This is a genomic window from Gluconobacter sp. ESL1110, assembly GCF_058107395.1.
Genome location: NZ_JBYLUK010000007.1, coordinates 691,375 through 748,037, shown reverse-complemented (window position 1 = coordinate 748,037; position 56,663 = coordinate 691,375). Strand labels below are relative to the sequence as shown.

Genomic DNA, 56,663 nt, shown 5'->3' with positions numbered 1-56,663 from the left:
CTGTCACCCCACGTGACGTGCGGAAGAGGCTCAGGGCTATCGACCTTGATGACGGCAATATCCGTCAGCGGGTCAGCCCCCAGAAGCCGGGCTGGCATTTCGTGGCCATTGGAGAGGGACACGACCACCTTGTCAGCGCCGCCAACAACGTGGCGGTTCGTGACAATGATGCCGGTCGCATCCACAATAAAGCCAGACCCCGCGCCAACCATTTCATCCTGCTGGCGCTTCATGCGATCATGATAACGCTTTTCCAGCGGTGTTCCCTTGATTTGCGGGGGAACGTGGTCATGGCCGTCAGGACTGTTCTGGGTAATGGCAATATTGACGACAGCCGGGATGACCTGTCGGACGAGCGGCGCAAAACTCAGGGGGCCGTATTTGACCAGAAGTGGCGGAAGAGCTGGCGCTGCTGCGGGGACCGGGGGCTGCGTCGGGATACCGTGTGCATCCGTGCTTTCACCGGCCAAAGGACTGCCAGAAACAACGGGTGGCAGCGATTTGACCACGGGCAGCTGAACCGTTGCGGAAGAGACCTGCTGTGAGGGTGAGGAAATGCGTGAACTGCTGTCATGCGCGCGCCATGCGAGCATGAGCCCTACTGTTACGACAGTCGCTGTCCCTGCCCCTATTACTGCGGCCTGAAGAGAGCGATTCATAGGAAACAGGTCACGAACATCGTCATATTTCAGCTGCTAACACAAAATAGCTGAAGCTCCTAAAAGAAGCGCTACACGGGTGTTTTTGAGCGTCCAGGCACTGTGCTCATATGCTACATAATGACGTTTTTGGAAATCAAACAATTCTATGATTTCTATTTTTCGACTTTTTAAACTCACCTATCTTTCAGGCAGTTCTTCTCCTCCCTGAAAGATAATCCAATGTTCGCTTCCCTTCTTCCCCGTGATGCCCTCCTCCTTGCTGGGCGCCTTTTGATGGCCATCCTGTTCCTTGTCATGGGATGGGGAAAGCTGACCGACTTTCAGGCCGCAGTAGGCTATATGGTGCAGACAGGTGCACCCGTGCCGACCCTTTCTGCCGCTCTGGCCATCATCGTTGAACTGGGTGCCGGACTGGCGTTGGTGACCGGTTTTCTGATTGAGCCCGTGGCCATCATTCTCGCCCTGTATACGATTATTACAGGGCTGATCGGCCATCATTTCTGGACCATGTCCGGAATGCTCCGCTACGACATGATGATCCATTTCTACAAGAATATCAGCATTGCCGGTGGTCTTCTGATCCTTGCCTCTGCCGGAGCTGGGCGTTTCGCCCTTCGACTACGCTGAGCGCTTGCGGCAGACAGGTCGTTCCCGGATAGTAACGGTCACTTCAATCCGCAAGGATCCGCCATGAGCCTGTCCCGCCGCTCTCTGCTCGCCCACTCCGCGGGATTGGCATCCCTTGCGGCCTTGCCGATACAGGTTCAGGCACAGGCGCCCGGCCGCAAGATCATTCTGGATACCGATCCGGGTGTCGACGATGCCATGGCGCTTCTACTACTCCATGGCACGCCTGGTATTTCAATCGTCGGGATCACCACAGCGGCCGGCAATGGTCTGATCGAAACCACGACACGCAATGCGCTGTATCTGGCAGACAGGTTCGGCATAACCGCTCCTGTCGCAAAAGGTCAGGGAGCGTCTCTGGATGGCGTAACGTCCTCACCGCCTGTCACCATTCATGGACGGAACGCACTGGGCGACATCCCTCTTCCCGCAGTCCGGAAAAAGCTCGATCCCCGTCCCGCTCATGACCTGATTATCGACCTTGTGCGAGCCAGTCCTCACGAAATCACGCTGGTTGCAACGGGACATATGACCAATCTGGCGCTCGCGGTGCGAAAAGCGCCGGAGATTGCCGGGCTGGTTCGGGAGGTCGTGCTAATGGGTGGAGCGTTCGGGTATCATGGAGCGCGCGGAAACGTCACACCCGCAGCGGAAGCCAATTTCCATGGTGATCCCCGTGCGGCAGACGAAATTTGTGCCGCAGGTTGGCCCCTGACGATCGTGGGGCTGGATGTCACGACGCAGACCATCATGACGGATGCGTATTTCGCCGATCTGCGCCAACATGGTGGTAAAGCCGGGCAGTTCCTGTGGGACATCACCCGCGTTTACATGACTTTCCATCATGGGCTCGGCCTGAACGGTATTTACGTCAATGACGCCTCCGCCGCTGCCTACGTCATCGCCCCCGAACTATTCAAAACACAGAAAGGAGCTGTCCGGGTCGCAACGGAAAGCGTCGCTTTGGGAGAATCCATTCTGAAAGCTGATGGACGCGTCTATCCGCCGGGCGACTGGGATCATCGCCCTTCTGTGCAGGTCTGTACGGACGTGAATGCGGAAGGCGTCCGGGCCCTTTTCCGCAACGCCATCCTGCGACTGGGCTAACGCTTTGGCCTGGGCTTCGGTGGCTCAGCCGTGGTCGGGTCTTCCGGCCAGTCATGCCGAGGGTAACGGCCGCGCATGTCCTTACGCATATCCAGCCAGCTTCCTTTCCAGAAGCCTGCCAGATCGGCTGTAATCGCCTGCGGACGACCAGCGGGCGACAGAAGCGCACATTGAAGCGCGACCTGACCGTCGGCCAGCACGGGCGTTGTGGCTGTTCCGTAGAAAGCCTGTGCACGGGCGGAGACTGTTGGAATCGCACCCGTATAATCAATCTCGTGCGTGCTGGCTTTCAGCGTCAAACGTGGCGGTAATTTGCGATCCAACGCCGACAGATCAGCGTAATCCAGTTGCGTCCGCAGGATGGACAGAAGATCCAGCGCCTTGACCTGCGTTAAACGGTCACACCCCGCCAGATAGGGTTCGAGCCATTCCAGACTCTGAGCCAGAGCCTCCACAGACAGATCTGGCAGATGTGAAGCATAGGTCGCGCGGGCATGAGCGACACGCGCCTGAAACTGTCGGGTCGCGTCGGACCAGTCGAGAACTCGTGGCAGATCGGACTGGATCTGCTGGAGCAGGAGCGCCTGCGCTTCCTCGGGCGTCACCTCTGTGTTGCGGTCTCGCAGGATCAGTGCACCCAGACGAAGTCGGCGCCGGGCGATGATACGCCCGGAGGCACCGTCCAAACTGGTCTCCACCTGTTCGGTCGTCCGGTCCAGCAGCGTTTGAGGCAGGTTTTCCGCATCCAGAGGCGCGGCAAGAGTGATTTCCGTGGACGTCCGGGTATGGAAGGCAGCGGCAGCCAGCAGCTTTTCCCGTGCCAGACCATCATTAGCCGAGACGCGCGCACTTCCTCCGCCTGCAAGACGAAAGCGCCCCAATTCGCCAGCCGCCTGCGCCACCCGGTCTGGAAAACCGGCCGCCAGAAGTGGTCCGGCATGTGCAGGCATTGGGCTAAGAGGAAGATCCTTGCCACCCATCCGGCGCAGGAAGCGCTTGGCAGATTGGCGCATGTGAAACAGGCTGGCCCGGTCGGCACGAGGGTCATCGCGTTCGAAAAGAGCCAGACGCGTGCGGATGTCCGCTCCAGCCGATGCACCTACAGGTGTGTTCGGCCTTGGACGAAGAGGATCACGCTCTTCCAGAAGCGCTGCAAGGCACGCGCCTGTGACACGTTCAGGAATGGTCTTTGCCGCACAGAGCATCGCGGCCAAACGCGGATGAGTTCCTAATCCCGCCATCCGTTTCCCGAGCGGTGTGATGTGCCCCGCTGCGTCGATGGCGCCAAGGTCACGGAGCAGTTCGCGGCCCCCTTTCAGAACCCCGGCAGGCGGCGCGTCCAGCAGAGGCAGATCATCAGGGGACGTGCCCATGACGTTCTGCCAGGCGGCAGTCACAAGAGCGAAATCCGTTAGGTCTGCGACAAGGATTTCAGGCGCATCCTGTGGACGGAGTGCACGCTGCGTGGCTTCAGACCAGAGTCGGATCGCAACACCGGGAGACTGTCGCCCTGCTCGCCCGGCCCGCTGGGTTGCCGTCGCACGGGAGATCTTCAGCGTTTCCAGCCGGGACAGACCCGTATTCGGGTCCAGACGGGGCGCCCGTCGAAGGCCACCATCCACGACAATCCTGACGCCCGAAACCGTCACGGATGTTTCCGCAATGGACGTCGCCAGCACGACGCGACGGACACAGGACGGTGCAATCGCGCGATCCTGATCTTCCGTTGTCTGTTCACCATGAAGCGGAAAAACAGGCACGGACTCCCCAAGCAGCGCCTGCGTGCGGCGAATTTCACCGACACCCGGCAGGAAGGCGAGAATATCGCCCTCTTCTTCTGACCAGGCCTGTCGGATGGCTCGGACGCAGGCCTCCGGCAGATCTCGGGGATGCGAGAGGTCCCGGGTGTGTCGGACATCAATTGGGTACTGCCGCCCTTCACTCTCGATGAGAGGCGCATTCATAAGCGTTGTGAAAGCACGACCGTCCGGCGTCGCGGACATCGCCAGAATACGCAGATCGGGCCGCAGTTCGCGCTGAAGATCTAGGCAAAAGGCCAGTGCGGCATCCAGATCCAGCGACCGTTCATGAACTTCATCGAACAGGATAGCCCCAACGCCATCCAGTGTCGGGTCTGCCAGAAGGCGGCGAACGAGCAGCCCTTCCGTCACGACTTCGATGCGCGTGCGACTGGAAACAGCAGAATCCGTACGGGTTCGAAAGCCAACGGTCTCGCCGGGACGCTCGCCAAGTGTGCTGGCCATCCGGGATGCGGCACCACGCACGGCAACACGGCGCGGTTCGACAAGAATAATTTTCTGCCCGGCAAGCCATGGCGCATCAAGCAGCGCCAATGGGGTCAAAGTCGTCTTACCGGCACCCGGAGGAGCCACCAGAACAGCATTGGACTGTTGTTCAAATACGCTCAGAAGCTCTGGAAAAATAGCCGTGACCGGGAGGTCCGGAGAAAGAAACGCGCTCAGGACGGAACTCCCGTGGGAAACAGAGGAAAAGGCAGAAACCGGTTATTTCAACGCAAAGCCCATCCGGTTCAGAACGTCCTTCATAACGTGCCGTCCACTCAGCCCGCGATAGCTGTCCACGCGAGCCGCAACAGTCTCGGACCATGCACGGGATGGAAGACCCTGCTCCTGCTGGTAAGCGTCAGCAACGCGGTCATAGGCGGCGATGCCTTCTGGTTCCTGCGTCGCATCATACCGTTCCCGATGAACGACCACATCCTGACCGAGACGAGGCTTGTATCCGTTCTGATAGACCGGATCGGGGCGACCAACACACAGGCCGACAACCGCAACGGTTTTGGGAGGAAGGTTGAGCAGTTTGGCAACGTCTTCCGGATGATTCCGCAAACCGCCGATATAGACAGTGCCAAGGCCCATGGACTCAAAGGCCGTCACGGCATTCTGGGCAGCGATGCCTACATCCAGCGTGCTCATGAGGAAGATTTCCTCATAATCCAGCGCTTCACTGCCCTTACCCGCCCGTTCCGCAATCCGTTCCAGACGGGCCAGATCGATGATCCAGGCCAGAAACAGAGGCGCGACTTCGATGTGCTTCTGGTTGCCGCAGAGTTCGGCCAGCTTCGCGCGTGTCTCGGGATTTTCAACCGCGACCACAGACCAGACCTGAAGATTGCTGGACGTTGCCGCCGAAGAGGCCGCCGCGATTCCGGCTTCCAACATGCCGGAAGGCAGCGCATCCGGGAGATAAGCCCGAACCGAATGGTGTTTCAGAAGGGTTTCGAGAACCGGATTGTCCGGCAGGTCTTTCGGGGCGTCAGTGCGATAGCGGGTCTGCCACAGGGAAGAAATGCCGGACATGGGTGTTCCTCAGTCTTCGTAAGTGATGAGTGCGTTCAGCGGAACGTCCAGTTTGTCACGTCCCTTAAGACCTGCAAGTTCGATCAGCACGCTAGCACCAACAACTTCTGCACCGACTTTGCCCAGCAGGTCGATGGAAGCCGTCAGTGTGCCACCCGTTGCCAGAAGGTCATCGAGAACAACAACGCGCTGACCCGGCTTGATGGCGTCTGCCTGAATATGCAGTTCGTCTTCGCCGTATTCGAGGCCGTATTTCAGGGAAATCGTCTTGCCCGGCAGCTTGCCTGGCTTGCGCAGCATGGTGAAACCACAGCCAAGGCGCTGTGCCAACGGAGCCGCCATCAGGAAGCCACGGCTTTCGATTCCAGCCAGAAGATCCGGCTGCCATGCGGAAATGATGCGGGCCAGACGGCCTGTAGCAACCTGCCAGGCTTCGGCGGAACGGATCAGCGTGGAGATGTCGTAGAACAGAATCCCCGGCTTCGGGAAATCCGGAACCTCACGGATATAGTCCTTGAGGTTGAGCGGCTGGGGTTCCTTGAACGACATGGCGGCACTGCTTTCTTCTGGGCATGACAAACAGCGCGCCATGTAGGGGACTCTTCCCCTTCAACTCAAGCCCGGATTGCATTCCGGGCCTGATCGATGGCCTCCAGAAGGGCATTTCTGCGAAACGGCTTTGGCAGAACCGCCACGCTTTCACCCATTAACTGGCCTTCCTCGAAGTCTCCCGACATAAGAACGACAGCCAGCAAGGCGTTCTGCTCCCGCAGTTTCCGGGCGAGCAATAGCCCGTTGAGAATGCCGGGCAGATTGTAATCCGTAACCAGCAGATCGGCTGATCCGTCCCACGCCAAGGCAGCTTCCGCGTCCTCAACCTGATGAACGTCCCAGCCTTCACGCTGCAGAACCGTTTTCACCACCAGGGCAACGGCAACATCATCTTCAACCAGTAGGACCTGCATCGCTTTCAACTCCGCTCAAGACGCCGAAGGGGGAAGCTTTGGCCTCAGCAGGGCAAAGAACGTTGCCGCACAGAAGGCAAAGACCAGAAAGCCTGCAAACGGAACAGCCGTCCCCGCAGGCATCAGCCCAAACAGCGCACTGGCAACTGCTCCGAACAGGTACTGCATTGTTCCTGCCAGTGCAGAAGCCGAACCTGCACGTTCGGACTGTTCGGACAGAATGCCAACCATGGAATTGGGTCCAATGATGCCTGTTGGCGCCATTGTGATGATCAGGGCAATGATGAGCGGCCATAGAAAGAACGATCGAAGCTGACCACCAGATGTCAGATCCACCGCGGAAATCACGGCCAACGCCAGAAACAGGACACTTCCTGTCAAGCTGATCCCCAAGGCGCTGAACAGCATGTGAGAGGTACTGACCTTCCCCACGACCAGCCCGTTGATAGCAGAGGCACCGATCATGCAGACGGCAAACAGACCGAACAGCATGCCGTAATGAAACGGTGACATACCAAATCGCTCTTCAAACAGGGCGGGCGCCCCGGTCAGATACGTGAAGGTCACGAAACCCAGAAAGCTCCAGACCAACCCGTTCGTAATGAAACTGCGAGTCCGCAGAATGTAGATATACCGCTCGATAATAGAGAGGGGCATCATGTCGCGCCGGTCCTGCTTGGCGAGCGTCTCCGGGAAGACGGTCAGAAGCATGACGGTACAGACGGCACCGTAAAGCGCAGTCGCCCAGAAAATAGATCGCCAGTCCACGAACTTCAGCGCGAATCCTCCCAGCATCGGGGCCAGAATCGGCACAACACCCTGCACCACGATCAGGCGGGACATCAGCTTTGATGCTGTATCCCCTTCCGTCAGATCCCGAAGACAGGCATTGGGGACCACCAGCCCGGCAGACGCCATCAGCGCGGAGAAGACGCGCCAGATGCACATCACCGTCATGTTCGGAGCCAGCGCACAGCCAACCTCGCCAATCGTATATCCGATCATGCCAATCAAAAGCGGCATCCGACGACCAAAGCGATCCGAAATCGGGCCAATACTGATCTGACCGATAGCCAGACCGATGACCCAGGCCGCCATCGTGATGCTGCCCGACCCTGGAGCGGCGTGAAGCTGGCGTTCCATCTCGGGAAGAGCTGGCAGGTAAATATCCGTCGAGACGGGGCCGACCGCCGTAAAGATGCCCAGCATAAGCGGCAGCCATCCTGGGATGGTGTCTCCACGCCGGAACGCCATGCTCTGTTCTGTCATTCGTTTCTGCCTGTGAAAAAGCAATGGTCAGAAGAAAGGAGAGAGTGTCCGTTCCTCGCGAACGGAATGAACTGTTGATCGTTCAGAATTCTTTGGGTTCTGAACGTTTATTCATCTGCCTGACGCAGGAGCATGGCTCCCAGAACGCCAGAAACCACAAACAGTCCGCCCGCAAGGCCAAGCTGGACCATATGACCAATCCGGGTTCCCGCCCCAACCAGAACAAACACGAGGTTCTGGGGCAGCCCCCCGAGAAGGGTTGCAAATGCGAAGGCCGTGACTGGAAGTTCAAAAAGTCCCGCCGCCATAGACACCAGCAATGCAGAGCCAACAGGCATGAGCCGCAACGTCAGGACTGCGCGGAACGGTTTGTGATGAAGAATTCTGGCCAGCGCTGCATAATTCTTTTGCAACCGGTCATGCAACCTCTGCCGGAATTTTATGGGAGCCAAAGCCCGCGCCCAGCCATAAGCCGCGATAGCCCCCAGCATATAGGCCAGAGAGCAAAGCCCCAGACCGCCCCAAACGCCAAACGCCAGACCTGCCGCAATGCAAAGAGCCTGCCTCGGCAGACCACAGGCGGAATAGGGCACGGCCAGCAGCAAAAACCAGAACGACGCATACGGCGTCTCGTGCCAGTGGGGCGCGTTCTCCAGAAGGTGATGGATAACTGGCAGACGCTGCAACAGGGCCACGAATACCAGCATGGCGCCGATCGTCAGAGCAGCGCGCCAGGGCACGAGATCACGGAACGTCCGGCGCAGTTCTGGATCGGGAGGGGAAGAGATCGGGCTACCCATCTCAGCCGGATACCAGCGGAAACAGCTCACGGCTATGGCGATGCCGGAATTTGAGAACGAATCTCTTGCAGATATATCTTAAGATATTATATCGTACGACATATCGAATGAAGGAAAACAGAATGTTTAGACATGATACCCATTGCGCAGAACGTGGTTTCTCCAGATTCTCCAGGGGTTTTGGCTTCGGTGGACACAAGCATCGCAGGGACGGAAAAGTCCGTGGCGAAACAACAGGACATGACGAAGAAAAAATGCGCGATCGCCCGGAGTCCGGTGAAGAACGCTTCCGCTGGGGACACGAAGGCCAACGCTTCGGCGGTCGAGGTGGTGAAAGTCGGGGCGGCCGTGGCTTTTTCGGCGGCCGCGGCCCCCGTGGCGGTGCGGGCCGTTTTGGCGGCGGCTTTGGTGACGACGCTTTTGGTCGCGGTCGCAAGCTAACTGCGGAAGAACTCCAGATTGTCATTGAAGCCCTGCTGCATGACCAGCCTGCCCATGGTTACGAGCTGATCCGGCGCCTCGAAGAGCACTCAGGCGGCTTTTACAAGCCAAGCCCCGGCGTCATTTACCCCTCCCTCACCTATCTTGAGGAAGCTGGCCTGACAGCCGTTACGCAGGAGGGCAATCGCAAGCTCTACAGTCTCACGGATGAAGGCCGCGCGCATTACGAAGCCAATCGGGAACAGGCGACTCGCATTCTCGAAATTCTGGCGCGCATCGGTGCGCGAATGTCAGAAGTGCGGGACGCATTCAGCGGTGTGAATGACCTCGATCCGAGTCTGGGTCAGGATTTCCATGAAGCGCGTCTGGCGCTAAAAATGGCTCTGAAGTCCCGCCGTGGAGCGAATGCGGACGAACTTCGTCGCATCGTAGGGGTCCTGCGTCGGGCTGCAGACGAAATCAGCGGCAAAGCCAACGCAGAAAAGCCTTCAGAAGACTGAAGCCCTTCGTCTGCCAGGCGACATGTCTTAAAGGGATGGTCATGATTGTTCAGGACCACCCTTACTTCTGCAACATGCCGGACGACATGCAGTACTACCGGCCGGATGTCTTTCCATCCGGCTTCATTGAAAAATCCATGGTGTTCGCGTTGCCGGACGGGCTGAAGAAATTCCGGCGCAATCTCTGGCACGTCCGCCGCAACCCCGGAGAGGATGCGGTCTACATGCCGCTTTTCCGGGTGGACTGCATTCTCAAAACAGATCCGCCGCCTTTGGGCTTGCAGGGTCCGTTGGATGTGTATCCGTTCTACACACGCACCACGAAAACCCGCAGCCGTGAACTGGATTATTATGTTCTGTTCATTTTCCGCGAAAAACTCTCATTTATGCGGTGTCAGGAACTGGTCGAAAAAGGTTGAACTTTTCCACTCTTGAAGGATGTGCACAGGCGGCTCATTGATGACGCGCGCCCACTGGCGCTTCATTCTTTTGGAAACGGATCCAGAGTCATGCCCAAATCCCTGTACGCCACGATGAAAGCCCTTCCCGGCTGCCGTGAGAAAGTCCGTGACCTTCTCGTCGGTCTGGCCGCAGACGTCCGGGCAGAACCGGGATGCGAGCGATTTGTCGTTCACACACTGGCAGACGAGCCGGACTTCTTTCACGTCGAAGAAACCTACCGCGACGAAGACGCTTTCAAGGCTCATATGGGGACCGAGCACGGCCGCGTCTTCAATCAGGCTATCAAGACGCTGGTTGAAGGCGGCGGCTCGACGGTCGTGTTCCTTGATACCGTGATCTGAAAGCAGTTTTCAGATCAGGCCCTTCGCGCGGATCAGCGCGAAGGCTGCCAGAGACACCATGCATTTCAGTTCGCCACGGGCGATCAGGGCTTCGAACTCCGCCAGTGTCATATCCTGCGTCGTGATGTCCTCCTCGGTCTCTTCAAGCTCGGTCTCCCCACGGGTAAGATTGCGCGCCAAAAAAACGTGCCCCTTCTGGTTAGAATAGCCTGCGCCCTGATACATCGTGCCTGCGTGGATCATCTCGCCAGCGCGCAGGCCGGTTTCTTCCCGGAGTTCGCCCAGAGCCAGTTCCACGGGGTCGACGTTCTCTTTCGTCTCCCACATGCCCATGGGGAGTTCGAGCAAACGTTCCCCAACCGGATAGCGGAACTGCTGGATCAGCGTCACGCGGCCATCGGCGTGCATGGGCAGAATTACGACGAACTCTCCCCGCTCAACAATGCCGTACAGGCCCTTTTTGCCGTTAGGATGGATGATGATGTCTTCACGCACAGCCGTCCATGGATTGCTGTAGGCGAGACGGGTCGAAACGGTCTGGAATCCGGCGGCAGTGCGGGCGTCTTCAATGCTCATGAGGCTGATCCGATCTTGTTTCGTTCCTGGTGATCGGCGACACTATAGGGATGGAGTCCCGCCGGATCGTGCATATCGACATGGACGCTTTTTACGCGTCTGTCGAACAGCGAGATAACCCGTCCTTACGAGGTCGCCCCCTTGCGGTAGGCCGCGGAGAGGCACGCGGTGTTGTCGCGGCTGCCAGCTACGAGGCGCGCCCTTTTGGCGTGCGCTCAGCCATGCCGTCGCTGAAAGCCAAGCGACTCTGCCCCGACCTTGTCTTCGTGCCCGGTCGTTTTGATGTATACCGCGCCGTCTCCGCGCAGATTCATGACATCTTCGCGCGCTATACGCCCCTGATCCAGCCACTGTCCCTGGATGAAGCCTATCTGGATTTGACAGATTATCTTGGCGCCTATGGTTCAGCGACGCTGGTAGCCGAAAGAATCCGGGCAGACATCCGCAAGGAAACCGGACTGACGGCTTCGGCAGGCGTGTCCTATAATCGATTTTTGGCCAAACTGGCCTCCGACTACCGAAAACCTGATGGGCTCTTTGTTATTACGCCGGGCATGGGGCCGAACTTTGTAGCGGGGCTGACGGTCGACCAGTTTCATGGAATCGGGCCAGCCACAGCGCAAAAAATGCGAGCATTGGGGATTGAAACCGGTGCTGACCTTCGGAAGTTAGATCTTCCGACACTGATGCGGCACTTCGGCAAATCTGCGCCATTCTATTATGGTATTTCCCGGGGCATTGATGAGCGACCCGTCGTCGTAAACCGCGAGCGCAAATCGCTTGGAACAGAACAGACCTATCTGAGTGATCTGCAAAAGAAAGACGCAGCCGAAGCCGCTCTGAGCCTGATCGCTACAAAACTCTGGCTTCAGGTTCAGCGAAAGCAACTCACAGGTCGGACCGTCACCCTGAAGGTCAAATACGCCAATTTTCGGCAGATTACCCGTGCACGAACCCTTCCCGCTCCCATAACGTCCGAAGCATGTCTGAGCGAAACCGGGCAATCCCTGTTCGCACCGCTTTTCCCTCTTCAGACAGGCGTCCGGCTATTGGGGCTCACCCTTTCCAGCCTTTCTGGCTCGGCGGCCACGGGAAGCACGCCTGCTCCACAAATGCAGCTTCTATTTGACCATCCCTCAGACGAACCTCCTAAAAATCCTGAGACTTTTCGCTCACTTTCCTTGTTTTGAGCGTTGTTAGGCCGAGGTCAGGGGCAAAATGCGCCTGCTGGCTGTTCTGACAGGAGTTGAAAATTCATGGTTCCGTTCCGTTTGCCTGCTCTCCTTTCCGCTGGCGCTCTGGCCACCGTTGCGGCTTTGTCTTTAGGGGGATGTGCCTCTGGCACTTCGGCAGCTCAAAACCCGGAAACCCAGGCCGCCGCAACTGCGGCTGCTACGGCGGCGGCCCAGACCACCGCGTCGCGACTGACAGACGGCCTCACAGGTGCGCTGGGTCTGCCTAACCTGTCTTCAACCTCGTCCAGCAATCTTGCCGGTGTTCTGAATTACTGCGTCACGAACAACCTGACATCTGGCGGTGCTGCCTCGGGCCTTTTGTCCACGGTCAGCCAGCAGCCGGGCGTAACGAACAGTTCTGCCTATAGCGCAGGCCAACAGGGTATCCTTCAGGCAATCAGCAACCAGACCAATACCTCGCAGCAGTACTCTCTGTCGTCTCTTGCCGAACCCCTTCGTCAGAAAGTCTGTTCTGCGGTTTCCAGCCGTCTGCAAAGCATGCTTTAAGGCGCGCATCCTGCGGGCACAGAGGCTCGCAGGATCACATAATGTTGTTTTTTGGACCTGAGGGGTCCATTCACCGTGACGAATGGTCCAGACTGTCTTATGTCTGAAGTGACGTAACCACTTGGTTACTTAATAGAATAGGAGATTGAAGACATGACTGCGGAAGAAACGCCGGTGAGTTCACCGACGAAGCGAGTTCTTACCGTCGTCCTCTTCAACCTTCTGGTCTACATCGTCATCGGGCTTCCCAATGCCGTTCTGACGATCTTCGTCCATCATACCCTTGGCTACAGTACAGCAATCGCGGGTATGGCGTTTTCCCTGCAATATCTGGCGACATTCGCTGCCCGACCCTCGGCCGGGCGGCTGGTGGATAATATCGGCCCCAAACCGGTTGTTCTTGGCGGTCTGATCACCTGTTTCGTTTCCGGTTTGCTTATGTTTGGAGCAGGATGGGCAAGGGAGATTCCAGCCCTGTCTCTCGGTATCCTCCTTCTCAGCCGCCTGTTTCTCGGCTGGGCTGAAAGCTGGGCCGCGACTGGCGTGATTGTCTGGAATATCCGCCGGGTCGGGGCTGAAAATACAGCCATTGCCATCTCCTGGAACGGAATTTGTTCCTACGGTGGCATTGCCCTTGGCGCACCGATTGGCGCCAAGCTGTCGCTGTTACCGACCCCTTATGGCGGGATTGTCTCGGTTGGCATTTTGTCTGCCATTCTACCGCTCATCGGTCTGGCATTAATTGGCTTTTATAAAGGCGTGAAGCCAGTTGCCACGAATGACAAGCCTCTTCCCTTCAGTCATGCACTTCGACTGGTTCTGCCACATGGTATGGCCCTCGCAGCGGGATCTATCGGATTCGGGGCCATTTCCTCTTTCCTCGCGCTTTATTATGCAGTTCTTCACTGGGAAGGTGCAGCAACGGCCCTGTCCGTCTTCGGCATCGTCTTCGTCGTCATCCGATTCTTCTTTGCCTCCCAGATTGCCCGACGCGGTGGTGTGTTTGTCGCGATTGTCTCGCTTCTGGTCGAGGCGGCGGGGCTGGCCTGTCTGGCCATTTTCCCGTCTCAGGGTGCAGCTCTCATCGGCGCCGCACTGACAGGTGCCGGCTTCTCGCTGCTCTTTCCGGCGCTGGGTGTTCTGGCCGTCAACAGTGCTGGGCCGCAGAATCGGGGTGCCGCTCTGGGGGCCTATTCGATCTTCATTGATCTGGCGATTGCGTGTTCAGGTCTTGTGCTCGGGCAGGTCATCGAGTTTGCTGGCTACAAGACCATGTTCGGCATGACTGCGGTGTGCTGCCTGGTTGGTGTACTTATCAGCCGTTCGCTCGGGCGGAAGCCTCCCGTCTGAGCGTTCTGCCTGCTTGTCTACAGGATCTGCCTTTCATGACCATCCGTTCCTGCGCTGTTTTCTGCGGCTCCCGCTTCGGAAATTCTCCTGTTTATGCCGAAGGTGCATCCGAACTCGGGAAAGCGTTGGCTCAGAATGGAATCAAACTGATTTACGGTGGCGGTCATGTCGGTCTGATGGGAACGGTTGCGGATGCTGCGCTGACTGCGGGCGGCGAAGTCATCGGTGTTATTCCCGGCTTCCTGCATGACCGGGAAGTTATGCATAAGGGCGTCACAGCGCTTGAAGTGACCCCAAACATGCACAGCCGCAAAGCCCGCATGTTCGAGTTGTCTGACGCGTATGCCATCATTCCGGGCGGCTTCGGCACGTTCGATGAACTGATGGAAATCCTGACCTGGAAGCAGCTCGGCCTGCATCAGGATCCGATCTACATCGTGAATATCGGGGGCTGGGCAAAGTCTCTCGTCCGCACCCTGACTGATGCTGTCGAACAGGGTTTTGCCTCCGCGAACACGCTTTCCCTTTTCACCGTTGTGGAAGACGTTCCCGAGCTGATGAGCCACCTGCGCGAAAACGTCCTGGCGTGAAAGATCAGGCAGTCAGCGTCTTTTCGAGGGCGCTGACCACCTTTTCCAGCAAAATACGGTCTGCGTCCTGAAAGCGGTTCTTGATCGGGCTGTCGATATCCAGAACTCCAATAAGTGCACCCTCCTTCAAAACCGGAATGACGATTTCGGATTCTGAAGCCGCGTCGCAGGCGATATGGCCGGGAAACGCATGAACGTCTGGAACGACAAGCGTGGTCTTCTGTACAGCGACCGTCCCGCAGACGCCTTTTCCCAACGGGATACGCGTGCAGGCCAGCCGTCCCTGAAAAGGACCGAGCACAAGCTGGTCTTCCTTCCACAGATAGAAGCCGGACCAGTTGATGTCCGGCAGCGCTTCGAACAACAAAGCCGCGATATTGGCCATGTTGGCAATCATGTCCGGTTCCGAAGATACGACAGATTCCACTGTTGGCAGAAGATCTTCCGTGGTCAGACGATGGATGGGCGCACTCACACTAATCTCTCCTGAAAAAGGGGATTGGACCATAGAGCCGTTGCGCTGATCAGTCATGATGGTCACACTCGGAAAAGCGCATCAGAATTCAGGAGAAGACCATGACCAGACGCCTCTATGGAATTTCGCTCTCCGGTCATGTGCATCGTGTCAGACTCTTTCTGTCGATCCTGAAACTAGACTACACGTTCGTTGAAGCCAGCATGCAGTCTCCGGAAGTTCTCCGCCTCAATCCGCTTGGACAAATTCCTGTTTTTGAAGATGGAGAGATCATCCTTACGGATAGCAACGCTATTCTTGTCTATCTGGCGAAGACCTATGCGCCTGGCAGTCACTGGCTTCCGGAAGACCCGCTGGGTGCAGCTCATGTCCAGAAATGGTTCTCGATCGCCGCTGGCGAACTGCGCTACGGCCCGGCAATGGCAAGAGCAGCAACGATCTGGAAACGCCCTGAAGAGATTGGTCCGGCTCAGACCAAGGCTGAGAAGCTCCTTCCTTTCATGGAAGGAGAACTCACCAGGCGTTCTTATCTGGCAGGGAATCAACCAACACTCGCCGATCTGGCCTGTTATGCTTACACGACCCGCGCGCCCGAGGGAGGGATTTCTCTCCAGCCTTATCCAAATATCCGCAAATGGCTTGACGGTGTGGAAGCGCTTCCGGGATTCGTTTCGATGCCGCATGTATCAGAGGCACCATTTGAGTAGTATTGGTTTTCAGATTGCTCTCTCGACATGGAGAGAATTATTAGAAAAAATTCATATTCAATAAAAAGAGTTTCCTCATCACTTCATCTTCTTAAAAGGGATGGGCCTTTCGTTCGGAAGAACCATCATGAAACTGACTTCGGAAACTCTGGCTCATCTTCCAGAGACCATTCTTACCTCCCCTTATGATCGCCAGAAGGTGACTGCGGGGATTGCGCACCTCAGTGTCGGCAATTTCCATCGCGCGCATCAGGCTGTCTATACAGATCGCGCATTGGCTCTTCCCGGTCAGGAAAACTGGGGCATCGTCGGCATTGGCCTGATGGACGTACCCTCCGAGGTGCAGAAAGCCGAAGCTCTACAAGCTCAAAGCGGGCTTTACACGCTCCGTGAATGTCCGGCAGGCCGACCAGATGTGGTGCGGGTCGTGAAGTCGCTGGTGGAATATATTCACGCCCCCGCAGATCGTGCCGCAGCGCTGAAGCGCCTGACCGATCCCACCATCCGCATCGTCACCATGACGATCACGGAAGGCGGTTACTACATGGATGAGGCCGGTCACTTCATGACCGATCATCCCGCCATCGCCGCTGATCTCAAGCGCGATGTGCCGGAAAGTGTCTTCGGTCTTCTGACAGAGGCTCTACGCCTCCGCCGCGAAGCGGGTGTGAATGCGTTCACGATCCTGTCCTGTGACAATGTTCCGTCCAACGGTGAAATCGCCCGCCGCGCCGTTCTGTCTTTTGCCCGGCTGAAAGACGACGAACTGGCAGACTGGATTTCCCGGAATGTCGCGTTCCCGTCCTGCATGGTGGATCGCATCACACCGGCTGTCGGCCCGGCAGACATTGAGCGCCTTAATCGGGAAAGCGGTATTGAAGACCGCGCCCCTCTCTTCTGCGAAGACTTCATCCAGTGGGTCGTGGAAGACAAGTTCCCCGAGGGCCGACCGGCCTGGGAGAATGTTGGCGTCCTTTTCACGGACAACGTCGAGCCTTACGAGCAGGTTAAGCTCCGGATGCTCAACGCCTCCCATTCCATGCTGGCCCTCCCGGCTGTGTTGATGGGGTATCGCTTCGTCAGTGAAGCCATGGAGGACGAGAATCTCTTCCGCCTGTTGCAGCAGTTCCTCGGTTTTGATTCTGAACCACAACTCAACGCACCTCCGGGAATGAGCCTGCCGGAATATGGCGCTCTGCTGCTCCAACGTTTCCGCAACAAGGCTGTTAGCGACCAGCTTCTGCGAATTGCCTCGGACAGCACATCAAAACTGCCGGTTTTTGTGCGCCCGACAGCAGAAACAGTCGTGCAGGAGAATGGCGATATGCGCCGCATTGCCTTCCTGCTGGCCTGCTACTGCACTTACCTCGGTGGCTTTGATGACAAGGGAACGGAATTCCCGGTTACGGAGCCACGTCTCAGCAAGGAAGACCGTGCGCTGGCGGGCTCTTCGGACCCTGCCAAGGCACTTGATATGAGCGTCTTCGCTGGCTGGGGTCTGACTGACAATCCAGAGTTCGTGCGCCTTTTTGTTGAAATGCGCATCAGCCTTCAGGATCGTCGAACCGCAGAGACGCTGGTAGACGTTATTTCTCCACGCTGAACAGACCATGACCTGCTGTCTGACCACGGGGCCGCAGGTCATGATTTTCCAAGTTATTTTCCGAGCCAGGATTGCCGCATGATTATCAAAACTGACGAAACAGTCGATCTTCAGACGCCAACTGGTTCCATGCGGGTTCATGTGTTCCGCCCCGTTCAGGACGGGCGCTTCCCGGCTGTCATCCTGTATTCGGAAATTTATCAGGTCACCGCACCCATTGAACGGCTGGGCGCAATGATCGCGGGTCAGGGCTATATCGTTGCCATTCCTGAAGTTTATCATGAGTATGAACCCGCTGGGACGGCCCTTGCCTATGACAAGGAAGGGACAGACCGAGGCAATGACCTGAAATATACCAAGCCGGTTTCTGCTTTCGATAGCGACACAGCAGCAATCATTGCATGGTTACAGAACAATCCCCTGTGCACCGGGTCCATCGGGGCTTTCGGAGTCTGTCTTGGGGGCCATCTGGCGTATCGTGCAGCGCTGCATCCTGACGTACGCGCTACGGCCTGCTTCTACGCAACAGACCTGCACTCTGCGACGCTTGGCGCCGGAAAGTCCGATGATTCTCTGGCTCGCGCCGCGGACATCAAGGGTGAACTGATGATGGTCTGGGGGCAGTCTGACCCTCATGTTCCTTATGCAGGCCGACGCATGATCCGAGATTGGCTGGAAGAGGCTGGGACAGACTTGGAATGGCATGAAGTCAACGGACAGCATGCCTTCCTGCGGGACGGCGCTCCCCGCTTTGACGCTGCCCTGTTTTTACAGGCCATGAACTGGACAAATGCCCTGTTCCAGCGGGCTCTGACACGCGGATAAAACGGAAAAAGGGGCGTCCGCTTTCGGAAGCCCCCTTTTCTTAGAACTCTTCGTAAACTGCCGGGTCCTGATTCTTCAGACGTCCGTCCGGACGGGCGAGTGTGGCAATGATTGCCATATCCTCGTCCGTTAAAGTGAAGTCAAAAATCGACATGTTTTCGATCTGCCGCTCAGGCGTTGCAGACTTTGGGATCGGCACCGACCCAAGCTGATGATGCCAGCGCAGGATGACCTGACCGACACCCTTTCCAACCCTCTTCGCAATCTTTTCCAAAAGTGGATTGGTCAGCAGATCACTGGCTCGTCCCAAAGGGCTCCAGGCCTGCGTCAGGATCCCATGATCCTGGTTCCATTTCCGCATTTCATCCTGCGGGAAATACGGATGAAGTTCGATCTGGTTGATGGAAGGCAATACACCCGTTTCGGCTTCAAGCCGTTCCAGATGCTCTGGTAGGAAGTTGCACACGGCAATAGAGCGGATCTGACCACGCTTTTTGGCCTCAATCAGGGCTTTCCACGCTTCCACATATTTGCCCTGCTTCGGGTTTGGCCAGTGGATGTAATACAGGTCGTAATAGTCGAGTTGCGCGCGATACAGGGACTCTTCGATGGTCGCCAAGGCCTCGTCATACGCATGGTGTCGACCGGGTAGCTTTGAGGCGATCCGCAGATCCTTGCGATCCCGCCCACTATTCCGTGCAGCGCGACCGACAGCCCCTTCGTTTTCATAGTTGAATGCACTGTCAAGCGCGTCATAGCCAACGCTCAGGGCACTTTTCATCGCCTCAACACCAGCTGCACCATTCAGCTTGTATGTTCCAAACGTGATGGCCGGAAACGTCGTGCCGTCGTTCAGGGTAAGCGTCGGGATTGTCACGTTTCATTCCTTTTGAGACGCCACATTCCGGGCCGGGACACTTTCCACCAGGGGTGCCTTTACCTTTGGCCGTCGTCGAATGTAGGATGAATAACGATCTGGTTACAGGTACTACGCATGACCAGCGGAAGGCGTTTCATCATGAAAGGTGTTTGCTGCGCTACGAAACCACGTCGAACACAAAAAAAGGCCGCTCCCAATCAGGAACGGCCTTCTTTCAAAACCATGCAGACAAAGTGTTAGTCCGAAACACGCTCGATATCGGCGCCACAGGCAGCAAGCTTTCGATCCACACCCTCATAGCCGCGATCCAGATGATAGATACGGCTGAGCTGGGTCTCCCCTTCTGCCGCCAGACCTGCGAGAATCAGAGAGAAAGACGCCCGCAGATCGGTTGCCATGACCGGCGCACCTGACAGCTTTTCCACACCACGGATAATGGCTGACCGGCCATGCGGATTGATCCGCGCACCCATACGATTCAACTCAGGAACGTGCATGAAGCGGTTCTCGAAGATCGTTTCCGTAATCATGGACGCGCCTTCAGCCACGGACAGCATGGCCATAAACTGGGCCTGCATATCCGTCGGGAAGCCAGGATACGGCTCGGTCATGATATCTACGCCCTGAAGACGGCCCGTGCGACGTACCCGCAGACCGCGCTCCTCTTCCGTCACCTCCACGCCGGTTTCTTCCAGCGTACGGATAACAGCACCAAGATCATCGGCGCGGCCACCAACGAGCAGCAGATCGCCTCCTGTGATGCCTGCAGCACAGGCATAGGTGCCGCACTCGATACGGTCTGGCATGACGGCATAGTTCGCACCGTGAAGCGCTTCAACACCTTCAATGATCAGCGTACCCGAACCGGAGCCCGTGATCTTTGCACCCATCGCGTTCAGGCAGTTCACCAGATCGGTAATTTCCGGTTCCCGCGCAGCATTCACGATCTCGGTGCGGCCCTTGGCCAGCGTGGAGGCCATGAGCAGGTTTTCTGTCGCACCCACACTGGCAAACGGCAGAACAATCCGGTCGCCTTTGAGACCGTTCGGAGCACTGGCATTGATATAGCCGTTCTCCAGACGAATCTCGGCACCCAGCGTCTCAAGCCCCTTGAGATGCATGTCCACAGGGCGCGTTCCGATGGCGCAACCGCCCGGCAGGGACACCTTGGCTTCACGCGCACGGGCCAGCAGCGGACCAAGCACGAGAATGGAGGCCCGCATCTTGGAGACAACGTCATAAGGCGCTTCGACAGATGCGATTTCGCCGCCGATGGAGAGCGTACGGGGCCCAGCGTCGTCAACAGCAATACCCAAACGCGTCAGCAGGTCGCGCATCGTCTTGATATCGGCAATCTGCGGCACGTTGGATAGCACGAGACGCTCGGCCGTCAGCAGGCCAGCAACCATGAGTTTCAGGCCGGAGTTCTTTGCACCGCCGATCTCGATTTCGCCGAAAAGGCGACGACCGCCGCGAATGATGAAACGATCCATGACTATGCGCTCCTTACAGGCGAGGCGTCGTTACGCCGGACTGGCGCATGTATTTACCGGCACGATCCGCGTAGCTGACTTCACAGGGGCTTGCGCCCTGGAAGAACAGAAACTGGCAGATGCCTTCATTGGCGTAGATGCGGGCTGGCAGCGGCGTGGTGTTGCTGATCTCAATGGTGACTTGCCCCTCCCACTCCGGCTCCAGCGGCGTGACGTTCACGATGATGCCGCAGCGGGCATAGGTAGACTTGCCGAGACAGACAACCAGCGTATCCCGCGGGATGCGGAAGTATTCCACCGTATGCGCCAGCGCAAAACTGTTCGGGGGAATCGTGATGTCTCCCGTCCGCGTTACGAAACTGTTCGCTGCAAAATTCTTCGGGTCCACGATGGCGCTGTCGACATCGGTGAAGATTTTAAAGTCTTCAGCAACGCGCGCATCGTACCCATAGGAGGACAAACCATAGGAAATAACGCCTTCCCGTTTCTGGTTCTCCACAAACGGTTCGATCATGCCGTGCTCTTTGGCCATCTGGCGGATCCAGGTATCAGGCATGATCGGCATGGACGCATTAACTCCTACGCGTGGGGACCGATCTGCTCTAGCGATAGCAGCCCGATCACGCAATGTGTCGGTTCAGCCATTTTCCGTGAGGTGCTGTTGCTTTCTGACAAGCCAGCGCGGCCTCATTTCACTGGCGAGAACACCACACACGATGAGAGCCGCCCCCAGAAGTGTAGTACCGGGCAGATGATCCCCTGCAATCCAACCAACAAGGCCGCCCCAGACAGGCTCACCTGCATAGATGATTGCAGCTTTTGAAGCCGGAACAGATTTCTGCGCCCAGTTCATGACAAGCTGCACCAGAGCACTCAGACTCCCCAGAACTGCGGCACACACAACCCAGATCCACGAGAAAGCGGGAACATGCTCTCCCATGACCGGCATGAGCAGCAGAGCAAACAGCCCTCCCCCCACAAGCTGGCAGACCGTGATTCGCCGACTGTCCACGCCTTGGGCAAACAGACTGATCAGGACAATCTCCAGGGCGATGGCACAGGCAGCCAGTACGGTCAGGAGATCACCATGTGTAAAAGTCAGACTTAGAGCTGCGGGACCTGCCAAAGCGACAAGCCCTCCGAAAGCCAGAATGATGCCCAGCCAGCTCATGATGTGGGGCGGTTTACGCAGAAGCGCCCACTGAAAGAGTGGCACCAAAGGTACATACAACGCCGTAATAAAGGCTGAGCGGCTACTGCTGAGATGTTGAAGACCAGCACTTTGGAGCACATAACCGATTGAAAGTGCGATCCCGATGACAAGCCCCGAACGGACCTCCTTTCGGGTCAGGCCAGCCATCTTCCTTCCTGCCAGACACGCCACCATCGCAGCAGCCATCAGGAAGCGCACCCCCACAAAAAACAGCGGTCCGCTATGCTGCATCGCCAGATGAAGCACAAGGAACGTTCCACCCCAAAGGGCTGTGACACCCGTCAGAGCCAGTTCCTGCGGGGTTGGGGTCGGCAAACGGCGTGTCACTCTGGTTTCAGCTTTCTGAAGGCGTCGGTGGCGTTTCCGGGCGGAGACGCTGTTGCTGTTTGCGACGCAGCAGGTTGGCGCGCAGGGCTTTTGCCTCTCGTTCCGCACGGGCGTCCCGGGCGGCCTTGGCTTTGTCTGTCAGGTGAACAGGTTGTTTGTCGGTTTCAGGGCTGTCAGGTGTCATGTGTTTGTCCATCGAAAGACGCTCGAAGGTGCGTTCCAAGCAACTCGTCATATACACCGAGCGTCGCAGACTGCATCTGCTGGATCGTATAATTCTGCAAAGCATGCTGTCGGGCATTCTCTGCCAGGTAAGCCCGTGTCTCATCGTCCATCGACAACGTGGCAGCGAGTGCTTCTGCAAGAGCTTGAGGGGTGTTCGGCGGTACCACAAGACCGGTCTGACCGGGAAGAACCGTTTCCATCATAGCCCCCTGCGCCGTTCCGATCACAGGCTTTCCCATCATCTGTGCTTCGACCAAGGTGCGCCCAAAGGGTTCTGGCCGCAAGGAAGGCGCGACCACAACCGTTGCCAATGCACAGGCTGCAGGCATGTCCTGACAGGTTCCTACAAACCGGACGTGATCTTCCAGCCCCAGTGCCTTCACACGGTTTCCAAGCGAGTGTGCAAATTTTCGATCCGTCTCCGGTCCGGCCAGAACACAGATCCAGGGTTCAGGCACCTTCTGTTTCAGAAGAGCCAGTGCCTCGACCAGAACACGCTGCCCCTTCCATGCCGTTAGACGGGCAGGCATCAGAATGACATGTGCGCCATAGGGGATGGCCCAGGCTTCAACGAGTTTCTGAATTCGCTCCCCTGAAATGACAGCCGGATCAAAAAGAAGGGGATCAGCGCCGCGCGGAATGGTCCGAAGACGATCTGCTTCAACGCCGTACTGCCCAGACAGGCGTCCCGCAATATAATGCGAGATTGCAATCACTCTTGTGCCGCGTGCCAATACTGAATTGTAGAGTTTTTTGCCCCACCATCCAGCCTCGTGAACGCCATGCCATGTTGTCACGAAAGGGATCTTCTCCCGACGACAGGCAAGCCATGCCGACCATGCCGGAATACGGGACCGGGCATGCACCAGATCGACCTTCTGCTCCCGGATCAGTTTCTGAAGATCACGGGCTCGCCGGCGAACCGCGAATGGCGACTTCGATTTGAGATCCAGCGGTACATGCATGGCGCCTGCATGGCGAAGCTGCACCAGGAGAGGGCCTGTTTTTGAAGCAACGATGGCTTTTCCGCCTGCCTGCGTAATCGCTGCGGCAATTTCAATCGCCCCCCGTTCCAAGCCACCCGTGGTGAGCGCTGGCAAAACTTGCAGAATAACGGGAGAGCGGGTCGTCATGATGGGGCGGAAAACCGTTCTGAACGTGAGACGCAGACGAAGCCCTCATGTCAGACCGCCACCCAGGGAAAACAGCCAGAAACGACAAAAGGAGACTTCCCTGCATGACTAGCACGAAAGTCTCCTTCTGACGATGGAGTGTGGCGGATGTGCACAACACATCTGCCACAGGGTCGTATTACTGCTTTACGGCGTCCGGCAGCGCGTAAACCACAAGCTGGTCAGAAACCGGTGTCATCATGAAATGGTGTCCACCAGCCATGATGGCAACATACTGATGCCCGTTGGCTTCATACGTCATCGGGTTGGCCTGACCACCACCTGGCAGAACGGCACTCCACACGACCTTGCCAGTGTGTTCGTCGATCGCACGGATCTGATTATCCGTTGCTGCAGCGATGAACACCAGGCCGCCAGCCGTCACGACCGAACCACCATTGTTCGGTGTACCGATTTCCCATGGCAGACCCGTCGGCAGACCCCACGGACCATTGGCACGAGCCGTACCAAGCGGGTGCTGCCAGAGCACCTTCTGGCCGTGCTTCATGTCGATGGCTGTGATCATGCCGTAGGGCGGACGGTTGCACATCATGCCCGTGTACTGATCCCAGAACGGCGTCACGACGATACCGTAAGGCGTTCCGTCCATGGCACCGTTACCTTCGGCACCGCCGCCGCCCGGCTTGAAGTTGGGGTCGTCGATCGGCATCAGGCCAAGTTTATCAGCCTTCTTACGGTCCACGAGCTGGTCATACATCGGGGTGATGTTCCAGTTCGCGATCAGAATGCCCGACTGCGGATCGTAGGACATGGAGCCCCAGTCACTGCCACCGTTGTAACCAGGATATTCGATCCATGGCTTGTCGATGCTTGGCGGCGTGAACTCACCCACATAATTCGCACGACGGAACTTGATGCGGCAGTAGAGCTGGTCGATGGGGGACATACCCCACATGTCCGTCTCTTTCAGGTCCGGTACGCGAAGTGCTGGCATCCCAACGGACCAAGGCTGCGTTGGCGTGCGCGGGTCACCTGGAATAACGCCGGGAGACGGAGCCGGACGTTCTTCAACGGGCAGGATCGGCTTGCCGGTACGGCGATCAAGAACAAAGGTCTGGCCACGCTTCGTCGGCATGATGAGAGCAGGAACCTGCTGACCATCCGGGCCCGGCATATCCATCAGGGTTGCCTGAGAGCCAATATCGTAGTCCCAAACGTCCTTATGAGCCGTCTGAAAGACCCACTTCTCTTCACCCGTTTTGACGTCGATCGCCACGACTGCGGAAGAAACGCGGTTCTCATTGTCACTCCGCAGGGCGCTATAATAGTCAGCAGCGGAATTGCCAGTTGGGACGTAAACGAGACCCAAGGCATTGTCGCCTGTGAGAGCAGCCCAGGAGTTTGGCGTTCCACGGCTATAGTGGCGGTTACCAGTCGGCTGGCTATGGTCGGTCGGGTTATTGACGTCCCAAGCCCAGACGAATTTTCCGCTTTCAGCATCGTAACCACGGATCACGCCAGATGGCGCCCAGCGACGCTGACCATCCAGCACTTCGTGGTTCACAACAGCAACGCCGTTGATGATCGGAGGAGGAGCCGTCATGGAGACGAAACCCGGTACGGATTCGCCCAGACCCTGCATCAGGTTGACCTGACCGTTATGCCCGAAGTTGGGGCAGAAATCGCCGGTTTCCGCATCCACCGCAATCAGACGCATATCCAGCGTGCCTTCGATGAGGCGATTGTGGCAGGGCTGCCCTTCTGGCACGACGGAAGACGTAAAGTACGTCACCCCCTTACAGGCGGCCGTATAGGGAATGGAGTGGTATTTGACATCCACGTTCCGACGCCAGATCTGCTTTCCCGTGACCGGATCAAGCTTCATGATGTCATTCATGGCTGAACACATGTAAAGGCCGTCACCAACCTTGATTGGTGTGGTTTCAGCAGCCCATTTATTCACCTGTCCAGGACGCGGATAGCTTCCGGTGTGGTAGGTGAAGGCAACCTTCAGCTTGCCTGCATTTTCAGGTGTGATTTCTGAAAGCGGGGAATAACGCGTCTGGTTATCATCACGCCCATAGGCCACCCAGTCTTCACGTGCCGGATTGGCACTTTGCTGCGGAGCCATGGCCGGAATCTGAGACGGATCAATCGACTCAATGTCCGGCAGGTTAGCGGCATTTACGCCCGGAGCCTGCGGTGCATAGGGCGACGGCCCAGAGAAGTAGCCCTGTTCCTTGGGAGAGGCTTCAGTCGGCTCGTTTGCATTACCAGGCCCTGGAACAGACGAAGATGGCTCCCCTCCTGACCCTGCGGGAGCGAACTGAGCGTGAGCAGCGAGGGGCGAACAGGCGAGAGCGAGGCCTGCGGCTGTTGCGAGAAGATGAGACCGGCGCATCAGACGGCTCCTCTGAGAGTACGACGGCTTTCCATGCGACGCAGGACCGGAATGGTTAGCGCGACGAGAATACCGAGGATGGTCGGCCCGAAAGCGCGGGGCAGAAGGTCAACGGGGCTGAACCCGACTTCCCACAGGGACCAGACCCATGTGTAAGCTAGCGCTCCCAGATACAGGAAAGCGCCAAGCGTGCGGCCCATAAGCATGAAAACGCCGCTGGCAATCAGAATGATGCCACAGAGGGCGTAGTAGGTTGAACCACCCAGCATTGCGAGGTCAGCGCCTGCAATGAGGAAGAACAGACCCACGAGAAGAATGACGACCCCCAGAAGCAGCGTCAGCCACTCCGTCAGAGTCCTGTTACCTTGAATATTTGGCATAACCGAATGCCTCCCAGACTGAATACTGGGGACGGTAAATCCATAATCAGTTCAGGTCCACCAAACTTCTTTTTGAATGATCCTAACAAAGCCGTGTTTTTGGTAACAAAAAAGTGTTGGAACCATTATAGAGATAGAATGACTTGTACATCTATCCAGCTGGAATAGTCACTACTGCACCACCGGTATGATTTGTTGCAGCCAACGCGCTTAGAACCTGCACCATTGTAAAAGCCAGCTTGCTCTGGAAGTCCTTTTCATCAATCCAGAACCACATGTTATTATACTCAACGGCTGCATACCGCCGTTCAGGCGCTTTATGACTTGAGTGAATGACCACTTCCGGGCGATTTTCAATACCAACCTGACCAATTGTTGGTGGAGTACGACCAACCTTGATATCTTCTTCAGGAACTTCAACTTCGTAAGCCAGCTGAGTGAGCATCGCGAGCATGGAACGCGTCAGAATAGCGATCTGCCCTGGATGCTTCGGGTATGGTCCATAAACGATCTCCGCTTCCTCCGCGTGAGGATCGAGATGCAGAAGCCTTCGAACTTCAGCCTGAATAGCCAGAAGATTGCTGTCAGACGTTGAAGACAGCACCAGATAGGAGTGCTCCTGCCCATTGGGAGTGTCCGGCTTGGACCCGTTTTTCTTTGTCGAATCATCCGAGGAAGAAGGTGGTGGCGCGTCCGTCGTGATGCGGATGGTCATAGCCCCGGCAATCTGGAGTTGCCGAAGATCATGCAACAACAGATAGAAACGGACAGAGCCTCCTCCGGCTCCAATTCCGCGGACATTGGATAATCCATCAATCGACTGCGCTGTCAGCCGTAGCAACGTATCAATCGGGAGACCACCCAAACTGAGCGGCATGATTACAAGCGGCGAAATCGGACGGACAATATTTTCCGCGTATTGCTGGCCCGTCACAGGCTGATAGGTGAAAGTCGGGCTCTCGCCCGCCGTCATTGTGCCTGTGCCAAAAAGGTAATTACCCACCGCTGTGGCAGGATAGGCGTAGAACCCACCGCTCACACTTTTAGAGACGCTGTAGCCGGCAATAACCTGCGTCGTATCAAGGAATGTTGGTGGATCAGCATAGCGAAGCCGAACAATGTTCAGAAGCATCTCGTGCTTCTGTGATTCCCCGAGCGCACGCGAGTATTCAAGCTCGTCCCGCTGAAGCCGCGATGGTCCGATCGGTCCGCAGGCAGAAAGACAGGTCAGTGCGGCCAGGATCATGGCTCGGGATGTCAGATGAATGTGCATGTCTCCGAGCAAACTGAACCATTCCGGCCGCAAGCGGAAGCCACATCCGACAAGGGAAAGCGCTCAACGCATATTTTTCACAAAAGATGTTGCTCTTAAGGCCTTGAAACACTTTGCTGCCCTGCCTAGATTTGACCGTGGAAACACGGACCTGTGAGGGTTCGGATTTGACGTCATAAGGGTTCGCTCCGGTGCCTGACTAGGGCCGAGGCAAACCGCTGAAAGGACAAAAAGTACATGAGCAAAGTCATCGGTATTGACCTCGGCACGACCAACTCCTGCGTTGCAGTGCGTGAAGGTGACGAAACCCGCGTTATCGAAAACAGCGAAGGCGCACGCACGACGCCGTCCATGGTCGCTTTCACCGAAAATGGTGAGCGTCTTGTCGGACAGGCCGCGAAGCGTCAAGCTGTTACAAACCCAACCAACACCCTCTATGCCGTCAAGCGTCTGATCGGTCGCCGTTACGACGACCCAACCGTGACGAAGGACAAGGGCATGGTCCCTTATGAGATCGTCAAGGGTGACAACGGCGACGCATGGGTTCGTGCCCGCGGCGAAGATTACGCACCTTCCCAGATCGCTGCTTTCGTTCTCGGCAAGATGAAGGAAACGGCTGAGGCTTACCTCGGCGAGACCGTCACACAGGCTGTCATTACGGTCCCAGCCTACTTCAACGATGCACAGCGCCAGGCAACACGTGATGCTGGCAAGATTGCTGGCCTCGAAGTTCTGCGTATCATCAACGAGCCAACCGCTGCCGCTCTGGCCTATGGCCTTGGCAAGCGCGATTCCGGCACGGTGGCTGTGTATGACCTTGGTGGTGGTACGTTCGACGTTTCCATCCTTGAGATCTCTGACGGCGTGATCGAAGTGAAGTCCACGAACGGTGATACGTTCCTAGGTGGTGAAGACTTCGATAACCGCGTCATCGACTTCCTGGCTGATGAGTTCAAGAAAGATCAGGGCATTGACCTGCGCGGTGACAAGCTTGCCCTGCAGCGCCTGAAGGAAGCTGCTGAAAAGGCCAAGATCGAGCTGTCTTCCTCCAAGGAAACAGAGATCAACCTGCCGTTCATCACGGCTGATGCATCCGGCCCAAAGCACCTCGTCGTCAAGCTGTCCCGTGCCAAGCTGGAAAGCCTGGTTGATGATCTGGTCCAGCGTACGCTTGGTCCTTGCCGTTCGGCCATCAAGGATGCCGGCGTGTCCACGAGCGAGATTGATGAAGTCATTCTCGTTGGCGGCATGACCCGTATGCCGAAGGTCATTGAGACGGTTAAGGAATTCTTCGGCAAGGATCCGGCTCGCAACGTCAACCCTGACGAAGTGGTCGCTATCGGTGCAGCCGTTCAGGGCGCTGTCCTGAAGGGTGACGTGAAGGACGTTCTGCTTCTCGACGTGACGCCGCTGTCGCTGGGTATCGAAACGCTGGGTGGCGTGTTCACCCGTCTGATCGACCGCAACACGACGATCCCGACCAAGAAGAGCCAGACCTTCTCCACGGCTGAAGACAACCAGAACGCCGTGACCATCAAGGTCTATCAGGGCGAACGTGAAATGGCAGCCGATAACAAGCTGCTTGGCAACTTCGACCTGCAGGGCATTGCTCCGGCACCACGTGGCGTTCCGCAGATTGAAGTCACGTTCGACATCGATGCCAACGGTATCGTCAACGTGTCCGCCAAGGACAAGGCGACGAACAAGGAACAGCAGATCAAGATCCAGGCTTCTGGCGGTCTGTCCGATGGTGACATCGATCGTATGGTCAAGGAAGCTGAAGCCAACGCTTCTGCCGACAAAGCCAAGCGTGAACTGGTCGAGCTGCGCAACAGCACCGAGAGCATGATCCACCAGACCGAGAAGTCTCTCACGGAAGGTGGCGACAAGGTTCCGGCGGCTGACAAGTCTGAAGCCGAGGCCGCAATCGCAGCAGCCCGTGAAGCTCTGGGCGGAGACAACGCCGAGACGCTGAAGAGCGCTAGCGAGCGTCTGACGCAGGTGGCCATGAAGGTTGGTCAGGCCATGTATCAGGCAGAGCAGGCCCAGCAGGGTGGTGAAGCTGCCGGTGCAGAAGCCAAGGACGAAAACGTTGTTGACGCCGACTTTGAAGATGTCGACGACAGCAAGAAGCACTGATCGGGTGACTTCCCCAGGTGGGGCTTCCCGCCCCGCCTGACCTGTTTTCCGAAGGGCGCCCGTTCCCGCAAGGGGGTGGGCGCCATTCTTGTTTCCGGCCCTCAGACAAGGACCGATCATGGCCACGAAGATCGACTACTACGAAAGTCTTGAAGTTTCTCGCACGGCGTCTGGGGAAGAGCTGAAGAAAGCCTTCCGCAAGCAGGCCATGCGCTACCACCCGGACCGTAACCCGGGCGATGAGACCGCTGAACTGAAGTTCAAGGAAATCAACGAAGCTTACGAAGTCCTGAAGGACGACCAGAAGCGCGCAGCCTATGACCAGTACGGTCATGCCGCTTTTGATGGCGGTATGGGCGGAATGGGTGGCGGCGGCTTCGGTGGCTTTGGTGCTGGCGGCCTGGGCGACATCTTCGATCAGATGTTCGGCGACATGATGGGCGGTCGTCGTGGCGGTGGACGTCGCACAGGCGCTGACGTTCAGGTTGAAGTCGACATCACCCTGACCGAAGCCTTTTCAGGTGTAACGAAAGAGGTTGAAGTCCGCACGCGCGTCGCCTGTGAGTCCTGCCATGGGTCAGGCTCAGCAGATGCGAGCGGTGGCAGCACAACCTGCGCAACCTGTCATGGTGCAGGCAAGGTCCGGGCCCAGCAGGGCTTCTTCCTTGTTGAACGCCCCTGCCCGACCTGTAACGGCTCTGGCCGCACAGTTCGCAATCCCTGCAAATCCTGTCAGGGTTCTGGCACACAGGCCAAGACCGAAACACTCAAGATCGAGATTCCGGCAGGCGTTGAAGACGGAACCCGCATCCGCATGGCGGGTCGCGGCGAGGCTGGAGGCGACGGCGTACAGCCGGGTGACCTGTATGTGCACGTCGCAGTTCTGTCACATGAAATCTTCCAACGCGATGGTGCCAATATCTATTGCCGCGTTCCGCTACGCATGACGCAGGCAGCACTGGGCACAGAAGTGGAAGTCCCGGTCATTGATGGCAGCCGCAGCCGTGTCCGTATTCCGGCCGGAACGCAGACGGGCGAAACCTTCCGCCTTCGTGGCAAAGGCTTCTCTGTGCTGCGTTCTTCGGCACGTGGAGACATGTACATTCAAGTCTCGGTGGAAACGCCACATCACCTGACCAAACGCCAGCGTGAACTTCTTGAAGAATTCGAGAAGGAAGCTGGTGATGACCATACCAAGGCAAGCCCTGAAAACAGTGGGTTCTTCGCCAAGGTTCGGGACTTCTTCGAAGGTCGCTGAATACGGAATACCCCTCCCGAAACGGAGGGGTATTTTTATGGTCATTCGTGATCGTTGTCTTCCATTAAAAAACTAACGGTCACTCTGCAGAGCTGAAATAATACTGGACCAGTTTCAGACTAAACGCAGCGTCAAATTTAATCCGAAAGTGACGTCAACTGGTCCAGAATATCCTGATCACGAATACGATTATCTTTTAGAAGCATCGTGATTCTATTAAGAATTAAAGCCAAATGATTGTCATCATGCAGGGGTATATATTCAGAACTTTCATCATATGAAAATTTTCCAATATCGGACCGTAGGACAAGATGACGATTATAGGGAATAACCATTACATCACCGGTTCCGATATTAATTTTATAATTATGCCGAACGCCGTTTATAAATACATAATTTCTGTCAACACTAATCGCGTCCCCAGCTTTAAACGACGGCAATAAAGAGACAATTGCCTCACGGCGACTTTGAGCGAGACCGCCGAAGTGTGACTCATTTGATATGGAGATGTTCGCCAGACCCGACTGGCGGCGCCATACCCCAAGATCCGGAATGGACGAGATCGTTTCTGGGTCAAAGGAAATATTGCTCACAGCCGTGCTGACCATCAGATCAACATCACGCATAATCTCGGAAAACACGACTTGAGAGATATCGCCAAGACGAAGCGGCGTTTTCATCTCAGTCAGTTTACGGCCTCCGTCATAGAGCCAATTTCCTTGATCTTTCAGGACGCAAAACCTGACCCTGTCAGTGATGACGTGAGTAAAAGTCCCGGCACCATGTTCAAGATCGTTTATCCCTACACCTCCGGTTCTTATTTCAGCATAAATACCATGCGCAGGGAGCCCGAACGTCCAGGGAGCACTTTCGGACGATGGTATATGAGGAGAGAGGTTGCGGATACGCCATCCTCTTTTGCGCCCAATTTCAACCACCTGAGCCTGATTTAAAATTCGTCCAGCATAGCGATAGGATGCCGGAGAGCTTTCACGCTCTGCCTGAGTAAGTGTGTATGTTTCCCGCCAGGCTTGCCGAATTGGCTGGCTGATTTTCAATCGTTCCAGAGTTGCTCTCCAACGTGCAACAATGGATTTTCCGTCAGCATCTTTTCCTTCACCGTGAAGAGGATGCCACAGACTTAGGAGTACTCCGGCTTTAAGGGGGAGATGCTTATTTCCGTCGGCGTCATACACTTCCCCATTGTTCCCAAACAGGCAGGTGAAAACCGTCCCATCTGGTTCAGCAACAAGCCATATCTGGCGCCGTGCAAGCCACCCGAGAACAGGATGAGAAAGCCAGCGCTCCTGAAACACGGAATAAAGCCAGGTTTGCCCCGTCAGCCACGACCGCTCCAACCTCAGGCGATGAATGGACATATCAGCTGTCAGCATTTTTGCGTCTGCTCTTGCCGCGCGAAGAATCGCTTCAACTCCCGGTGCTTTACGCACCATAACGGGAAGCCTGCTTAAATGTTTATTCTCTGCATCTTCGTAGTGGACCACCCCTTGACCTGAACCCGTTAGGTTCAAAACCACTTTGACACCAGCAGATAACTCATCCACGCGGCTATGAGATTCATTCAACCCATATTGCAGTGCAACAAGTTCCTCTGCTTCAACTGTCGTCAACCCGGATGCCGACGCTGCATATGCAAGGGCCGCGTTCAACTGACCTAACATCGTCGCATGCCGAACTTTGGATCGAAGTCGTGCAAGTCCGCGGATGGCATCAATCGTGGCAAGTTCTCCAACGGTTGCTACAAGACGATTAAACTTCGCAACATCCTCTTTTTTCAAAGCTTGTGTACACAGAGACAATAACCATGAGACATCGGATGGCTCTTTCGCTGCAGCAACCATACAAAGACAGCCAGGGAAGATGGATATTGTAATATCCGGCTTGCCAGAAAAACTCCCACAGCATGACGACTTTGCCGGGGGGCGCTTCCTAATAGGAAATTTTGTTCGCAAGCGATGGAATTTACCAAACGACATGACATCCGCATCGTTCGGGCATCCACGCCGAAAAGTATAAAGATCGGGATTTTGGATGAGTGCTTCAGCCGCCTTAATGACTGAACCGGTTTTCGAAAAAACCAGATTAATCAGTTGTACAAAGCGTGGGAAAATAGCGGCACGATAAAGGGGCGGTACCCCAAGTAAATTATAATGTACTCGATGGGTTTCGAAAATCTTTCCATATTCCTGTAGAAAAAATCTTGCAAAATCGAGATCTTGATGTCCGCCTGGTTCACTCAACCGAGTAGAAAACCGTGCCAGTGTTTTCTCGGAAGGCTTTGGTGAATCGGGAACCTGAAAAAGCTCAAGCCGACTATTCATATCATTGACTGACGAAGCCGGATCTTCTCGAATTACCCCCTCACGCGCAACCCACAGAAGATGTGGAAAGTCCCGACTCATATCTTCAATATCAAGAAGAGCCTGATCGAACCATCGTTCATTAGGAAGGCTATGCCCCGAACTCCTGAACAAACGCATATAACTGGCCATTCCACGCTTCGCCGCATGAAGCGGAGCAGTTTCCGATAATCTATACTTTGAGGGAAATAACCGTGACGTTTCTATTCCAAGCGTATGGCTGCTTTCCTGTTTCGCGTATCGCCGGAACCAGTTTGGAGGACGAGGAAGACCTCCAATTCCCAGGAGTTCTCCCGTCATACACGTTGTTAGGGGAACATGATGAATGGTTATATTATCGAGAAGTGGCTGCTTAATAATTCCGTAATACGATGCGATTTTTGATTTATGGCGTTCGACCCATGCATTATTGAGTTTCCAGAAAATTTGCCCATCAATTTTTTCCATCTCCGCCATCCAGCGGATCAATTGTTTTTCGAGAATCCCGACCTCGGTCAGAACCATCCTTGCGAGTGCAACATCTGTGTCGAGAAGGTCAGTTTGGGGCATTGTCTTTCCCGGGCATAGGTTTCAAATAGTATAAATTTTTGAAAAAATAGATATCTATTTCGATCTAGCTCTTTAATTAGACAGCAATACATATTACTGCATCGTACTAAGAACGCCGCAAGTTATGCGGCGCCTACCAGAAAAAATTCAGCCAAATTCTGGAGCCAAACGCGTCAGACTTTCGGACGTCAAATCCGAAATAGTGCTCGCACCCGTAAGGGTCATGGCGACACGGAGTTCTTTCTCCATAATATCGAGCAAATTCTCCACCCCCTTCTGTCCATCGGCAGCAAGGGCATAAACAAAGGCACGGCCCAGCAGCACGGCATCTGCTCCCATTGCCACCATTCGAGCGATATCAAGGCCGGACCGGACGCCGGAATCTGCCAGAATTTTCAACTCTCCCCTGACGGCCTCTGCAATAGGCGGAAGGGCACGGGCACTAGACAGAACACCGTCAAGCTGACGGCCACCATGGTTGGAAACAACGATCCCATCAGCCCCGAACCGCACAGCATCCTTTGCATCTTCCGGGTCGAGAATCCCCTTAATGACCATAGGGCCATCCCAGTAGTCGCGGATCCATTCCAGATCTTTCCAACTGATGGACGGATCGAAATTATTGGCGAGCCAGCCAATATAATCTTCCAGCTTGGTCGGATTGCCTCGGTAGCGGGAAATATTACCCAGATCATGCGGTCTGCCTCGCAGGCCAACATCCCAAGCCCAGATTGGATGCGTCATGGCCTGCAGGTAACGCCGGATCGCGGCGTTCGGGCCGGACATTCCTGAGTGCGCGTCGCGGTAACGGGCGCCCGGCGTCGGCATATCGACCGTAAAGACCAGCGTGGTAATACCAGCGGCCTTGGCGCGTTCCAGCGCGTTCTTCATGAAGCCCCGGTCTTTCAGCACGTAGAGCTGGAACCAGATGGGAACAGGACTGCGTCCCTGAACTTCTTCAATCGGACAGACCGAGACGGTCGATAATGTAAATGGAATACCTCTTCGGGCGGCTGCGCGAGCTGCCTGAACCTCACCCCGGCGTGCATACATTCCTGTCAGACCAACGGGAGCCAGAGCCGCAGGAATATTGAGTTTGCGCCCGAACAGTTCTGTCCCTGTGTTAAGCGCAGAGACGTTTTTCAGAATGCGCTGGCGCAGGGCGATGTCAGCCAGATCAGAGACATTCCGACGCATCGTCTGTTCAGCGTAAGAACCGCCATCAATGTATTGGAACAGAAAAGGAGGCAGGCGACGGCGGGCTGCTTCTCTATAATCTGTTGCGGAAGAAATAATCATTACCGGCTCCACCATCATTGACTGCTCTTGATGACGGGGAGACTGCCAGTCTGTCCGATGCCACCCAAGAGGCGATCCTGCGTTCAGACACTAAGCCGCAAAATGCCATTCGCACAGAGGTGCCATAAAATTTCCACGGCGCTTTCAGGTGTTCAGTTTGCGCAACACCCTTGCGTTACGCTGGAACCCCAGAACAGAGACAGATGCTGTATCAAGAAGAATATTCTCGCCCAAACGAACGTCATTGCTCACCCATATACTGATGAGGCTGCGCAAGATATGACCATGTGCAAACAAGGCAATCGTACCCTGCTGTGCAAGAAGGCGATCAAGCAGGCGACCAACTCTTATTCGGACCTGTTCCACAGTCTCTCCGTTCTGGACATCGGATGTCCATAAAGACCAGCCTGGTTCGTGCTTGAGAATATCAGCAGAGGTTCGCCCTTCATAAACGCCGTAGTCCCATTCCATGAGATCAGGCTCGATCTGGGCCTGAGAACCAAACCCGGCCAGTTTGCAAGTTTCATGGGCCCGTTGAAGAGGACTACAGAGCACCTGATCGAATGTCTGATCTGCAAGACGCGATTTCAGGGCGCGTGCCTGTTCTCGACCATTTTCTGTGAGAGGAATATCCGTGCGGCCCGTGTGCTGGCCGCTGATGGTCCAGTCCGTTTCACCGTGCCGGATGAGCCAGAGCGTGGGCGTGTTCATATCCCTTTATCCTTCAGTCTTTTCGGAAAACGAAAAGAGGCCTGTGCTAAGACAGGCCTCTCGACTGCTTCAGGTCTTGTTGACCGAAGCGTCGTAAATCCGGTCCACCACTTTGCTCAGGATCGCATTGAACTCCTGATCGGACTGGGACACGCGCAGATCATCCACGAGCGCACGGGAGAAACTAGCGATCATGCCGTGATTGGCCTTAAGTTTCTGGCAGGCCTGATCCAGCGGATAGCCCCCTGACAGAGCGACAACACGCTGCATCCGGGGATGCTTCATAAGATCTGCATACAGGTCTGCCTTTTCAGGGATCGTGACCTTCAGCATGATCGGATAATCACCGGGCAGCGCGTCCAGACCAAGGGCCAGTTCCTCGGCAAGAATGGCCTCAGCGTCTGCTTTCTCGAGGCTTTTGACCAGAACTTCAGGCTCCATGATGGGAACCAGCCCGTGAGACGCAACCTGAGCGGCAATATCGAACTGCTGCTGGACAATCGCCTTGATAGCCTCGGGATTGGCTAATCGGATTACTGACCGCTCCTTGGTTCCGTACACGCCTAGTTTGGCAGCTCGCTCCAGAAGAGTATCCAGACCGGGAATGGGCTTCATCAACTGAGCGCCATCCTTTTCTTCTTCCAGCCCTTTGTCGATCTTGAGAAACGGGACAATGCCACAGTTTTTCCAGAGATAGGTGGGAACTGGGACGTCCCCGACCGTGCCATCCATGGTTTTCTCAAACAGGATTGCGGCCAGAACTTCATGACTCTGAAACGCAGGAGACGTGATGATCCGGACCCGCATTTCGTGCATCAGCCGGAACATGTCTGCATCATTGGAATAGGCATCGGATTCGATGCCATATTGGGCAAGGGCTTTGGGGGTTGATCCGCCACTTTGATCGAGAGCGGCAATAAAACCAGGCTTTTTCGAGACCTGCTCAGCCATTGTTGCATCAGGCATGAACGTCACATCCTTTTCTTCAGTCTGATGACCAGAAGTAACGGCTAACTTTCGCCCGGGATGTCGAACTCTTCCAATCACATTGCACGGATGAGGAGCACGCCATCTGCCCATTCAGATGCACGAGAAGTGAAGTCAGCCTTTTTCAGAATTACCCGACAAAGGCTGCGTCAGTTCTGGAAACAACCGCGCCAGATCAGCAGGTCGCAAGAGATCTGCGAGCGTATAACGGTCCAGAACTGCCAGGAATGCACCGAGCGCCTCACCCAATACGCCGCGCAAATGACAAGACGGAGACAGGATGCAGGCCCGGCTTCCGGCAGCACGTCCCTCGCAATCCACCAGCATCATGTCGTCTTCCGTGAAGCGAACAACCTCTCCGATTCCGATTTCCTGTGCCGGACGCCCCAGTGTCAGACCACCGCCACGCCCTCTTGTGGTTGTGATGAATTGCCCCTGTCCCAGACGATGCACGACCTTCACGAGATGATTCTCTGAAATTCCGTAAGCCTCAGCAATGTCACGGATGGAGACACGCACAGAGGGTCGTCCACCCAGATAAAGCAGGGTCCGCAGAGCATAGTCAGTGTGAAGGGTGAGGCGCATACGATTCCTCTGGCAGATTGACGAAGCGAAGTCACGCGCCTAAAGATGTATTTGTTATACACCTTTAAGAAGACCTATCATGTCCTCTTCAGACCGCAGCCTTACTCCAGACGTCATCGCCATCATCAAGGCGACCATTCCTGCACTGGAAGCGCACGGCCTCGACATCACAACCGAGATGTATCATCGCCTGCTGGCCGACCCTGCCATTGCTGAAATGTTTGACCCAACCCATCAGTCCAAGGGAACGCAGCCTCGCGCTCTGGCCATGGCTGTTCTGGCGTATGCGAAGAACATCGATAATCTTGGCGTTCTGGGTGGCGCGGTAGAACGCATTGCCCAGAAGCATGTCAGTCTGGAAATCCTGCCCGAACATTATCCGCATGTCGCAACGGCGCTTCTTGGAGCGATCCAGCATGTTCTGGGTGAGGCCGCGACACCAGCAATCCTGGATGCCTGGGGCCGGGCATACTGGGCCCTGGCCGATATTTTGATCGGTCGCGAACACCAGCTTTACGATACGAGCGCTCAGGCTGAAGGGGGTTGGACAGGCTGGCGTTCTTTCACGATCGCTCAGGCCCATCGGGAATGTGAGAACGTGACAACGCTCGAACTCAAGCCGGTGGATGGCCAGAGTGTCATTCAGGCTGTTCCTGGCCAGTATCTTGGCGTGGATCTGAATATCCCAGGCCATGGCCAGACACGTCGCAATTACAGCATCACGTCAAAGCCAGGTTACGACGGATACACCATCAGTGTCCGGCATGTGCCAAACGGTATCGTCTCAACATGGCTCAACAGCGCAGACAGTGTGGGGCATGAGGTTCGCCTGTCACCACCGTCAGGTGAATTCGTTCTCCCGGAGAAGATTGAAACGCCCGTTGCATTCATCTGTGCTGGAATCGGGATCACGCCCATGATCGGCATGATCGAATCCTTGGCAGAAAAAGCAGACGCCGTTCCGGTTAGCGTTATTCAGATCGCACATTCTGCGGAAGCCGCTCCTTTTTCCAATAAACTGCGCGAGCTTGCAAACGCCTCAGAAAACATCAGCCTTTATACTCGTCTGACGTCTTTAGACGGTCGGCCCGATGCGGACTGGATTGCGTCACATCTTCCAGAAAACGCAGCCTGCTACCTGTGTGGTCCAACCGGTTTCATGCGCGAGATGGTGCAGTCTCTCCCGAAAGCCGGCATTCCAGCCGAACGTCTGCGCTACGAGACATTCGGGCCGGATACCGGCGTAACGGACTAAACTTTAAAGAGCAGCAATGGCGCTCTCTGCTTCCGCAAGGATACGAGGGCGGTCATTGCCACCATTTGTAGCAAGGCCTTCAGCCTCGATGACCTTAATATCCGTAACACCAAGGAAACCAAGAACGGCCTTGATGTAGGTTACCTGATGCTCAAAAACAGCTTGCGGCGTTCCTTCTGAGTAAATGCCGCCACGGGCACCAGCGATCACGACCGTCTTGCCACCGGCAAGGCCTTCGACGCCATTTGCCCCATAACGGAACGTCTGACCGGCAATTGCAATACGATCGATCCAGGCCTTGAGCTGGCTGGAAATTCCGAAATTGTACATCGGAACGCCAAGCACAAGGATGTCGGCTGCCTTGAAATCGGCCAGAGCCTTTGCACCCGCCACTAGCACAGGATTAGATGCTGCGTCGCCTGTCAGCTCTTTACCCAGAAATGACAGCGATTCGCCATCCAGGTGCGGAAGCGGTTCTGCAGCCAGATCAAGGGATGTGACCTCCAGATCCGGATGTTTCTGGCGATAACGCTCAACAATCGCAATGCTGAGCTGACGGGAAGCGGAAAAACCGCCGAGAATACTGGAGTCGATATGAAGGAGTTTCATCTTTTCTCTTCCGGTTCCTGATCGTAACCAGCACAAGATAAGAAACCTTTCTCACACCTTCGCAAGACGGCACATTCAGGGATCATAGGCACATGGATGTTAGTACCCTTCCTCCCCCCATAACGCATGAGAGCGACACATGCGCCGTTGTGCGCGCTATTCTGGCTCGCGTGGGAGACAAGTGGAGTATCCTGATCGTTCGGATTCTGGGGGACGGCTCCATGCGCTTTAGTGAGCTTCGCCGCTCCATTGAGGGAATTTCACAGCGTATGTTGACTCTGACGCTGCGAAATCTGGAACGGGACGGGCTGGTCAAACGCACAGTGACACCAACAACCCCGCCCCGCGTCGACTACGCCCTGACAGATCTGGGCCGCTCTCTCCAGAGTATTACAGAAGCCTTTGGCCGATGGGCCGTGACCCATCGGGATGAAATCGAGAATGCCCGTCAGCGTTTTGACGCGCGCCAATAATCCCCTAGGTTGCAGCCAACAGTTTCTGACGGTCAGGCACGGATTATGACGATTTCTCCCCGCATCGGTATTGCTGGCATTACAGGCCGGCTAGGTTCGCTCTGTGCGGAGGAGGCCGGAACGTCACTCGCTGGAGGTTTGTCCCGACATGCCGATGCGAGCCGCAACATCACGTCTGACCCTACCGCTTTTGCGAAAAACTGTGATGTTGTTATCGATGTCAGTCATGCTTCTACCGTCCAGACTCACGCTACAGCCTTTGCAGAGGCGAAATGCCCGTGGGTTCTGGGTACGACAGGCCTTGGTGCTGATGATCAAACTGCGGTCGACAAGGCTGCAAAGCTTATTCCGGTCCTTCAGGCCGCAAATTTCTCCCCCGCACTGACCCTTTTTCTGGAGCTTGCCAAACAACTTGGCGCCGGTTTGCCGGGATACGATGCAGAAATTGTGGAAGTTCATCATCGCCAGAAGGTAGATGCTCCGTCTGGCACAGCCCTTGCGATTGGACGAGCCGTTGCGGAAGGGCGAAACGTGGCCCTTGAGGACGTCATACGTCTCGATCAGAATGGCGCCCGCCCAGACGGAGCCATCGGTTTTGCATCCCTGCGCGGGGGCCAGATCGTGGGGGAACACGACCTGATGTTCATGGCGGCAGACGAACAGATCACACTGTCTCACCGCGCCCTCGATCGCAGGGTCTTTGCCCGCGGAGCCATCATGGCAGCCCGATGGCTCGCACAGCAGCCACCGGGCCTTTACAGCATGGCCGACGTGCTTCGTCGAGCAGTTTAACCACCCGACGAAAAGCAGCGCTGTCAGCCTCCGGAAATTTCCAGATTCACACCGGTCATAAAGCTGGAATCGTCTCCGAGAAGGAACGCGACCACGCCGGGGATTTCATTGATATCGCCATACCGACGCATCGGAACACTTCCGATCATCTGTTTGGCGACTTCCTGCGGATCGGTTGAGAAATACTGTGTGTTGGCCTTCGCCTGAAGCTCAACCTGACGGTCCCACATGAAGCCCGGCCCCATGTAGCCCGGACTGATCGCATTCACCCGGATATTGTATGGTGCAAGGTCATAAGCAGCGGTTTCGGTCAGGGCAATGATCGCCCCCTTGGAGGCACCATAAGCCGCCATGTTCGGTGGTCCCTTGACGCCCGCCATGCTGGCCGTGTTCACAATGCGTCCGTAGCCATTCTCGATCATGTGCCGCGAGACCGCTTTCAGAACATGGAAAGCGCCCGTGACGTTGATGTTCAGAACCTTCGGAAAATCTTCAGCCGGATAGTCCTGAACCGGAGCAAAAGCCCCCTGATATCCCGCATTGTTAAACAGAAAGTCGATTTTCCCGAAATCGGAGATCACACGGCTGACCACGTCATTGACGGAAGACTCAGACGTCACGTCGCAGACATAAGACTGTACGTTCACACCCTTTTCGCGAACAGCGGCTTCCGCTTTCGCAAGAGCATCCGCATTCATGTCAAGCAGGGCAATATCCGTTCCCATCTCTGCAAGACGCAAAGCGGTTGCAAGACCGATATTACCTCCGGCTCCTGTCACCAGACATGATTTACCGCTAAAGAAACTTACAACGTATGCCATGTGTCCCTCGTTGAGATACGGCGTTTTTGACCCGGCTATACATATCTTGAGACGAAGTATTCGTCTGCCCCTGTTTCTTCACCATGCAGGATCGTAGATAACGATCTATATTCTTCCTTGTTCTACAATACCTTACACAAGACGTTGAGAGAAAATTCCCTTCACCTTCCCCAAGGCACTTGACCCCTGCGTGCAATTCCGCCAAGCCGTGCCTTCCTGAATGCTGCAGTCCGTCCGTCATGGCGTCTGCGGCCCTTTTCACCACTCATTCCCTGCGAGGTCCCTGAGTGCGCAATCACGGCGATTTCCTGTTCACCTCTGAATCCGTTTCCGAGGGCCATCCCGACAAGGTGGCAGACCGTATCTCCGACACCGTCCTGGACGCTTATCTTGAAGCCGATCCGGAAGCCCGCGTTGCCTGTGAAACGCTGGTCACGACGAACCGTGTCATCCTGGCCGGTGAAGTCCGTGGCCCGAAGGCTGTCGAAGACACGCTGATCGACCGCGCACGCGAGGCCATCAAGGACATTGGCTACGACCAGGAAGGCTTCTCCTGGAAAAATGCCGAGATCACGTCTTACCTGCACGCGCAGTCCGCTGATATCGCCCAAGGCGTGGACAGCGGCAGCGACAAGGACGAAGGCGCTGGCGATCAGGGCATCATGTTCGGCTTCGCAACACGCGAAACCGAAAACCTGATGCCGGCTCCGCTGTTCTACGCCCAGACGATCCTTGAGCATATCCGCGACTACCGCAAGAACGGCGACGCCCGTGGCGCCGGCCTTCTTCCGGACGCGAAGAGCCAGGTCACGCTGCGTTATGTCGACGGCAAACCGGTTGGCGTGACGTCTGTCGTGATTTCCACGCAGCACGCTGAAGGCATGAGCCAGAACACGATCCGCGAAACACTTCGTGGCGTCGTCAATGACGTTCTGCCAAATGGCTGGAGCTGCCCGGAAGACGAGTTCTATGTGAACCCGACCGGCAACTTCGTCATCGGTGGTCCGGATGGTGACGCTGGTCTGACAGGTCGTAAGATCATCGTGGACACATACGGCGGTGCAGCCCCTCATGGTGGTGGCGCATTCTCCGGCAAGGACCCCACGAAGGTTGACCGTTCGGCTGCTTATGCTGCTCGTTACCTTGCCAAGAACGTCGTTGCCGCTGGTCTCGCAGATCGCTGCACGATCCAGCTCAGCTACGCCATCGGCGTCTCCAAGCCGCTTTCGGTCTATGTTGATCTCGACGGCACGGGCAAGGACATTGACGAAGCACGCCTCGGCCTGCTCCTCAACGACGTTGTGGATCTGTCCCCGCGCGGCATCCGCAAACATCTGCGCCTGAACCGCCCGATCTATGTTCCGACGTCCGCTTACGGTCACTTCGGTCGCGTGCCGAACGCCGCTCTGGACAACTTCACCTGGGAACAGACGGATCTGGTTGATACCCTCCGTAACGCACTGAACAGGTAAGACCCTGACACAGTCTCTCAAACCACAGCCGGAGCGGCTTTACGGCCGCCAGCGCGGCCATCCGCTCCGGGCAAGACAGCAGCATCTTCTTGAAAAGACGCTGCCGCGCTTCACTTTTGCGTCTGCAGGGAACCCGACCGCCGGGTTTTCCTCACCGGTCTCGCGCGTCTTTCTTGAAATCGGATTTGGCGGCGGCGAACACGCGGCTGCTCAGTCTGAAATGAACCCGGATGTCGGGTACATTGCCTCAGAGGTCTTCGAGAATGGCCTGTGCTCCCTAATGTCGCGCCTCGTGCCAGACGGTGAGGAAGATACAGCAGCACCACCCGAGCATTTCCGGATCTGGCCAGAAGACGCTCGTCTTCTGCTTAAGGATATGCCGGATGGCTGCCTGGACCGCGCCTATCTGATGTTTCCGGACCCATGGCCGAAATCCCGCCATGCAAAGCGTCGCTTTGTACATCCGGAAAACCTTCGGGAGCTTCATCGCGTTCTCAAGCCGGGTGCTATCTGGCGCGTAGCAAGCGATCACCCTGTCTATCAGGACTGGGTGATCGAAGTGATGGGCAAGCAGGATCTGTTTGATGCCCCCCCTCCGGAGACGGAACGTCCCGAAGGATGGTCTCCAACCCGATATGAGGCAAAAGCCTTCCGGGAAGAACGACAGCCCTTCTACTGGACCTTTACCCGGCGCCCTTGAGGCGCCGTCCCTTTATCTGACTACAGTGAGTTCCTGACATCATGACCCAGATCGAACGCGAAGAAATGGAATTCGATGTCGTGGTGGTCGGTGGTGGCCCCGCCGGTCTGTCCGCGGCGATCCGCCTCCGACAGATTGCGCCGGACGCGTCGGTCTGCCTGATCGAAAAGGGTAGCGAAATCGGTGCGCACATCGTCTCGGGTGCCGTCATCGAACCGCGTTCGCTTGAGGAACTCCTGCCAGACTGGCGCTCTCTTAGCGCGCCGCTGAACACGGAAGTCACGGAAGAACGCATGCTTTTCCTGACGGAAAAGCGCGCCATTCAGATTCCGTATCTGGACCGCGTCATGCCTCATATGGCGAACCACGGAAATTATGTGGTGTCCCTCGGGGAAGTCTGTCGCTGGCTGGGTGAACAGGCCGAAGCCCTTGGTGTCGAGATCTATCCCGGATTTGCAGGCGCTGAACTGTTCATTGAGAACAATCGCGTTGCTGGCGTCATTACGGGCGACATGGGCATCGAGCGTGACGGCACGCACGGTCCCAACTTCACGCCCGGTATGATCCTCCGTGCCAAGCAGACAATCCTGACTGAAGGAGCACGCGGCTCCCTGAGCGCCCACGCCATGAAGCGTTTTGGCCTACGCAAAGGTGTCGATACCCAGACTTACGGCCTTGGCATCAAGGAAGTCTGGGAGGTCCCGAAGGAAAAGCATCGCCCCGGCCTCGTCCAGCACAGCTTTGGCTGGCCGCTGGATGACCACACCTATGGTGGCGCATGGCTCTACCATTTCGGGGACAATCTGGTCAGCTATGGCTTCGTAACCGGCCTAGACTACAGCAACACCTACCTTTCGCCCTTCGAGGAAATGCAGCGCACGAAGCTGCACCCTGCTTTCCGGGAACACTTCGAGGGTGGCAAACGCCTGATCTACGGCGCCCGCGCGCTCTCTGAAGGCGGCCTTCAGTCCATTCCTCGCCTGACATTCCCCGGTGGTGTTTTGGCTGGTGACTCGGCAGGCTTCCTGAACGTTCCCAAGATCAAGGGAACGCACACAGCCATGAAGTCCGGCATGCTGGCTGCCGAAGCTGTCGCCGAAGCGCTCCAGACCGAGCGCACGGAAGCCTCAAGCCTGACAGAACGCGTCCGCAATTCCTGGCTCTGGTCCGAATTGCGCGATGTCCGCAATATCCGTCCGGCTTTTGCCAAATGGGGCATGAAGGCTGGCGCGCTTTACGCTGGCATCGACAGCATGATTCTGCGTGGCCGCGCCCCTTGGACGCTCCATCACCCGCATGCCGACAATGAGACATTACGGCCAGCCGCGATGTGCGAACAGATCGGCTATCCGAAACCAGACAATGTCCTAACCTTCGATCGCGTCAGCTCGGTTTTCCTCAGCGCCACCAACCACGAAGAAAACCAGCCTGCCCATCTGAAGCTACGGAATAAGGCCATCTGGCGCACCGTCAATCATGACGTCTTTGATTCGCCGGAAAGCCGCTACTGCCCGGCAGGCGTCTACGAGCAGGAAAAAAGCGCGGAAAATGAGTGGTCTCTGCGCATCAATGCGCAGAACTGCGTCCATTGCAAAACCTGCGATATTAAGGACCCGACGCAGAATATCGAATGGTGCACGCCAGAAGGCAGTGGCGGCCCGAACTACCCTGTCGGGATGTAATTCTTCCAAGCAAACAGGCGGCTTTCTGACCGGAATGTGACTTTCTGATCCATTTCCGCTACGGTGGCGCCCGTTTTTCCAGCGGCGTCAGCAGCGAAAGATCACGATGAAAATTCTGGTCCCAGTCAAAAGGGTGGTCGATTACAACGTCAAGGTGCGTGTAGCGGCCGATGGTAGTGGTGTCGAAACGCAGGGCCTGAAAATGTCCCTGAATCCGTTCGATGAAATTGCGGTGGAAGAAGCCATCCGCCTGCGCGAAAAAGGCGTGGCAACTGAAGTGGTCGTCGTGACCATTGGTGTTCAGGCAGCGCAGGACATTCTGCGCACCTCGATGGCCATGGGCGCAGACCGGGCCATTCTGGTCAAAACAGACGATACGCTTGAGCCGCGCGCCGTCGCCAATGCGCTGAAAGCCATTGTGGAACGTGAGCAGCCGGGTCTTGTCTGCATGGGCAAGCAGGCCATCGATGATGACATGAACGCAACCGGCCAGATCCTGGCAGCCAAGCTTGGCTGGCCACAGGGCACGTTCGCCAGCGCAGTCACTGTTGCGGACGGCCGCATTGAAATTTCCCGCGAAATCGACGGTGGTACAGAAGTTGTTTCTCTGGCACTTCCTGCCGTGGTGACAGCCGATCTGCGCCTCAACGAGCCGCGCTATGCGTCCCTTCCAAACATCATGAAGGCACGCAAAAAGCCACTTGAAACGCTTGAGGCTGCCGGTCTCGGCGTTGATCTTGCCCCCCGCCTGACTGTTGTTTCTGTCGCAGAGCCGGCAGAACGCAAGGAAGGTATCAAGCTGGGCAGTGCGGCCGAACTGGTCGAAAAGCTCAAGACAGAAGCGAAGGTGATCTGATGACCGCTCTTGTTCTGCTCGAAGTCGAGAATGGCGAAGTCCGTCAGGCATCACGTTCAGCCCTGACAGCCGCCGCACGCTTTGGTGATGTAGACGCCATTGTTTTTGGTGAAGGCGCCAGTGCCGCAGCAGCTCTGCCTGGTGTCAAGCGGGTTCTGTCGGTGCCCGGTCTGGCCACGGATCTGGCCGAACCTGCCGCCGATCTACTGGCATCCATCGCAAAAGACTACAGCCACATCGTGGCCTCTGCCTCCGCTAGCGGAAAGAACATTCTGCCTCGTCTGGCGGGCCTTCTTGACGTTCAACCCATCCCGGATGTGGTCGAAATCAAGGATGCCGAGACGTTCGTTCGTCCGATCTACGCTGGCAATGCACTGGCAACCGTCCGGTCTTCAGATGCCATCAAGATTCTGACGGTTCGGGGTTCCAGCTTTGATCCCGCTCCAAAAGACGGCGGCTCCGCTCCAGTTGAAACACTGGACGCACCAGCCAGCGAAAAATCCGTTTTCGTGAAGGTTGAGCTGTCAGCCTCCGATCGTCCGGAACTTGAGGCAGCCCGCGTGGTCATCTCGGGCGGCAAGGGCATGAAGGATGCAGCGAACTTCAAGCTGCTCGAACCCATTGCCGATAAACTGAACGCCGCCATTGGTGCATCCCGTTCCGCTGTGGACTCCGGCTTTGCCCCGAACGAAATGCAGGTCGGCCAGACCGGCAAAATCGTGGCTCCGGAACTCTACATTGCTGTTGGTCTGTCTGGCGCAATCCAGCATCTGGCCGGCATGAAGGACAGCCGCGTCATTGTAGCCATCAACACGGACCCGGAAGCCCCCATCTTCCGTGTCGCCGATTACGGTATCGTGGGTGACCTTTTCGAGGTCCTTCCCGCACTCGAAAAGGCCCTCTGAGCTTTCCCAGCAGGCGATCCATGACGGATCGCCTGCTTTTTGACTGACACAACGTGTCCAGAACTTAAGTTGCAGACCACTCTCCGCATGCCATCCTGTCTCCCGACGGAGACACACGATGAACCTGCGACGTACCTTTCAAAAAATTCTTCCCGCGCTTCCCCTGCTGCTCGGCGCATTTTTCATTCACAGCGCATTAGGTGCTGGTTATATCGTGCCTTCGGCCTCAATGGAGCCAACACTCGAAATCGGAGACGAAATCGTCGCTGTCGTACCATCTTATGGATGGGGCACAGCCAATCTTCCTTTCGCAGCGCGACTTCCGAATTTCCGTCTTTTTACCCGCTTGCCGCATCGCGGAGATGTGGTCGTTTTCCGAGCCCCTGCCAACCTGAATGAAACCTGGGTCAAACGTGTCATTGGCCTGCCGGGAGACACGATTGCCCTATCCAACGGTCATGTCGTTCTAAATGGAAAAACCCTTCCCTGGCACGACAAAGGACAGGGCCAGGCAGAACTCCACCCGGGAATATCTACCCCTGCAAGACGATATGAGGAAACATTCCCCGACGGGTCTCACCACGACATTCTCAAATTAACAACCATAGGAACACTCGACACCGTTCCTATGTTTACGGTTCCCGCAGGCAATCTCTTCGTGATGGGCGATAACCGTGATGACTCTGCAGACTCACGAGTGCCCGTCGAAGACGGCGGCGTCGGTCTTTTACCAGTCTGGAACCTTCAAGGAGAAGTAACCACGGTGCTATTTTCATGGCGACACCTCAAAAGATTGCTGCTCCCCGTCTGATTTTCAGGCGCACCCTCTTGCACATTCTGTAAATCCCCGTTAGGAGAAGCGCCATCGGCACGGAGTGTAGCTCAGCCTGGTAGAGCACTGTGTTCGGGACGCAGGGGCCGGAGGTTCGAATCCTCTCACTCCGACCAGCCGATTTAACGGAAATCAGAAAATCTGATAAGAGCAAAGAAGAAAATGCTCTTCCGTACGCATTCCATATACAACTTCGACCTTACGCTTTCTGCTTCTCAGCGCTCATGTAGTCCTACGAATGGGCGGACAGGCTGATCGGCTTTGCATAGTTTCAAAACATCCAGCTTTTGAAGCTCCAGAATATGCGCCGCCAACGTCTGCCGAGACATCAGAATTTTCTCCCCTTCGCTTTCACGAATAGTGTCGGGCTGGCTCATCAAAGCCCCTGCATATTCAACCTCACGCTGCATTTCTGCATCCGGCAACGCAGAAAGAGGTACAAACTGTACAGGCAAACTCAATTGCTGAGTTTTTGAACGGCTGGCCTCTGCCGTAATGCCCAGAACAGGAACACTCGTCAGGGCAGAAACAGAAAAAGAACCAGACTGGGTCAGACTTCCATTCAACTGCATGGCTACAGGTCCGGAAACAAGCGCAACAACAGGGTCCACGTTTCGCTGCGCACATTGCAACGCACGAACATTGGCATCAAAACGGGCCGCCTGCTCTTCAGACCATCCCTGCACATCCGAAGCACTGACAACACCCGCTTTCGTCAGATCCTCCTGAATACCAGCCAGTACCGTACTGATTGAAGTCTGCGCACTATTGGTAAAGGAACATCCTGAGAGCAACAGCCATACAGGCAAGACATAGATCAGCCTCATGCAGCACTCATTTCCGCAACAAGAGCCTGAATATCTTCTGCTTTGGGGGAAATACCACACACTGTCAGCCAATTCTGCCGACTGACGAGCCCGTAAGCCTCATCGCAGATCCGCAGCAATGTATCCCAGGGCATAAATGTCCGATTGCCCCATGTATTGAAAAATACACCCTCAGCCGTGTAACCCGTCAGTGCGATCGCATGACCGCCTACATAAGCATGATCCTGAATGGCGTCCCAATCCCAGCTCGCACCCAATGGAAGATCCAGAAACCCACGAGGCACCTGCACCCCCGCCAGAACGCCCCCAAGATAAGAAATGCCCCGCTTGATCCCATTAACGGAATGGGCATCAATAACCCCGTAGGCCGTCAGATAATCCTTGGTCTGACCAGGCCGAACAAAGCCGTCTGTTTTCCAGTATCCCAACTGTTCAAGAAGAATAGTGCCATTATCGTTCTGACCGGTTACCGGATCAAATCCCGTAACTGCTCCATAATTCTGCAGGACCTGCTCACTGGACAGAAGAACCAGCCCCTGAGCCGCCTTGGTCCAGGTGGCCGTGAGAGCTGCATGCGCAGCAAACGCGCAACAACCAAACCGGTCATTGCCCCACATCTGATACGGTACCCCTTCAGACCAGTCCTGACTTTCCGGAACCTCTGGAACACGCGCCGCCAGAACAGGCGAAAACCGATAGGTCCGCGCATCATAACGGGGTGGCAGCTTTCCGAGCCTGCGTTCCATCATCAATCAACGCTCCAGAAAAATGAAAAGCCACCCCCATGCAGGGGATGGCTTTCACAATGTCTCAATCCCGATTTTCAGGCAGAACGAACCCTGCCTTTATAAAAATCAGGCGCGAACGTCATAGGCCAAAGACGCCGGCCAGGCGGCCTGCGCAAAAACCTGCGCATAATCATGAACTTCCGTCAGGAACGTCCGGTCACCATCCAGAACCAGGCGCACCGTCGGAGCAAGCGTGCCGCCAATACGATAGGTATCAGGGCTTTCAGCGTTCTGACCAGCCGCCGGAATCGTATCGATAAACGACTGAACGTAGCCCTGCGCATCCACGAAATGCGAATACGTCGAATACGGCTGCGAAGACGGGTTCCCAAGTACCAGGCCCGAGCTGTTCAGAGGCTTGTAGGGACCAAAAATCCCCTTCTCGGACACGAAACCATACACGCCATCAGGGCCCGTACTTTTGCCCGTATAGGTGGAATGATGGCTGATGGTGAACAGATAGGTCAGACCGTCCTTGAAGACGAAATGCGGACGCTCCGTCTGATCATTCACGCCCAGAGCCGTCACCAGAGCAGGCATCAGTTCCCAACGTGAATAATCGCCCTTGCGCCAGTTGGACACACACCGGGACAGACCGATTGCCGCAGCACCATATTGCGCACCCGGATCCACCGCATAACCTGGTGGAACATGGCCCATCTCGTCAGAACCGACGACAAACTGCCCCCGCATGCCAGGAACATTGCCTTCAAACAGAGTGTAAAGCTCGCCATCACCCGGATTGATGAACGGCTGCGGATCGCGGAAATCGAAATACGCATCTTCAGAAGCGTTGGCATAATGAACGCCATCAGCCTTGAACATTTCCGTGCTGGCCGAGAAGCCCTCAAACCAGACACCCTTGTCATCAGCATGAATGGCGCCGGAGCAAACAGCCGGAACAGAATTACCATCCGGCGCACCAACGGACGTGTAGAACATATCGACCTTGTTCTCGGTGCCTTCACGCATCACCAGAGAACCGGACCACTCCCAGGGACGCAGATCAGCAGACGTCTGAAAGAGGCGACCACCCCATGTCCACTCAACACCGTCGGCGCTGTACCAATAGCCGATATAGGCGCGATCATTGCGGGAGTGCCATTCGTCATAAATCTTGGCATTGGTCTTGTCGATTTTGTCCACAGCCAGGGACCAGAGAACAAACCAGCCCTTATACGTCACAGTGCGCATATGCATGTCACGAAGGGCGCCACTGTCCCAGATCATCACATCGTTAGACATGACCGGGAAATTGTAGTCGATTACCGGCATTGTCGTCGTCGGATCGTCCGTACGAACCTTCAGCGCGTCAGCAATCGTCCACCGGGACGAGCGATAGTTCGGAAGCACGCGACGAACAGCCGTGTGCTGATCCAGAATTCGGCTGGAAATAGCATTCATATTTTCATGATCCGTATTGAATAGTGTTTGAAAAATAACCCTGTCAGGCGCCTTGTTGCGGAGCCTTGCCAGGAGAAGGACCAGTTACTCCCGGAGCAGCGTCTGTTTTCACGTTCTCTCCGTCTTTCGGGACAACGACCTTCTTGCTGACCTGCCGTTCCAGACGGTTGGCAGCCCAGCCAATATTCAGCCCCAGAAGGGCCACCAGACGGTAAATTCCGTTGAATCGTGATGTATTCTGTGGGGGAGGCAAAAAGACCGTAACCAGTTTGCATCCAATAATCAGTAAAGCCACCCACAGCTCATATCGAGCCGGGATGTCGGCTAGCAGACCAGAAAGGTCGAAACCGGAAATATCCACACTCTGAAATCCTGCTTGGCGCACAAAAAAGAGGCTGCATCCATCAGGATGAGCCTCTCGTAAAATCTTATTTTCAATATGAATTATCGAACCATCAGCTAAGCGACTTATGGCTCAATGCCACAGTTATATGAAAAATCCGGATGCAGTTCAAGCGTAAAATGTCAGATACGCCCAAGATGAGTTGAAACCTCTCCTGCACAACCCTAATTTCGACATTTGGAAAGTCTCTTTTTCCCAAAGAGACATCGACGAGAGACCACATCAATCATGACGATCCGTTTAACGCGATCCGCACTGGCTCTTGCAGCCCTGCTAACCGCTACTCCAGCCCTTGCCGAGCCAGGCGGCTGTATCAAATACGGTGCAGCCGGTGCTGTCGGCGGCCACCTTGCCAATCACCATGCCGTTGTCGGTGCCATGGGAGGATGTGCTGCCGGCATGTACCGCCGTCATCTGTATCGCAAGGATCTGCGCGAGAAAGCAGCTCTTTGGGACAAGGAACACCCGGCAGACCCGAATGCCAGCTGGTGGCAGCGTCATCATGATGCAGCATCCACCAAGCAGAAAGCAGAATGGTATGACGCCGAGCACCCTGAACCAGGCCCCAACACACCGGCGCCTGCACCTCAGGCTCAGCCCAACCAACACTTCTGAAAACAGAAACGCCCGGCCTGAAGCCGGGCGTTTTCTTATCCAAATGCTCTCAACACCGTCTCAGGAAAACTGAAAGCCCTTGAGAGCAGAACGAGATAGACCTTCCAGAAGGTCGATGGCTTCATCCGTATCGTTCAGACAGGGAATCATGGCAAACTCTTCACCGCCAGCATGGATGAATTCCTCACGAAGCTCATTGCCAATTTCGTCGAGCGTCTCAATACAATCCGACATAAAGCCAGGCATAATCACCGCAATCTTGGTGACCCCCTGCTTGGGCAGCGCGGTAACATAAGGTGCCGTATAAGGCTGGATCCACTCCAAAGGTCCAAAACGAGACTGGAATGTAAGCGGCATCTGCTCCTCATTTAATTCAAGCACTTTCCGCAGCGCCACAATCGTCCGCTGACATTCTTCCTGATAGGAATCGCCTTTTTCAACGCAGGTTTTCGGCAATCCATGAAAGGATGCAACAATAGCCTGAGGCTTAAAAGACAGATGCTCCAAAGTCTTACGAACAGACTGTTCCAATGCCCGGACAAACAACGGGTGATCCGGAAAAGATGGCATCGTCAGCACAGAAGGCTGACGGCGTAACTTCATGAGTGCACGGAAAAGATGATCGTTCGCTGTCGCAGTCGTCGTCGCTGAATACTGCGGATAAAGCGGAATGCTGATGATCCGGTCACACCCTTTATCCATCAGGCTTTCCACACCCTGTGCAACAGACGGCTGCCCGTAACGCATTCCCCATTCAACAGGCACGCCATCGCTCTCGAGACGTAAAGCCAGCTTCTCAGCCTGTCTCTGGGTATAAACTCGCAATGGCGAAGCATTCTCTTCGCGATCCCAGATGCGTGCATAATTCGCACCACTGGCGAATGGACGTTTTGTAAGGATGATGCCCTGCAAAATGGGCTGCCAGATCAACGGCGGACTTTCAATCACGCGTCGATCAGAAAGAAACTCACTCAGGTAACGACGTACAGCAAAGTAGCCAGTATCGTCAGGTGTCCCGAGATTAAGGAGAAGAACGCCAGTCCGCCCATGAGGAGGAGAAGCATTGCGTGGTTTTTTGAAAAAAAAGGCCATAGTGCCCTTCAGTGTGAAACAGGGCTAACAACGGCGAAAGAGGAAAAACGTATCAAGTGTAGGGATACGCGTCCCTTTCGGGACGCTATCGTCGGCGCTTTACACGCGCATAGGAAAAGCTTGGTCGCTCAGCCCTTAAGGATGCATTGTAAACAATAACCGCCATGACGACGCCGATTGATCCGATATACGGCATGAAAGTATTCATCAGAGCCATATTCGCCTCCTTGAACCCTCTGGGAAAGTTTTCCGTGGGCTCAATATTGAGAGTGGTCATATCGCCGCCGGGTTTCAAGAAAAAAATTCATATTCCCCGCGGAAATTTTATCTCCACACGAAATAACTTTTATTTTTCTGGATCTTAGCGCTTCGGGAATCGGTCAGAATCCTCTTGAGAAGGCAACTTCCCGACACCCCACCCGTTAAAACAGAGACACATTTGATTGTTCGGAAGGACCACTCCAATGGCGACTCAAGATCCAGTCATCTACGTCATCGCTGACGGCGAAAAAGGCCGCTTTCTTCGCCTGGAAGGAAGCCAGCTTCGCACCATAGAGAATTTTGACCTGCATAAAGGCTCCGACGCTGCTAACGACGTAGGGTCCATCAAAGCAGCTCACACAAATCCCAAAGAGCAGCTCAAAGCCCATTTCACAAAAGATCTGGCGACGCACATCAATAAAGCCGCACAGGATTCCAATATCGAGGGCATTTTCCTCGTGGCTCCAGCGCAGGCACTGCACGATATCCGTGAGCATCTCGACAAACCAACAACCAAAAAGCTGTTCAAGACCCTGACAAAGGATCTGACAAACACCAGCGATCATGACCTGCTCAAGCATCTTGACCGCCCAGAAACCGGCTGGCCTGAACTCGCCCCGGTCTAAGTCAAAGCACAGGCTGCGTCATGTTACGGCGCGGCCTGCCACGCAGGCCTGACGTGTTCCTGTGGTCTGAGGCCATGAAGAGGGCAACTGTCGAAGATAACGAACAGCCAGAAGCGCAAAGCACTGCGCCTCCAACGCATCCCCATCCCACCCCAGAACGTCAACAGACGATACGTCTCCAAGGCGCAAACGTAATCGATCCATCAGTACCGGATTGTGTCGTCCTCCGCCCGCAACAAACCACCTGTCCGGCGTAACAGCCATCGGTGTTCGAGCAATCGCCTCCACCGTAAATTCTAGCAACGTTGCTGCCCCATCTTCAGCGGAAAGCCCCTGCACAGCCTCCATAGCTGGCGCATGAAAGCTCAACCGGTCCAGTGATTTCGGCATGGGACGACTAAAATAAGAGCCATCCAGCAAACGCTCCAACACGTCCTGCTTCACTACCCCCCGACTGGCCAGCGCGCCATCCGTATCGCATGCCGTTCCCGTATGACGCTCCGCCCAATCATCCAGCAAAGCATTGCCCGGCCCCGTGTCGCAGGCCCAGACTTGACGAGCATCGTCCTGTACCGGCCCCAGCAGCGTGACGTTCGCTACGCCCCCGATATTCAACACAGCTACAGACCTCTCTTCTCGTTCCAGAAGAGCTGCATGGAGAACTGGAACCAGCGGCGCTCCTTCCCCCCCATAATTCAGATCCCTTGCCCGGAAATCATAGATAACAGGGATGCCACACTGCTCCTGCAACAAAGCACCATCGCCAATCTGCCAGCTTCGTCCAATGTCCGGCTGATGCAGAATGGTTTGCCCATGGAAGCCAATGACGTCCGGTACAATCGTCGGCACCATGTTCCGCAGAGCGGTTACAGCCTCCACATGCCTTAGTGTTACCGCCCGTTCGACATCCTTCAGATCAGCCTCACTTCCAGAAAGTTCGGCGGCATGATCCAGAAGCAATCGCATCCGATCCCGTAACATCTGATCATACGGAAGCGTCAAAGCTGGCCCATACTCTGCAATGCGTTCCCCATCCGTAAGAACAAGGGCCGCATCCACACCATCGAGCGACGTGCCACTCATCAACCCAATGGCCCAGCGCAGATCGCTCGATCCGGTTTCAGGCATTACAGAGCAGCCAAAACAGCATGCAGATCACCCTTATGCCGCTGAAGAAGGTCTTCAACCTGATCGGCCGCCACCCCATGGCGGATCAGAACAGCCCGTTTCACATTCCCACCAACCAAGGAAAGCGCTTCACGCACCTCTTCATCAGTCCCTCCGGCAAGCTCAGACACCATGCGCTCGGCACGTTTCTGAAGCTTGTCATTGCTGATCCGCATATCCACCATACGGCCGCGATAGACATGCCCAAGCCGCGTCATCAGAGCCGTAGAGAACAGATTCAGCACGACCTTCTGCGCGGTCCCCGCCGCCATACGGGTTGATCCAGCCAGAACCTCCGCTCCAGTCGGAATAGAAATCCCAATTTCAGCGTCCCGAAGCAGACGCCCATCCGCATTCCCACTAACCCCGATCGTCAGCGCCCCTGCATCACGGCCAGCCCGTACCATCGCGCAGGTGTAGGGCGTGTTTCCGCTAGCAGCGACCCCAATCACCACATCATCCGCAGTCGGAACATGTTCGCTCAGGTCAAAACGTGCCTGATCTTCACGATCCTCCGCCCCCTCAACAGCCTGCGTCCCAGCTCCCGCTCCGCCCGCAAGCAGCAGAACCAGACGCTCCGGCGCAAGCCCGAAAGTCGGCGTCAATTCAACTCCGTCCTGCACCCCAATCCGACCGGATGTCCCTGCTCCCGCATAAATCAGACGACCACCCCGTTGAAGACGTGGCACAGCAGCTTCAACAGCTCGCTCAATCGAGGGTAATGCCTCCCCAACCCGATCCAGCGCAGATTTCTGCGACTCCAACAAACGCCCCAGCAGAGCATCCAGAGGAAGAAGCTCAATGGTCTGGTTTTCTTCCAGAACGGTCTCGGTGCGTGGAACAGTCACAGCTAACCCTCTTTATCCCGACATAAAAAATGCGCCGGAAGGTCTCCCTTCAGGCGCATTCCAATCTGCAAACGATACTCAGTCCTTCGGAGGAAGCAGCGCCCCATCCTTCAGAAGGTCCTGCTCAACCAAGCTCTCCGCAATCTGCACGGCATTCAAAGCAGCACCCTTGCGCAGATTGTCAGAAACACACCAGAGCGCCAGACCATTCTCCACGGTCGGATCAATCCGCAGGCGCGACACATACGTCGCATCTTCCCCAACGCACTCAATCGGCGTCACATAGCCACCATCCTCGCGTTCATCACGCAGGATCACCCCCGGAGCCTTACGAAGCGCTTCACGGGCCTTCTTCAGGTCGATAGGCTTATCACACTCAATGCTGATCGCCTCGGAATGTCCGATGAAGACAGGCACCCGCACGCAAGTCGCCAGAACCTGAACATCCGGATCGAGAATCTTGCGGGTCTCAACCGCCATCTTCCACTCTTCCTTGGTCGCCCCATCCTCCATGAAACGATCAATATGTGGAATAACGTTAAAGGCGATCTGCTTGGTAAACTGCGCAACCGTCGGCGGATCGTTCACGAACGTGCCCTTGGTCTGACCAAACAGCTC

The 56,663-nt window shown here is 55.9% G+C and carries 58 protein-coding genes and 1 tRNA gene (2 of these 59 only partly in view); 26 read left to right on the top strand and 33 right to left on the bottom strand.

Translation table 11 applies throughout. The annotated features are described in order from the left end of the window. On the bottom strand, positions 1-659 hold the 5' portion of the coding sequence (locus AC3B6F_RS07535) for a S1C family serine protease (protein ID WP_489823882.1). 589 nt of this gene lie to the left of the window's left edge; only the first 659 of its 1,248 coding nucleotides appear in the window; it begins with the start codon at positions 657-659; its stop codon lies beyond the left edge, outside the window. A 222-nt stretch (positions 660-881) separates the two neighbouring features. On the opposite strand from AC3B6F_RS07535, the gene AC3B6F_RS07530 reads away from it, so the two are divergent. Continuing rightward, entirely contained in the window at positions 882-1,289 is a 408-nt protein-coding gene (locus AC3B6F_RS07530; RefSeq protein ID WP_282858503.1) for a DoxX family protein, read from the top strand. 63 nt (positions 1,290-1,352) lie between these two features. After that, the gene (locus AC3B6F_RS07525) at positions 1,353-2,396 is read left to right on the top strand and encodes a nucleoside hydrolase (RefSeq protein WP_489823881.1); all 1,044 of its coding nucleotides are present in this window, start codon (positions 1,353-1,355) and stop codon (positions 2,394-2,396) included. Here AC3B6F_RS07525 and hrpB read toward each other — a convergent pair. The 6 genes from hrpB to AC3B6F_RS07495 form a co-directional block, all read right to left on the bottom strand. Then, the gene (gene hrpB, locus AC3B6F_RS07520) at positions 2,393-4,879 is read right to left on the bottom strand and encodes an ATP-dependent helicase HrpB (protein ID WP_489824006.1); all 2,487 of its coding nucleotides are present in this window, start codon (positions 4,877-4,879) and stop codon (positions 2,393-2,395) included. The genes AC3B6F_RS07525 and hrpB overlap by 4 nt on opposite strands. Before the next feature lie 42 nt (positions 4,880-4,921). After that, on the bottom strand, positions 4,922-5,737 hold the full coding sequence (locus AC3B6F_RS07515; RefSeq protein WP_489823880.1) for an NADPH-dependent oxidoreductase: 816 nt from the start codon (positions 5,735-5,737) through the stop codon (positions 4,922-4,924). Between the two features lie 9 nt (positions 5,738-5,746). After that, entirely contained in the window at positions 5,747-6,286 is a 540-nt protein-coding gene (locus tag AC3B6F_RS07510; RefSeq protein WP_489823879.1) for an adenine phosphoribosyltransferase, read from the bottom strand. Between the two features lie 65 nt (positions 6,287-6,351). Next, positions 6,352-6,702 (bottom strand): response regulator, encoded by a 351-nt coding sequence (locus AC3B6F_RS07505; protein WP_489823878.1) that lies wholly within the window; start codon positions 6,700-6,702, stop codon positions 6,352-6,354. A gap of 15 nt (positions 6,703-6,717) precedes the next feature. Beyond that, positions 6,718-7,971 carry a multidrug effflux MFS transporter gene (locus AC3B6F_RS07500; RefSeq protein ID WP_010503454.1) on the bottom strand — a complete coding sequence of 418 codons (1,254 nt, stop codon included), beginning with the start codon at positions 7,969-7,971 and terminating at the stop codon, positions 6,718-6,720. Between the two features lie 107 nt (positions 7,972-8,078). Next, positions 8,079-8,801: a TVP38/TMEM64 family protein gene (locus AC3B6F_RS07495; protein WP_489823877.1), complete on the bottom strand. Its 723-nt coding sequence runs from the start codon at positions 8,799-8,801 to the stop codon at positions 8,079-8,081. A 92-nt stretch (positions 8,802-8,893) separates the two neighbouring features. Here AC3B6F_RS07495 and AC3B6F_RS07490 point away from each other — a divergent pair, with 92 nt between their 5' ends. From AC3B6F_RS07490 to AC3B6F_RS07480, 3 genes are all read left to right on the top strand, one after another. Beyond that, positions 8,894-9,712: a PadR family transcriptional regulator gene (locus AC3B6F_RS07490; RefSeq protein ID WP_489823876.1), complete on the top strand. Its 819-nt coding sequence runs from the start codon at positions 8,894-8,896 to the stop codon at positions 9,710-9,712. A gap of 41 nt (positions 9,713-9,753) precedes the next feature. Further along, entirely contained in the window at positions 9,754-10,131 is a 378-nt protein-coding gene (locus tag AC3B6F_RS07485) for a hypothetical protein (RefSeq protein WP_489823875.1), read from the top strand. 90 nt (positions 10,132-10,221) lie between these two features. Next, complete coding sequence (locus AC3B6F_RS07480; protein ID WP_489823874.1) at positions 10,222-10,515, top strand: putative quinol monooxygenase; 294 nt, start codon at positions 10,222-10,224, stop codon at positions 10,513-10,515. A 9-nt stretch (positions 10,516-10,524) separates the two neighbouring features. Here the strand turns inward: AC3B6F_RS07480 and AC3B6F_RS07475 are convergent, their stop codons facing one another. Continuing rightward, complete coding sequence (locus tag AC3B6F_RS07475; protein ID WP_489823873.1) at positions 10,525-11,091, bottom strand: NUDIX domain-containing protein; 567 nt, start codon at positions 11,089-11,091, stop codon at positions 10,525-10,527. A 50-nt stretch (positions 11,092-11,141) separates the two neighbouring features. Here AC3B6F_RS07475 and dinB point away from each other — a divergent pair, with 50 nt between their 5' ends. The 4 genes from dinB (at position 11,142) to AC3B6F_RS07455 (ending at position 14,773) form a co-directional block, all read left to right on the top strand. After that, positions 11,142-12,281 carry a DNA polymerase IV gene (dinB, locus tag AC3B6F_RS07470; RefSeq protein WP_489823872.1) on the top strand — a complete coding sequence of 380 codons (1,140 nt, stop codon included), beginning with the start codon at positions 11,142-11,144 and terminating at the stop codon, positions 12,279-12,281. Between the two features lie 66 nt (positions 12,282-12,347). Beyond that, positions 12,348-12,833 carry a DUF2501 domain-containing protein gene (locus AC3B6F_RS07465; RefSeq protein ID WP_023944053.1) on the top strand — a complete coding sequence of 162 codons (486 nt, stop codon included), beginning with the start codon at positions 12,348-12,350 and terminating at the stop codon, positions 12,831-12,833. 153 nt (positions 12,834-12,986) lie between these two features. After that, positions 12,987-14,183 (top strand): MFS transporter, encoded by a 1,197-nt coding sequence (locus tag AC3B6F_RS07460; protein ID WP_489823871.1) that lies wholly within the window; start codon positions 12,987-12,989, stop codon positions 14,181-14,183. Between the two features lie 35 nt (positions 14,184-14,218). Beyond that, positions 14,219-14,773 (top strand): LOG family protein, encoded by a 555-nt coding sequence (locus AC3B6F_RS07455; protein WP_023944057.1) that lies wholly within the window; start codon positions 14,219-14,221, stop codon positions 14,771-14,773. Positions 14,774-14,777: 4 nt separating this feature from the next. Here the strand turns inward: AC3B6F_RS07455 and AC3B6F_RS07450 are convergent, their stop codons facing one another. Next, entirely contained in the window at positions 14,778-15,305 is a 528-nt protein-coding gene (locus tag AC3B6F_RS07450; protein ID WP_489823870.1) for a GAF domain-containing protein, read from the bottom strand. 44 nt (positions 15,306-15,349) lie between these two features. Here AC3B6F_RS07450 and AC3B6F_RS07445 point away from each other — a divergent pair, with 44 nt between their 5' ends. The 3 genes from AC3B6F_RS07445 to AC3B6F_RS07435 all read left to right on the top strand — a co-directional run bounded on the left by AC3B6F_RS07445 (position 15,350) and on the right by AC3B6F_RS07435 (position 18,383). Continuing rightward, complete coding sequence (locus AC3B6F_RS07445) at positions 15,350-15,955, top strand: glutathione S-transferase family protein (RefSeq protein WP_489823869.1); 606 nt, start codon at positions 15,350-15,352, stop codon at positions 15,953-15,955. A 127-nt stretch (positions 15,956-16,082) separates the two neighbouring features. After that, positions 16,083-17,558, top strand: coding sequence for a mannitol dehydrogenase family protein (locus tag AC3B6F_RS07440; protein WP_489823868.1), 1,476 nt, complete (start codon positions 16,083-16,085; stop codon positions 17,556-17,558). A 78-nt stretch (positions 17,559-17,636) separates the two neighbouring features. Continuing rightward, the gene (locus AC3B6F_RS07435; protein ID WP_489823867.1) at positions 17,637-18,383 is read left to right on the top strand and encodes a dienelactone hydrolase family protein; all 747 of its coding nucleotides are present in this window, start codon (positions 17,637-17,639) and stop codon (positions 18,381-18,383) included. 40 nt (positions 18,384-18,423) lie between these two features. Here the strand turns inward: AC3B6F_RS07435 and AC3B6F_RS07430 are convergent, their stop codons facing one another. The 9 genes from AC3B6F_RS07430 to AC3B6F_RS07390 all read right to left on the bottom strand — a co-directional run bounded on the left by AC3B6F_RS07430 (position 18,424) and on the right by AC3B6F_RS07390 (position 27,708). Continuing rightward, complete coding sequence (locus AC3B6F_RS07430) at positions 18,424-19,260, bottom strand: aldo/keto reductase (RefSeq protein ID WP_489823866.1); 837 nt, start codon at positions 19,258-19,260, stop codon at positions 18,424-18,426. Between the two features lie 239 nt (positions 19,261-19,499). Continuing rightward, complete coding sequence (gene murA, locus AC3B6F_RS07425) at positions 19,500-20,756, bottom strand: UDP-N-acetylglucosamine 1-carboxyvinyltransferase (protein ID WP_489823865.1); 1,257 nt, start codon at positions 20,754-20,756, stop codon at positions 19,500-19,502. Positions 20,757-20,769: 13 nt separating this feature from the next. Continuing rightward, positions 20,770-21,321 (bottom strand): dCTP deaminase, encoded by a 552-nt coding sequence (gene dcd, locus AC3B6F_RS07420; RefSeq protein ID WP_007281748.1) that lies wholly within the window; start codon positions 21,319-21,321, stop codon positions 20,770-20,772. A 72-nt stretch (positions 21,322-21,393) separates the two neighbouring features. After that, positions 21,394-22,296 (bottom strand): DMT family transporter, encoded by a 903-nt coding sequence (locus AC3B6F_RS07415; RefSeq protein ID WP_489823864.1) that lies wholly within the window; start codon positions 22,294-22,296, stop codon positions 21,394-21,396. Between the two features lie 7 nt (positions 22,297-22,303). Further along, complete coding sequence (locus AC3B6F_RS07410; RefSeq protein ID WP_167347208.1) at positions 22,304-22,480, bottom strand: hypothetical protein; 177 nt, start codon at positions 22,478-22,480, stop codon at positions 22,304-22,306. After that, on the bottom strand, positions 22,470-23,654 hold the full coding sequence (locus AC3B6F_RS07405; protein WP_489823863.1) for a glycosyltransferase family 4 protein: 1,185 nt from the start codon (positions 23,652-23,654) through the stop codon (positions 22,470-22,472). The genes AC3B6F_RS07410 and AC3B6F_RS07405 overlap by 11 nt, the downstream gene beginning before the upstream one ends. A 178-nt stretch (positions 23,655-23,832) precedes the next feature. Then, the gene (locus tag AC3B6F_RS07400) at positions 23,833-26,055 is read right to left on the bottom strand and encodes a pyrroloquinoline quinone-dependent dehydrogenase (protein WP_023944075.1); all 2,223 of its coding nucleotides are present in this window, start codon (positions 26,053-26,055) and stop codon (positions 23,833-23,835) included. Next, positions 26,055-26,435: a hypothetical protein gene (locus tag AC3B6F_RS07395; protein ID WP_010503424.1), complete on the bottom strand. Its 381-nt coding sequence runs from the start codon at positions 26,433-26,435 to the stop codon at positions 26,055-26,057. The genes AC3B6F_RS07400 and AC3B6F_RS07395 overlap by 1 nt, the downstream gene beginning before the upstream one ends. A gap of 151 nt (positions 26,436-26,586) precedes the next feature. Further along, positions 26,587-27,708, bottom strand: coding sequence for a hypothetical protein (locus tag AC3B6F_RS07390; RefSeq protein WP_175266178.1), 1,122 nt, complete (start codon positions 27,706-27,708; stop codon positions 26,587-26,589). A gap of 237 nt (positions 27,709-27,945) precedes the next feature. On the opposite strand from AC3B6F_RS07390, the gene dnaK reads away from it, so the two are divergent. Together dnaK and dnaJ are read left to right on the top strand one after the other, a co-directional pair. After that, positions 27,946-29,847, top strand: coding sequence for a molecular chaperone DnaK (gene dnaK, locus AC3B6F_RS07385; RefSeq protein WP_489823862.1), 1,902 nt, complete (start codon positions 27,946-27,948; stop codon positions 29,845-29,847). A gap of 118 nt (positions 29,848-29,965) precedes the next feature. Beyond that, complete coding sequence (gene dnaJ, locus AC3B6F_RS07380; RefSeq protein WP_023944081.1) at positions 29,966-31,105, top strand: molecular chaperone DnaJ; 1,140 nt, start codon at positions 29,966-29,968, stop codon at positions 31,103-31,105. Positions 31,106-31,242: 137 nt separating this feature from the next. Here dnaJ and AC3B6F_RS07375 read toward each other — a convergent pair whose 3' ends face one another. From AC3B6F_RS07375 to AC3B6F_RS07355, 5 genes are all read right to left on the bottom strand, one after another. Beyond that, positions 31,243-34,035: a DUF4132 domain-containing protein gene (locus tag AC3B6F_RS07375; protein ID WP_489823861.1), complete on the bottom strand. Its 2,793-nt coding sequence runs from the start codon at positions 34,033-34,035 to the stop codon at positions 31,243-31,245. Between the two features lie 147 nt (positions 34,036-34,182). Next, positions 34,183-35,334, bottom strand: coding sequence for an FMN-dependent L-lactate dehydrogenase LldD (gene lldD / locus AC3B6F_RS07370; protein ID WP_426066701.1), 1,152 nt, complete (start codon positions 35,332-35,334; stop codon positions 34,183-34,185). A 144-nt stretch (positions 35,335-35,478) separates the two neighbouring features. After that, positions 35,479-36,045, bottom strand: a complete 567-nt coding sequence (locus tag AC3B6F_RS07365) for a histidine phosphatase family protein (protein WP_489823860.1) — start codon at positions 36,043-36,045, stop codon at positions 35,479-35,481. Positions 36,046-36,114: 69 nt separating this feature from the next. Further along, a complete protein-coding gene (locus AC3B6F_RS07360) occupies positions 36,115-37,011 on the bottom strand; it encodes a fructose bisphosphate aldolase (protein WP_489823859.1) in 897 nt (298 codons plus the stop codon). Positions 37,012-37,146: 135 nt separating this feature from the next. Beyond that, a complete protein-coding gene (locus tag AC3B6F_RS07355) occupies positions 37,147-37,617 on the bottom strand; it encodes an Rrf2 family transcriptional regulator (RefSeq protein ID WP_489823858.1) in 471 nt (156 codons plus the stop codon). Between the two features lie 79 nt (positions 37,618-37,696). On the opposite strand from AC3B6F_RS07355, the gene hmpA reads away from it, so the two are divergent. Beyond that, positions 37,697-38,872, top strand: coding sequence for an NO-inducible flavohemoprotein (hmpA, locus tag AC3B6F_RS07350; RefSeq protein ID WP_489823857.1), 1,176 nt, complete (start codon positions 37,697-37,699; stop codon positions 38,870-38,872). A gap of 3 nt (positions 38,873-38,875) precedes the next feature. On the opposite strand, the gene AC3B6F_RS07345 is transcribed toward hmpA, so the two are convergent. Further along, positions 38,876-39,481 (bottom strand): FMN-dependent NADH-azoreductase, encoded by a 606-nt coding sequence (locus tag AC3B6F_RS07345; RefSeq protein ID WP_023944097.1) that lies wholly within the window; start codon positions 39,479-39,481, stop codon positions 38,876-38,878. 92 nt (positions 39,482-39,573) lie between these two features. Between AC3B6F_RS07345 and AC3B6F_RS07340 the strand changes: the two genes are divergently transcribed. Beyond that, complete coding sequence (locus AC3B6F_RS07340; protein ID WP_023944099.1) at positions 39,574-39,954, top strand: winged helix-turn-helix transcriptional regulator; 381 nt, start codon at positions 39,574-39,576, stop codon at positions 39,952-39,954. Between the two features lie 45 nt (positions 39,955-39,999). Then, on the top strand, positions 40,000-40,746 hold the full coding sequence (gene dapB / locus AC3B6F_RS07335; RefSeq protein ID WP_023944101.1) for a 4-hydroxy-tetrahydrodipicolinate reductase: 747 nt from the start codon (positions 40,000-40,002) through the stop codon (positions 40,744-40,746). Between the two features lie 23 nt (positions 40,747-40,769). Here dapB and AC3B6F_RS07330 read toward each other — a convergent pair whose 3' ends face one another. Then, a complete protein-coding gene (locus AC3B6F_RS07330) occupies positions 40,770-41,567 on the bottom strand; it encodes an SDR family NAD(P)-dependent oxidoreductase (protein ID WP_023944103.1) in 798 nt (265 codons plus the stop codon). A gap of 287 nt (positions 41,568-41,854) precedes the next feature. On the opposite strand from AC3B6F_RS07330, the gene metK reads away from it, so the two are divergent. From metK to AC3B6F_RS07295, 7 genes are all read left to right on the top strand, one after another. After that, a complete protein-coding gene (metK, locus tag AC3B6F_RS07325; protein ID WP_489823856.1) occupies positions 41,855-43,039 on the top strand; it encodes a methionine adenosyltransferase in 1,185 nt (394 codons plus the stop codon). 4 nt (positions 43,040-43,043) lie between these two features. Then, on the top strand, positions 43,044-43,739 hold the full coding sequence (gene trmB / locus AC3B6F_RS07320) for a tRNA (guanine(46)-N(7))-methyltransferase TrmB (protein WP_489824005.1): 696 nt from the start codon (positions 43,044-43,046) through the stop codon (positions 43,737-43,739). A gap of 41 nt (positions 43,740-43,780) precedes the next feature. Then, on the top strand, positions 43,781-45,421 hold the full coding sequence (locus tag AC3B6F_RS07315) for an electron transfer flavoprotein-ubiquinone oxidoreductase (RefSeq protein WP_489823855.1): 1,641 nt from the start codon (positions 43,781-43,783) through the stop codon (positions 45,419-45,421). A 106-nt stretch (positions 45,422-45,527) separates the two neighbouring features. Continuing rightward, positions 45,528-46,277 (top strand): electron transfer flavoprotein subunit beta/FixA family protein, encoded by a 750-nt coding sequence (locus AC3B6F_RS07310; RefSeq protein WP_489823854.1) that lies wholly within the window; start codon positions 45,528-45,530, stop codon positions 46,275-46,277. Then, positions 46,277-47,182 carry an electron transfer flavoprotein subunit alpha/FixB family protein gene (locus AC3B6F_RS07305; protein ID WP_489823853.1) on the top strand — a complete coding sequence of 302 codons (906 nt, stop codon included), beginning with the start codon at positions 46,277-46,279 and terminating at the stop codon, positions 47,180-47,182. Before AC3B6F_RS07310 ends, AC3B6F_RS07305 begins: the two co-directional genes overlap by 1 nt. 118 nt (positions 47,183-47,300) lie before the next feature. Next, positions 47,301-47,993: a signal peptidase I gene (lepB, locus tag AC3B6F_RS07300; protein WP_489823852.1), complete on the top strand. Its 693-nt coding sequence runs from the start codon at positions 47,301-47,303 to the stop codon at positions 47,991-47,993. A gap of 60 nt (positions 47,994-48,053) precedes the next feature. Further along, positions 48,054-48,130, top strand: a tRNA-Pro gene (locus AC3B6F_RS07295). A 99-nt stretch (positions 48,131-48,229) separates the two neighbouring features. Here the strand turns inward: AC3B6F_RS07295 and AC3B6F_RS07290 are convergent. From AC3B6F_RS07290 to AC3B6F_RS07275, 4 genes are all read right to left on the bottom strand, one after another. Then, entirely contained in the window at positions 48,230-48,841 is a 612-nt protein-coding gene (locus AC3B6F_RS07290; RefSeq protein ID WP_489823851.1) for a hypothetical protein, read from the bottom strand. Further along, the gene (locus AC3B6F_RS07285; RefSeq protein ID WP_489823850.1) at positions 48,838-49,590 is read right to left on the bottom strand and encodes a hypothetical protein; all 753 of its coding nucleotides are present in this window, start codon (positions 49,588-49,590) and stop codon (positions 48,838-48,840) included. The genes AC3B6F_RS07290 and AC3B6F_RS07285 overlap by 4 nt, the downstream gene beginning before the upstream one ends. Positions 49,591-49,695: 105 nt before the next feature. Beyond that, the gene (locus AC3B6F_RS07280) at positions 49,696-51,033 is read right to left on the bottom strand and encodes a glycoside hydrolase family 68 protein (protein ID WP_489823849.1); all 1,338 of its coding nucleotides are present in this window, start codon (positions 51,031-51,033) and stop codon (positions 49,696-49,698) included. 43 nt (positions 51,034-51,076) lie between these two features. Continuing rightward, positions 51,077-51,394 carry a hypothetical protein gene (locus AC3B6F_RS07275; RefSeq protein ID WP_489823848.1) on the bottom strand — a complete coding sequence of 106 codons (318 nt, stop codon included), beginning with the start codon at positions 51,392-51,394 and terminating at the stop codon, positions 51,077-51,079. 270 nt (positions 51,395-51,664) lie between these two features. Between AC3B6F_RS07275 and AC3B6F_RS07270 the strand changes: the two genes are divergently transcribed. Further along, on the top strand, positions 51,665-52,051 hold the full coding sequence (locus AC3B6F_RS07270) for a hypothetical protein (protein ID WP_061929819.1): 387 nt from the start codon (positions 51,665-51,667) through the stop codon (positions 52,049-52,051). Between the two features lie 60 nt (positions 52,052-52,111). Here the strand turns inward: AC3B6F_RS07270 and hemH are convergent, their stop codons facing one another. Beyond that, positions 52,112-53,143 carry a ferrochelatase gene (hemH, locus tag AC3B6F_RS07265; protein WP_489823847.1) on the bottom strand — a complete coding sequence of 344 codons (1,032 nt, stop codon included), beginning with the start codon at positions 53,141-53,143 and terminating at the stop codon, positions 52,112-52,114. Positions 53,144-53,607: 464 nt separating this feature from the next. Here hemH and AC3B6F_RS07260 point away from each other — a divergent pair, with 464 nt between their 5' ends. Then, complete coding sequence (locus AC3B6F_RS07260) at positions 53,608-54,030, top strand: host attachment protein (protein ID WP_489823846.1); 423 nt, start codon at positions 53,608-53,610, stop codon at positions 54,028-54,030. Between the two features lie 18 nt (positions 54,031-54,048). Here the strand turns inward: AC3B6F_RS07260 and AC3B6F_RS07255 are convergent, their stop codons facing one another. From AC3B6F_RS07255 to AC3B6F_RS07245, 3 genes are all read right to left on the bottom strand, one after another. Next, positions 54,049-55,158 carry an anhydro-N-acetylmuramic acid kinase gene (locus AC3B6F_RS07255; protein ID WP_489823845.1) on the bottom strand — a complete coding sequence of 370 codons (1,110 nt, stop codon included), beginning with the start codon at positions 55,156-55,158 and terminating at the stop codon, positions 54,049-54,051. After that, the gene (locus AC3B6F_RS07250; protein ID WP_489823844.1) at positions 55,158-56,045 is read right to left on the bottom strand and encodes an N-acetylmuramic acid 6-phosphate etherase; all 888 of its coding nucleotides are present in this window, start codon (positions 56,043-56,045) and stop codon (positions 55,158-55,160) included. The genes AC3B6F_RS07255 and AC3B6F_RS07250 overlap by 1 nt, the downstream gene beginning before the upstream one ends. A 78-nt stretch (positions 56,046-56,123) precedes the next feature. Continuing rightward, positions 56,124-56,663, bottom strand: the 3' portion of a protein-coding gene (locus AC3B6F_RS07245) for an aspartate-semialdehyde dehydrogenase (protein WP_489823843.1). Its footprint extends 504 nt past the window's final position; only the last 540 of its 1,044 coding nucleotides appear in the window; the start codon falls outside the window, past its right edge — the gene reads right to left on this strand; the stop codon is at positions 56,124-56,126.

Bases quoted from the DNA above. Each gene is read 5' to 3' on its own strand.
- AC3B6F_RS07530 (WP_282858503.1), top strand. From the start codon at position 882: ATGTTCGCTTCCCTTCTTCCCCGTGATGCCCTCCTCCTTGCTGGGCGC.
- AC3B6F_RS07525 (WP_489823881.1), top strand. From the start codon at position 1,353: ATGAGCCTGTCCCGCCGCTCTCTGCTCGCCCACTCCGCGGGATTGGCA.
- AC3B6F_RS07515 (WP_489823880.1), bottom strand. From the start codon at position 5,737: ATGTCCGGCATTTCTTCCCTGTGGCAGACCCGCTATCGCACTGACGCC.
- AC3B6F_RS07510 (WP_489823879.1), bottom strand. From the start codon at position 6,286: ATGTCGTTCAAGGAACCCCAGCCGCTCAACCTCAAGGACTATATCCGT.
- AC3B6F_RS07505 (WP_489823878.1), bottom strand. From the start codon at position 6,702: ATGCAGGTCCTACTGGTTGAAGATGATGTTGCCGTTGCCCTGGTGGTG.
- AC3B6F_RS07500 (WP_010503454.1), bottom strand. From the start codon at position 7,971: ATGACAGAACAGAGCATGGCGTTCCGGCGTGGAGACACCATCCCAGGA.
- AC3B6F_RS07490 (WP_489823876.1), top strand. From the start codon at position 8,894: ATGTTTAGACATGATACCCATTGCGCAGAACGTGGTTTCTCCAGATTC.
- AC3B6F_RS07485 (WP_489823875.1), top strand. From the start codon at position 9,754: ATGATTGTTCAGGACCACCCTTACTTCTGCAACATGCCGGACGACATG.
- AC3B6F_RS07480 (WP_489823874.1), top strand. From the start codon at position 10,222: ATGCCCAAATCCCTGTACGCCACGATGAAAGCCCTTCCCGGCTGCCGT.
- AC3B6F_RS07475 (WP_489823873.1), bottom strand. From the start codon at position 11,091: ATGAGCATTGAAGACGCCCGCACTGCCGCCGGATTCCAGACCGTTTCG.
- dinB (WP_489823872.1), top strand. From the start codon at position 11,142: ATGGAGTCCCGCCGGATCGTGCATATCGACATGGACGCTTTTTACGCG.
- AC3B6F_RS07465 (WP_023944053.1), top strand. From the start codon at position 12,348: ATGGTTCCGTTCCGTTTGCCTGCTCTCCTTTCCGCTGGCGCTCTGGCC.
- AC3B6F_RS07460 (WP_489823871.1), top strand. From the start codon at position 12,987: ATGACTGCGGAAGAAACGCCGGTGAGTTCACCGACGAAGCGAGTTCTT.
- AC3B6F_RS07455 (WP_023944057.1), top strand. From the start codon at position 14,219: ATGACCATCCGTTCCTGCGCTGTTTTCTGCGGCTCCCGCTTCGGAAAT.
- AC3B6F_RS07450 (WP_489823870.1), bottom strand. From the start codon at position 15,305: ATGACTGATCAGCGCAACGGCTCTATGGTCCAATCCCCTTTTTCAGGA.
- AC3B6F_RS07445 (WP_489823869.1), top strand. From the start codon at position 15,350: ATGACCAGACGCCTCTATGGAATTTCGCTCTCCGGTCATGTGCATCGT.
- AC3B6F_RS07440 (WP_489823868.1), top strand. From the start codon at position 16,083: ATGAAACTGACTTCGGAAACTCTGGCTCATCTTCCAGAGACCATTCTT.
- AC3B6F_RS07435 (WP_489823867.1), top strand. From the start codon at position 17,637: ATGATTATCAAAACTGACGAAACAGTCGATCTTCAGACGCCAACTGGT.
- murA (WP_489823865.1), bottom strand. From the start codon at position 20,756: ATGGATCGTTTCATCATTCGCGGCGGTCGTCGCCTTTTCGGCGAAATC.
- dcd (WP_007281748.1), bottom strand. From the start codon at position 21,321: ATGCCGATCATGCCTGATACCTGGATCCGCCAGATGGCCAAAGAGCAC.
- AC3B6F_RS07410 (WP_167347208.1), bottom strand. From the start codon at position 22,480: ATGACACCTGACAGCCCTGAAACCGACAAACAACCTGTTCACCTGACA.
- AC3B6F_RS07405 (WP_489823863.1), bottom strand. From the start codon at position 23,654: ATGACGACCCGCTCTCCCGTTATTCTGCAAGTTTTGCCAGCGCTCACC.
- AC3B6F_RS07400 (WP_023944075.1), bottom strand. From the start codon at position 26,055: ATGCGCCGGTCTCATCTTCTCGCAACAGCCGCAGGCCTCGCTCTCGCC.
- AC3B6F_RS07395 (WP_010503424.1), bottom strand. From the start codon at position 26,435: ATGCCAAATATTCAAGGTAACAGGACTCTGACGGAGTGGCTGACGCTG.
- AC3B6F_RS07390 (WP_175266178.1), bottom strand. From the start codon at position 27,708: ATGCACATTCATCTGACATCCCGAGCCATGATCCTGGCCGCACTGACC.
- dnaK (WP_489823862.1), top strand. From the start codon at position 27,946: ATGAGCAAAGTCATCGGTATTGACCTCGGCACGACCAACTCCTGCGTT.
- dnaJ (WP_023944081.1), top strand. From the start codon at position 29,966: ATGGCCACGAAGATCGACTACTACGAAAGTCTTGAAGTTTCTCGCACG.
- AC3B6F_RS07375 (WP_489823861.1), bottom strand. From the start codon at position 34,035: ATGCCCCAAACTGACCTTCTCGACACAGATGTTGCACTCGCAAGGATG.
- lldD (WP_426066701.1), bottom strand. From the start codon at position 35,334: ATGATTATTTCTTCCGCAACAGATTATAGAGAAGCAGCCCGCCGTCGC.
- AC3B6F_RS07365 (WP_489823860.1), bottom strand. From the start codon at position 36,045: ATGAACACGCCCACGCTCTGGCTCATCCGGCACGGTGAAACGGACTGG.
- AC3B6F_RS07360 (WP_489823859.1), bottom strand. From the start codon at position 37,011: ATGCCTGATGCAACAATGGCTGAGCAGGTCTCGAAAAAGCCTGGTTTT.
- AC3B6F_RS07355 (WP_489823858.1), bottom strand. From the start codon at position 37,617: ATGCGCCTCACCCTTCACACTGACTATGCTCTGCGGACCCTGCTTTAT.
- hmpA (WP_489823857.1), top strand. From the start codon at position 37,697: ATGTCCTCTTCAGACCGCAGCCTTACTCCAGACGTCATCGCCATCATC.
- AC3B6F_RS07345 (WP_023944097.1), bottom strand. From the start codon at position 39,481: ATGAAACTCCTTCATATCGACTCCAGTATTCTCGGCGGTTTTTCCGCT.
- AC3B6F_RS07340 (WP_023944099.1), top strand. From the start codon at position 39,574: ATGGATGTTAGTACCCTTCCTCCCCCCATAACGCATGAGAGCGACACA.
- dapB (WP_023944101.1), top strand. From the start codon at position 40,000: ATGACGATTTCTCCCCGCATCGGTATTGCTGGCATTACAGGCCGGCTA.
- AC3B6F_RS07330 (WP_023944103.1), bottom strand. From the start codon at position 41,567: ATGGCATACGTTGTAAGTTTCTTTAGCGGTAAATCATGTCTGGTGACA.
- AC3B6F_RS07315 (WP_489823855.1), top strand. From the start codon at position 43,781: ATGACCCAGATCGAACGCGAAGAAATGGAATTCGATGTCGTGGTGGTC.
- AC3B6F_RS07310 (WP_489823854.1), top strand. From the start codon at position 45,528: ATGAAAATTCTGGTCCCAGTCAAAAGGGTGGTCGATTACAACGTCAAG.
- AC3B6F_RS07305 (WP_489823853.1), top strand. From the start codon at position 46,277: ATGACCGCTCTTGTTCTGCTCGAAGTCGAGAATGGCGAAGTCCGTCAG.
- lepB (WP_489823852.1), top strand. From the start codon at position 47,301: ATGAACCTGCGACGTACCTTTCAAAAAATTCTTCCCGCGCTTCCCCTG.
- AC3B6F_RS07290 (WP_489823851.1), bottom strand. From the start codon at position 48,841: ATGAGGCTGATCTATGTCTTGCCTGTATGGCTGTTGCTCTCAGGATGT.
- AC3B6F_RS07285 (WP_489823850.1), bottom strand. From the start codon at position 49,590: ATGATGGAACGCAGGCTCGGAAAGCTGCCACCCCGTTATGATGCGCGG.
- AC3B6F_RS07280 (WP_489823849.1), bottom strand. From the start codon at position 51,033: ATGAATGCTATTTCCAGCCGAATTCTGGATCAGCACACGGCTGTTCGT.
- AC3B6F_RS07270 (WP_061929819.1), top strand. From the start codon at position 51,665: ATGACGATCCGTTTAACGCGATCCGCACTGGCTCTTGCAGCCCTGCTA.
- hemH (WP_489823847.1), bottom strand. From the start codon at position 53,143: ATGGCCTTTTTTTTCAAAAAACCACGCAATGCTTCTCCTCCTCATGGG.
- AC3B6F_RS07260 (WP_489823846.1), top strand. From the start codon at position 53,608: ATGGCGACTCAAGATCCAGTCATCTACGTCATCGCTGACGGCGAAAAA.
- AC3B6F_RS07255 (WP_489823845.1), bottom strand. From the start codon at position 55,158: ATGCCTGAAACCGGATCGAGCGATCTGCGCTGGGCCATTGGGTTGATG.